Raw genomic sequence first — 56,917 nt, 5'->3', positions numbered from 1 at the left:
GTCGGCGGATTCGGTTTTGGCAGGTTCGGTCTTGGCAGGTTCGGTCATGGCGCTTCTCCGGTGGACCCGGTCGAAGATATTCTTGCGCCGCCGCGGCGAAATCCGTCACGCACGAACGACAGAATTTCAGGTGGCGGAAGGATCGCATGGACCGCATCGATGAGCTCGCGATCTTCGTCGCGATCGTCGAGCAGGGGAGCCTCGCCGCCGCGGCGCGCCGCCTGCGCCGCTCGGGCCCGGCCGTGACGCGGGCGCTCGCCGCGCTGGAGGACCGGGTCGGCGTGCGGCTCCTGGAGCGCACGACGCGCCGCCTCGCCCCGACGGAGGCGGGGCGGGCGCTCGCCGACGAGGCCCGCGCCGTGCTGGCGGCCTACGAGGCCGCGCTCGCGGGCGCCTCGGACGCGCCGGTGCGCGGCCTCCTGCGCGTCACGGCGCCCGTGCAGTTCGGGCGCCTGCACGTGGCGCCGGTGGTGGCGAGCTTCCTCGACGCCTATCCCGAGACGCAGGTCGAGCTGGTGCTGGCCGACCGCAACCTCGACCTGATCGAGGATGGGCTCGACCTCGCGGTCCGGATCGACCGGCTGGCCGATTCGAGCCTGCTGGCGCGGCGGGTCGGCGCGGTCCGCCGGGTGCTCGTGGCGAGCCCGGCCTATCTCGCGGCGCGCGGGCTGCCGCGGCGCCCGGCCGACCTCGCGGCGCACGACACGGTCTTCGGCGCGCCGCGCACGGAGGCGCGGGAGTGGCGCTTCGGCACGGGCCGGCGGGCCACGGCGGTGCGGCTCGCGCCGCGGCTCCTCGTCAACGAGGTCGAGGCGCAGCTCATCGCCGTGCGGGCGGGCCGGGGCATCGCGCGGCTCCTGTCCTATCAGGTGGTGGAGGACATCGCGGCGGGCCGCCTCGTGCGGCTCCTGCGCGAGCACGAGCCGCCGCCGATCCCGGTCCATCTCGTCGCCCGCGGCGGGCCGCACCGCCCGCCGAAGGTCGCGGCCTTCCTCGACCACGCGGCCGAGAGCCTGCGCCGCCTGGCCGTGATCCGCGAGGAGCCCTGAGCGGCCCGCCTCAGGGCGCGCAGAGCGTCCGCGCGAAATGCGCCACGAGGCGGCGCGCGACCTCGTCCTTGTCGAGCGTCGGCCAGGTCTCCACCGAACCGTCGCGGGCGACGAGGTGCACGGTGTTGCTGGCCCCGCCCATGACCCCGCCCTCGGGCGAGACGTCGTTGGCCACGATCAGGTCGCAGCCCTTGCGGGCGATCTTGGCGCGCGCGTAGTCGATCACCGTGTCGGTCTCGGCCGCGAAGCCGACGACGAGGCGCGGACGGCCCGCCGTCAGCCCCGCCACGGTGGCGAGGATGTCCGGGTTCTCGGTCAGCGCCAGGGGCGGGGGCCCGCTCCCGTCCTTCTTGATCTTGGCCGCGCGCGCCTCGGCGGGCCGGAAGTCGGCGACGGCCGCGGCGAACACGGCGAGGTCGGCGGGCAGGGCCGCCTCGACGGCGGCGAGCATCTCGCGCGCGGTCTCGACGCGCACGACGCTCACCCCCACGGGGTCGGGGATCGAGACCGGCCCCGAGACGAGCGTCACCGCGGCGCCCGCGGCGGCGGCGGCGGCCGCGATCGCGTGGCCCTGCCGACCCGAGGAGCGGTTGGCGAGGTAGCGCACCGGGTCGATCGGCTCGTGGGTCGGCCCGGAGGTGACGAGGACGCGCCGTCCCGCGAGCGAGCCCGGAGCCTTGCGGCCGGCGAGGAAGCCGAGGCCGGCGGGCGCGGCGCCCTCCGCGAGCATCGCCTCGAGCGCGGCGCAGATCTCGGCGGGCTCGGCCATGCGGCCCGGCCCGTGCTCGGCCTCGGCCATGGCGCCCTCGTTCGGGCCGACCACCCGCACCCCGTCGCCGGTCAGCACCGCGAGGTTGCGCCGCGTCGCCGGGTGCTGCCACATCCGCACGTTCATGGCGGGCGCGATCAGGATCGGCAGCGTCGTGGCGAGCAGCACCGTCGAGGCGAGGTCCGGCGCGAGGCCGTGCGCCATGCGGCCCATCAGGTTGGCGGTGGCCGGCGCCACGACGACCGCGTCGGCGTCGCGCGCGAGCTTGATGTGGCCGATGTCGGCCTCGTCCGCCCGGTCGAACAGGTCGGTGTGGGCCCGCTCTCCGGCCAGCGCCGCCGCGGCGAGCGGCGTCACGAATTCCTGCGCGCCCTTGGTGAGGAGCGGGCGCACCGCCGCGCCGCGCTCGCGCAGGCGCCGGATCAGGTCGAGGGACTTGTAGGCCGCGATGCCCCCGCCGATCACGAGGAGGATGCGCCGGTTCCGCAGGGGCTGTTCCGTGGGCTTGTCCATGCGGCGAGCTTATCGGAAGGCCATCACCAGCGCACCGATGGCGATGCCCCAGAGCGCCAGCGTCGACCACAGGGCGCGCCGCTTCTCCTGCCGCGCGAAGGCTTCGAGGCGCTGCGCGTCGCCGGTGCCCGCCTCGTCGAGGCGGACCAGGATGCGCTTCAGGCGCTGCGAGAGGTCGGGCACGTCCGCCACCACGTCGGCGACCGTGAGCGCCGCGCGGCCCGCGCTCTCCAGGCGGCCGACGGGCCCGAGGTTGCGGGCGATCCAGGCCCGCACCACGGGCTCGGCGCCCGTCCACATGTCGAGCTGCGGGTCGAGCGAGCGGGCCACGCCCTCCACCACCACCATGGTCTTCTGCAGCATCACGAGCTCGGTGCGCGTGCTCATGTCGAACAGGGCGGTGACGTCGAACAGCAGCGTCAGCACCTTGGCCATCGAGATCTCGTCCGCGCGCCGCTGGTGGATCGGCTCGCCGATCGCCCGGATCGCCTGCGCGAAATCGTCGACGGAATGGTGGGCGGGCACGTAGCCCGCCTCGAAATGCACCTGCGCCACGCGCTTGTAGTCGCGCAGGATGAAGCCGAGCAGGATCTCGGCGAGGAAGCGGCGCTCCTTGTGGCCGAGCCGGCCCATGATGCCGAAATCCACCGCCGTCAGGCGCCCGTCCGCGTCCACGAACAGGTTCCCGGGATGCATGTCGGCGTGGAAGAAGCCGTCCCGGATCGCCTGCCGCAGGAACGACTGGATCACCGTGCGCCCGAGGGCCTTCGGGTCGTGGCCGGCCGCGATCAGGGTCGCGTGGTCGTGAAGGCGCGTGCCCTCGATCCACTCGCTCGTCAGCACGTCCCGCGCGGTGAGCTCCCAGGCGGGCTTCGGCACCCGGAAATCCGTGTCCCCGGCCGTGTTCTGGGCGAGCTCGGACATCGCGGCCGCCTCGAGCCGGAAATCCATCTCCATCATCACGGAGCGGGCGAGGATCTCGACCACCTCCCGCGGGCGCAGGCGCTCGGCCTGGGGGGAGAGCGTGTGGACGACGCGGGCCATGAACCGCATGGCCTGCAGATCGCGCTGGAAGCGCTCGCGCACGCCCGGCCGCATCACCTTCACGGCGAGCGCGCGCTGCGTGCCGTCCGGTTCGATCACGGTGGCCTTGTGGACCTGCGCGATCGAGGCCGCGGCGATCGACTCGCTGAACGTGGCGAAGACCTCGCGCAGGGGCCGCCCGAGGGCGGTCTCGACCACGCGGATCGCCTGGCCCTGCGGGAAGGGGGGCACCCGGTCCTGCAGCCGCTCCAGGTCGATCGCCGCCGCCATGCCGACGATGTCGGGGCGGGTCGCCAGGAACTGCCCGAACTTGACGTAGGAGGGCCCGAGCCGGGTCAGGGCCACGGAGAGACGCGCCGCCCCGTCGCCGAGGCCGGGCCGCTCCAGCATGCGCCCGACCTTGAGGGCGAGGCGCAGGTGCGGGGGCAGTTGCGAGGGGTCCACGAAGGCGAGCCCGCCCTCGCGCGCCAGCACGAAGCCCACATGCGCGCCGCGCACGAGATGGAAGATCGCGCCGATCACCGGAGGTTCGGCTCCCCGGCGCTCGCCCCGGGCGCCGTCGCGGCCAGCACCATCAGGAGACCTTCCAGCCCGAGTGGATCGCCACGATGCCGCCGGACAGCAGGCGGTGGCTGACGTGGCGCAAGCCCGCCGCCTCGATCATGCCCGCGAAGGCGCCGGGGGAGGGGAAGCGGCGGATCGACTCCACGAGGTAGCGGTAGGATTCCGCGTCGCCCGCCACCCGCGCGCCGATCCGCGGGATCACGTGGAAGGAGTAGGCGTCGTAGATCCGGTCGAGCACCGGCATGTCGACCTTCGAGAATTCGAGGCACAGGAAGCGCCCGCCCGGCTTCAGCACCCGGCGCGCCTCGGCGAGCGCCGCCTCGATGCGCGGCACGTTCCGGATGCCGAAGGCGATGGTGTAGGCGTCGAAGGCGGAATCCGGCAGCGGCAGGCTCTCGGCGTTGCCGGTGACGAAGTCGATGCGCCCCGAATAGCGGCCGCCCGCCCGCTCGGCGCCGACGCGCAGCATCGCCTCGTTGATGTCGAGCACGGTGACGTGCGTGCCGGGGCCGCCGGCCTCCAGCGAGCGGAAGGCGATGTCGCCGGTGCCGCCCGCCACGTCGAGGTGGTGGAACGGCCGGCCCTGCGGCGGGCGCAGCATCGCGATGAGCTGCGCCTTCCAGGCCCGGTGCAGGCCCGCCGACATCAGGTCGTTCATCAGGTCGTAGCGCCGGGCGACCGAGCGGAACACGTCGTCGACGCGCTCCTGCTTCTCGGCGAGCGCCACCCGCTCGAACCCGAAATCCGTCGTCGCCCCGTCCGAACGCCGCTCGTCGTCTCGCATGGCACCTGTCCTTCGCCCGCCTCCATAGCGAAGCGGCGGAGAAACCGCCATGCGTCGAAACCCGCGCTCCGGGCCGGGCGCACGGGGTTCGGCGCGCCGGGCGGTTCTCGACGCGGCGCCCGGACGGTGCCGCCAGGTGTCCTGACGCGCGGCGTCGCAGCGGCATTGCTGCGCGGGCGCCGCGGGCCGATATCACGGCCTCCTCCCGACACGTCCACGGTCCAGCACAGAGAATGCCCGAGCTTCCCGAGGTCGAGACCGTCCGCCGCGGGCTGGAGCCCGCCCTGGTCGGGGCGCGCTTCTCCCGCGTCACCCTGCGCCGCCCGAACCTGCGCTTCGCCTTCCCGGAGCGCTTCGCCGAGCGCCTGGAGGGGCGGCGCGTGAGGGAGCTCGCGCGCCGGGCCAAGTACCTGACGGCGCACCTCGATTCGGGCGAGACGCTGGTCATGCACCTCGGCATGAGCGGGCGCTTCGACGTGGCCCTGCCGGATGGGCGAAACCTCTCGCCCGGCGACTTCTACCTCGAAGGGGCGCTCGGCACGCCGAAGCACGACCACGTCGTGATGGCGATGGAGACGGGGGCTACGATCACCTACAACGACGTGCGCCGCTTCGGCTTCATGGACCTCGTGCCGACGGACGGGCTCGCCGCCAGCCGCCACTTCGCCGGCATGGGCATCGAGCCCCTGAGCGAGGCGCTGACGGGCGAGGCGGTGGCGCGCCTGTTCCGCCACCGGATCACGCCGCTCAAGAGCGCGCTCCTCGACCAGCGCCTGATCGCCGGCCTCGGCAACATCTACGTCTGCGAGGCCCTGCACCGGGCCGGCCTCCACCCCGAGGCGCCGGCCGGCAGCCTCGCCACCGGGAGCGGCCGCCCGACCCCGAAGGCGCGCCTCCTCGCCCGGGTGATCCGCGACGTGCTGACCGAGGCGGTGGCGGCGGGCGGCTCGACGCTGCGGGACTACGCCCATACCGACGGCAGCGCCGGCGCCTTCCAGCACGCGTTCCGGGTCTACGACCGGGTCGGCGAGCCCTGCTCGGCCCCGGGCTGCCGGGGCGTGATCGGGCGGATGGTCCAGGCCGGGCGCTCCACCTTCTACTGCGCGGCCTGCCAGCCGGCGCCCGCGCGCGGGGTTGGCACCCGGCGAGCGGCCCTCGGCGCGGCGACATGAGGGCCGCACCGGCAATTTTGCCATAAAGCGGGCTAGGGTCGCGCGGTCCGCGCTCTCCTGACATGCGCGCCCGACCGTGCCATCCTGCCCGGTGCCGCCCCGGCGGCGCCGCACCCGGCGGGAAGACCGGGCGAGGGGTCGGGACGCGCGAGCCCGAGCAGGATTCCGATGTTCTTCCGCAGACGCAAGACGCCCGCGCCGACGCCGACCCTCTCCGACGAGCCGGCCCTGCCGAACCGGCTCTCGCCGCGCTCGCCCGGCGAGGCCATCAAGCCGACCGCGGCCCCGCCGCCGCCCGAGGAGCCGGAGCGCGAGCGCGGCGGGCTGCTCGCCACGATCAGCGGCCTCCTCACCTTCGCGGTGGTGCTCGCCATCGGCGCCATGATCGGCCTGACGCTGGTGCAGCGGCAGATCCACGAGCCCGGCCCGCTCGCCGCCGACAAGGTCGTGGTCATCCCCTCCCGCAGCGGCACCGGCGAGATCGCCGAGATCCTCCAGCGCGAGGGCGTGATCGCCCACACCGGCCTGTTCGAGATCGCCGCCCGCTTCGGCGGCCGGCCGCCGCTCAAGGCCGGCGAGTACAGCTTCAAGGCGCATGCCACGATCAGCGACGCCCTCGACGTCGTGACCTCCGGCCGGCAGGTGCAGCACGCCGTCACCTTCCCCGAGGGGCTGACCAGCGAGCAGATCGTCGCGAGACTCAACGAGAACGAGATACTCGCCGGCGAGATCGGCGAGATCCCCGCCGAGGGCTCGCTCCTGCCCGACACCTACAAGTTCGAGCGCGGCGCCACCCGGCAGCAGATCGTCAACCTCATGAAGGCGAAGCAGAAGGAGGTGCTGAACCAGATCTGGCAGCGCCGGAACGTCGAGGTCCCGGTGCGCACGCCGGCCGAGATGGTCACCCTCGCCTCGATCGTCGAGAAGGAGACGGGCCGGGCCGACGAGCGCCCGCGCGTGGCCGGCGTCTTCGTGAACCGCCTCAACAAGCGCATGCGCCTGCAATCGGACCCGACCATCGTCTACGGGCTCGTGGGCGGGCGCGGCACGCTGGGGCGCGGCATCCAGCGCTCGGAGATCGAGCGGGCGACGCCCTACAACACCTACGTGATCGAGGGCCTGCCGCCGGGCCCGATCGCCAATCCGGGCCGCGCGGCGCTGGAGGCGGTGGCCAACCCCTCGCGCACCAAGGACCTCTACTTCGTGGCCGACGGAACCGGCGGCCACGCCTTCGCCGACAGCCTGGAGGGCCACCAGAAGAACGTCGCCCGCTGGCGGGCGGTGGAGCGCAGCCGCCAGAACGCCTCGCCGGACGCGGGCGGCGTCGACAAGGCGGACCCGCCGGCCGATGCCGGCGCCGTGCCCGGCCGCGCCTCCGCCTTCGCGCCGCCGACCGACGCGGCCTTCGCCGCCGACGGGACCAACGCGGCGGGCGGGCGCTCGCGCGCCTTCGACGCCTCGGAGGGCACCAAGCTCGATCCCTTGAAGAACAAGACGTTCGACCTGAATTCGGCGAAGTCCGTGCCGGTGCTCAAGCAGCCGCGTTGATCGTCGAGGCCCGTGCGGCGCGGGCGCCACAGCGGAGCGGGGGCTCAGTCAGGGACATGATCGCGAGCATGACCGGGTTCGCCCGGGCCACCGGAACGACGGGCCCGGTGCAGTGGGCCTGGGAGGTCCGGAGCGTCAACGGCCGCGGCCTCGACGTGCGGGTACGGGTGCCGAACGGCGCGGAAGCCGCGGGCGAGACCGCCCGCACCGCCCTGCAGAAGACCCTGACGCGCGGCCAGTGCCAGGTCTCGCTCGCCCTGACGAAGCCCGAGACGGCCGCGCGGGTGCGGGTCAACGAGGCACTCCTCGCCGCGCTCGCCGCGGCGGTCGCCCGGGTGCCGGTGCCGGAGGGCCTCGCCCCCGCCACCATGGACGGGCTGCTCGGGGTGCGCGGCGTCATCGAGAGCGAGGAGGCGGAGGGCGCCGAGACGGAATCGCTCGCCCGCGACCTCGCCGAAGGGGTGGTGCGGCTCGTCGCCGACCTCGTCGAGGCGCGCCGCGCGGAAGGGCGCCAGCTCCAGGAGATCGTCACCGCCCAGCTCGCCCGCATGGGCGAGCTGACCCGGGCCGCCGAGGAGTGCCCGGCGCGCCGGCCCGAGGCCGTGCGGGCGAAGCTCTCCGCCAGCCTCGCCAGCCTCACCGAGGGGAGCGGCGGCGGGCTCGACCCGGAGCGGCTGCACCAGGAGGCGGTGCTGCTCGCCGCCAAGGCCGACGTGCGCGAGGAGCTCGACCGCCTGCGCGCGCACCTCGCGGCGGCGGGCGAGCTGATCGCCAACGGCGGCGCCATCGGCCGGCGCCTCGATTTCCTGGCGCAGGAGCTCGGCCGCGAGTCGAACACGCTCTGCGCCAAGGCCAACGACATCGCCCTGTCGCGGATCGGACTCGACTTGAAGGCCGTGGTGGAGCAATTCCGCGAGCAGGTCCAGAACGTCGAGTAGGGTGCGTCGAGGCATGGTGCGGTCGCGAGCCAGCGGGCAGGTCGAGATGGGGAGTGCCCGCCGATGACCGGGGCAATGCCGGAGCCGGGCGAGGCGCGGATCGGCCGGCGCGGCCTGATCCTGATCCTGTCCTCCCCCTCGGGGGCGGGAAAGACGACGCTGACGCGGGCCATCGCGCAGGACGGCGGCTGGGGCCTCGAGCTCTCGATCTCCGTGACCACGCGCCCGCGCCGCCCCTCGGAGATCGAGGGCAAGCACTACCGCTTCATCGACCGGGAGGCGTTCGAGGGCCTGCGCGCCCGCGACGACCTGCTCGAATGGGCGGAGGTGCACGGCAACTTCTACGGCACGCCGCGCCGGCCCGTGGAGAAGGTCCTGGCCGAGGGCCGGGACATGATCTTCGACATCGACTACCAGGGCACGCGGCAGGTCCGCTCGAAGCTCTCGGACGACGTCGTCACGGTCTTCATCCTGCCCCCAAGCATGGCGGAGCTGCGCCAGCGCCTGGAGCGGAGGGCCGAGGATTCGCCGGCCACCATCGAGAAGCGCCTCGCCAACGCCCGCGTCGAGATCCAGCGCTGGAGCGAGTACGACTACGTCATCGTCAACGACGACCTCCAGAACGCGTTCACGTCGCTCCAGGGCATCCTCACGGCCGAGCGCCTGAGGCGGAACCGCCGCACCGGCCTCGGCGCCTTCGTGGACGGGCTGCTGAGCGAGGGCGAGCGGGGCTGAGGGCGCCTCAGGCCGCCGCGCTCGCCGCGCGGCCGCACAGCCACAGGCGCATCGCGTCGAACGTCGCGGTGGCGGCGCGCGAGGTCGCCTCGGCCTCCTGCCCGCCCGGCGCGGCCTCGAGGCGGGCGCGGAAGGCCGCCCACAGCGCGCCGGTGCGCTCGCCCCGGCCTCGGTAATAGGCGCAGGCCCCCTCGGCGTCGGCCCCGTGCAGCGCCTCGATGCGGCGGCCGATGACCTGCCCGCCGAGCGTCGATCCCTCCAGCACGTAGAGCGCGCCCAGCGCCGCGGCCGGCCCGTCGAGGCGCGGGGCCGGGGCGGCCGGCAGCAGCCCCAGGGCCGCCGCGTCGAGCCCGAGAACACCGAGGTCCGCGTCGAGGGCCGGCAGGCGCCGCCGCTGCGCGAGGAAGGGCTCGTCGCCGAGCGCGGCCGCGATGGCCGGCTCGTAGGCGGCGTGGAAGCCGCGCAGGCGCGCGAGGAGGTCGCGGTAGCCGGAGAGCGTGGCCACCCGCGCCTCCCAGTCGAGGTCCCGCTCCAGGGCCTCGTGCGCGGCGGCGGTCTCCGCGCGCAGGCGGGCGTGCAGTCCGGGTGCGCTCACGCGGTGATCGTGAAGCAGGCGCCGGGCGCGTTGGCGACTTCGAGGCGCGCGTTGATCTGGTCGAGCATCGCGCGGATCATCTTCATGCCGAGGCCGGTGCCCTGCGGCCTCGCCTCGCTCCAGCCCTCCGGCATGCCCTGGCCGTCGTCGCAGACCTTGAGCTGCACGATGCCGACCCCGGAGGAGGAGACGCTCACCTCGACGCGGCCGCCCCCGGTCGGGTTCGCCGCGTACTTGAAGGCGTTGGTGACGAGCTCGGTGGCGATCAGCGAGAGCGCCACCGCCTTGCGGTAGGGCACCATCACGCCGGGCTCGGCCACGAGGTCGACGGCGTGCCCGTCGCCCGCCATGCCGGCGAGGTCGCTGCACAGGTTCTCGATCGTCTGGCCGAGATCGACCTCCTCGACGCTCTCGGCCTGGTAGAGGCTGTCGTGGACGCGGGCCACGCTCATCACCCGCGCCGAGGTCTCGGCGAAGGCCTGGCGCGCGTCCGGGTCGGCGATCTGCCGGCGCTGCATCTGCAGGAAGGCGGAGACGATCTGCAGCGAGTTCTTCACCCGGTGGTCGATCTCGCGGGTCAGGAGATCCTTCTGCGAGAGGAGCTTCTCCTTGTCGGCGAGGAGACCCGTCAGCTCGTCGATCTTGCGGCGCTGGCGCAGCACCACGCCCTCGACGGCGCCGGCGAGCGACTGCGCCAGCGAGACCTGCCAGTCGGCGAAGGGGGTGGCGAAGCCGGTGCGCTCCTCGACCCAGCGCTCGAAGGAGCGGCGCGGCAGCACCGCCACGGGTCCGCTGCCGGCGAGCACCGGCTTGCGGGGGTCGCCGCCCCAGGTCACCGTGCTCGGCACCTCGGGCCGGAACCAGAGCAGCAGGTGCTCGCGGGCCGCGTCGACGAAGACGGCCAGCAGCCCGCTCGCGATCTCCCGGTAGGCGGCGGCGGGCGGGAAGGCGGCGGAGAGGGCGTCCGTGGCGTAGGCCGGGCTCTCCACGGGCTGCTCCCTGAGCCAGGCGGCGAGGGCGCCCACCTGCGCCGCGCCGGGGGTCTTGCCGATCAGCGTGACGGCGTCGCCCGAGACGATCCCCGCGCCGGTCGCGGCGAACAGATCGAGGAGGGTCACCGACCCCGCCGTGAGTGCGCCGACGAAATCCTCCGAGTGCGTCAACCCGCGCACGAGGCGCCCCTCCGTGTCGAGATGGGCCTGCTGCTCGGCCCAGGCGCGGCGGGCCTCGATCTCCTGCACCCGCATGGCGAAGGCGTCGGTGATGACGGTGGCGGCCGCCCGCGTCTCCGGCGCCACGTAGTGCGGCTGCCGGTGGTGGCCGATCATCAGGCCCCAGAGCCGGCCCTCGACCATGATCGAGATGGACATCGAGCCGTTCACGCCGAGATTGCGCTGGTACTCGAGGTGGATCGGCGAGAGCGTCCGGTGCTGGGCGAAGGTGAGGTCGATCGGCGCGTTGCCGGCGGCCGGCGCGGCGACGAGGGGCACCGGCACGCTGTCGCGGTCGATCACGAAGCGGCTCTTCGCCTTGGTGTAGAGGGCGCGGGCCTGGGCGGGGATGTCGGAGGCCGGGAAGCGCAGGCCCAGCAGCGAGCGCGCCCAGTCCGCCACCTTGTCCTCGGCGATGGCCTCGCCGTTCCAGTCCGCGTCGAAGCGGTAGACGAGGACGCACTCGAAGCCGGTGAGCGCCCGGACCTCGAGGGCCGCGATGCGGGCCACGCCGCCGAGCGTCCCGGCCGCGCGCAGGCGCGCCACGGAGAGTTCCGTGTCGGTCTGGCTCGCGACGGAGAAATCCTCCGGCAGCTCGGGCGCGACCTCCATCTCGACGACGACCCGGCCGAGATGGGCGTGCGCCACCGCGTAGAAGCTGCGCGCGGAGAGGTCCCGGCCGGGCAGGCGGATCGTGCGGCGGATCGTGCGGCCGTCGTCCAGGGTGCTGGCCGCGACGCGCGCGCGGATCATGTCGACGAAGGCGCGCGGCAGCACGGCGTCGAGGCGCCGGCCCGCCAGGGGGCGGCCGTCGTCGGGCAGCGCCTCGTGGACGTTCACGCTGTGGGCGATGATCTCCAGGCTCTCGGCGTCCGCCGCGATCATCACGGCGTTCGGCTGGATCGAGCCGGGGATGTGGATCGGCTCGCGCTCGCACAGGCTCGGGTCGACGGGCTCGGCGCGGCTCCGGCTCCCGACCGCGGCGAGCACCGCCTCGCGGGTGCCGCCGGAGCTCAGGCTGCCGATCGGCCGGATGGTGAGCCAGACGTGCTCGCGCCCCTGCCGCATCCGGATCTGGGCACGCAGTGGTTGAGGGATACGCCCGAACACGAACTCGAACGACTCGTCGAGGTGGTTCCGGCGCAGCCCGGCGAGGAAGCGGCCGTGGAAGCTCGGCAGGTTGGTGGCGGGCGCCACCATCCGGAAGTAATGGTGGCCGATGACGGCGGAGGCGGACAGCCCGCTGAGCGAGCTCGCGGCGTCATTGTAGACCACCACCACGCCCGCGCGATCGAGCCCGATCACCCCGAAATCGAGCCGGTCGAGCTCGTCGGTGCCGAGGGCATCGAGATCGGTGTCGCCGCTGTCCGGATCCGTCAGCAGCATCGGGCCTGAACTGTCGTCATGCGTCGACCGGTATGAACGGGCGGGAAGCCGAGTGCAATGCTCGGTTGGTCGCGAACCGCGCGGACAGGTGCGGACGCACGGGAATCCCGTCGCGGCCGGTCTCAGGCCCGGACCTGACGGACGATGTCGGCGAGCGCGGTCTCCAGCCCTTCCTCCAGGGTCGGGTGGTAGAAGGGCCGGTCGCGCAGGTGCGCCGCGCCCATTCCCTCCTGCACGGCGAGCGCGAGCAGCTGGGAGAGGTGCTCGACGCCCGGCCCCAGCATCTCGCCGCCGAGGAGGCGTCCGCCGCGGTCCGCCCAGACCCGCATGCCGCCGCGGGCCTCGCCCTCGACGCGGGCGCGGCCCTGGTCGCAGAAGCTCATGGCGCCCGTCACCCGGCTCTCGCCCGCCGCCGCGTCGTAGGGCGCGCCGACCGACGCGGCCTGGGGATGGGTGAACACCATCCTGAGATCGACCCAGGGCTCGGGTGCCGCGAGCGGGCGCCCGGCGGCGAGGGCGGCGGCGTTCGCGCCGGCAATGCGCCCCTGGCGCGCGGCCTCGTGCAGGATCGGGCGCTCGGCGCTGGCGTCGCCCGCGATCAGGATGGGAGCGCCCTCGCAGAGGAGGGTGCGCGGGTCGAAGGGCGGCAGGCCCGTCTCGCCGAGGCTCAGCCCGGCGGCGTCGAGGCCGAGGCCGGCGACGTTCGGCGGCCGCCCGGCGGCGGCGAGCACCCGCTCGAAGCGCCGCTCCTCCTGCCCGCCGCCCGGCGCGGTCCAGGCCAGCCGCACGCCGTCGCCGTCGATCGCGCCGGCCGTCACCTCGACGCCGAGATGCAGGCCGATCTCCGCGCCGAACACCTCCGCGGCCGCGGCGGCGAGGTCGGGGTGGCTCAGGCCGGCGAGGCTGCGGCCGGTGTCGAACAGGCAGACCTCGACGCCGAGGCGGGCCATCGCCTGCGCGATCTCGATGCCGACCGGCCCGCCCCCGAGCACGGCGAGCGAGCGCGGCAGGTCCGGGATCTCGAAGACCGTGTCGGTGGTCAGCACCCGCCCGCCGAGGTCCCGCAGCGGCTTCGGCACGCTCGGGCTCGAGCCCGTCGCGACCACGGCCGCGCGGTAGCCGACGCGGACGTCCTCGCCGACGCGCAGGCGCCCGGGCTCCTCGAACCAAGCGCGGCCCGACAGGCGCTCGTCCGCGGGCAGCGCGTCGAGCCCGTCGAGGACCGAGGCGACGAAGCGGTCCCGCTCCGCCCGAAGCCGCCCCAGCACGGCGCGGCCTTCGACCCGGACCTCGGGCACGTCGAGGCCGAACAGGCCGGCCCCGCGGGCGGCGTGGGCCGCCGCGCCGGCCGCGATCAGGAGCTTCGAGGGCATGCAGCCGACGCGGGCGCAGGTCGTGCCGCCGGGCCCCGCCTCGATCAGCAGCGCGCGGGCGCCCGCCGTCCGCGCCGCGGCGTGGGCGGCGATGCCCGCCGTCCCGGCCCCGATGACGGCGACGTCGCAGGCAATCTCTCGCATGTCCTCGTTCTCGTTCGTCTCGGGGGCGGTCGCGGCTCGGGGCGCGGGCCGGCGCGCCTCAGCTCGCCATGGTGAGGACGGCGCCCCCGTCGATGCGCAGGTTCCCGCCGGTGATGAAGCTCGCCTGCTCCGAGCACAGGAAGGCCACGGCCGCCGCGACCTCCTCGGCCCGGCCGCGCCGCTTGGCGACGATCCCGGGGCGCTTCTCGTCGAGGAAGGTCTCGATCGCCTCCTCGAAGGAGACGCCGAGTTCCTTCGCGCGCTTCTCCATCATGGCGTCGGTCATCGGCGTCGCCACGAAGGCGGGGGCGACGGAATTCACGAGGACGCCGTTGGGGCCGTAGGCTTTCGAGAGGCCCTTCGTCAGGTTCATCAGGCCGGCCTTGGCGGCGCAGTAGGGCAGCTCCTCGACGTAGGGCTGCACCGCGTCCTCGGAGGTGAACAGGACCACGCGGCCCCAGCCCGCCTCGCGCATGCCGGGGATGAAGGCGCGGGCGACCCGCACCGCCACCATCAGGTCGGCCTGGATCGTCTCCAGCCAATCGTCGTCGCTGAGTTCGAGGAAATCGCCCGTGGCGCCGGTGATGCCGGCGGCGTTGACGAGGATGGTCGGCTTCTGCCCGAAGGCCCCGTCCGCGAAGCTCTTGAGCGTCCCGACGCCGGCCATGCCGCTGAGGTCGGCGGCCACCGCCCGCACCTCGCCGAGCGCGGCGAGGTCCCTGGCCGCGGCCTGCACCTTCTCGTCCTCGACATCCGTCAGGACGATTCTGACGCCCTCGCGCAGGAGGTACTCCGCGCTCGTCTTGCCCATGCCCGAATCGCCGCCCGTCACGACGGCGACGCGCCCGCTGATACCGAGGTCCATCGCGATGCTCCTGAGTGCCGGAAAAGCCGTCGGCGCCTCTCCGGGCAGACATCGCGCAGGTGCCGCCGGCAGCCTATGCCCGTCCCCGAAAGTCCTCCCGATCGGATGATCGCGTCCCAACATCGGGCACCGGCGATCGTTCCTCCGGGCCGCCCCGCTGCGGCATCGTGGCCCGGATGATCCGGGGCCTCAGTTGCGGCTCGGAGCCGGGCCGGCGGGGACCTGCGTGCTCGCCTGCTTCTCCGGGCTCTTGAGCTGGCTGTAGGCGACGTTGCCGAAGCTGCCGATCACCGCGTGCCAGGGCGCGTCGGCGTAGAAGTTCGTGTCCTTGGCGACCCGGCAGAAGGTCGCGGTGAGCCCGTTGACGATGTCGTCGTCGCTGGCACCCGCGGCCTCGGCCTTGAGCTTGGGCAGGATCGCGTTCAGGCGCGGGACGAACTCCTCCTGCTTCAGGCTCTTCAGTTGCTCGGCGGTGCCGGTGGCCTCGATCGCCCTGGCGAGGTTCGCGTTGCCGACCGCCGAGCAGGCGGCGTTGCCCGCGAGCATCGTCTGGATGTTGGCCCGCGCGTCCGAGACGACGCCCTTGTCGCTGATGACCGGGGCCTTGTTACCCCAGGAATTGCGCACGTAGTCGGTGACGGCGGCGATCTGCTGATCGGTCATGCCCTGGCCGACGGCGGGCATCGAGGCGTAGCCGTTCTGCGCGGCGAGCCCGCCCAGCACCACGTTGATCACCGTCTGCGGCCCGGCGGACTGCACCGAGGTGTTGCCGGCGAGCGCCGGGATCGCGCCCTCGACGCCCCGGCCATCCGGCTTGTGGCAGGACGAGCAGTAGCTCAGGTAGACCGAGGCGCCCGGCGCGTTCGGCTGGTCGAACGCCTGCAGGTCCTTGACCTTGTAGGTCTCCTTCGCCTTCTGCGTGCGCAGGTAGGCGACCATCGCCTTGATGTCGGCGTCGGTGAGCTTGCTCAGGGATTCCTCGATGGTCTGGCGCATCGGCCCGGCCGCGACTCCCGGCTTGTTGCCCGGCGCCGCCCCGGTCTTGAGGTAGGTCGCGACCTGTTCGTCGGTCCAGGAGCCGATGCCCTGGTGGTCGTCGGGCGTGATGTTGGGCGCGTACCAGCCGTCGATGACACCGCCGCCGAGCTTGCCGGCGAGCCCGCTGTTGCCGACGATCTTATTCTCGTTGTGGCACATGCCGCAGTGGCCGAGCCCCTCCACGAGGTAGCCGCCGCGGTTCACCTCGGCGCTGGCGTTCGGGTCCGGCTTGAACTCGCCGGCGGTGAAGAAGGCGGTGCGCCAGGTGACGAGCGCCGTGCGGATGCTGAAGGGGAAGGGGATCTCGCTCGCCTTGCGCGGGTTCTTCACCGGCTCCAGCGACTGCAGGTAGGCGTAGATCGCCTTGACGTCGTCGCGCGTCACCTTGGTGTACCAAGCGAAGGGGAAGGCGGGGTAGAGGTAGGACCCGTCCTTGCCGATGCCGTCGTGGAAGGCGCGGTAGAACTCCTCCTCCGACCAGTTGCCGAGGCCCGTCTCCTTGTCGGGCGTCAGGTTGGGGGTCATGATCTTGCCGATCGGCGTATTCAACGCGTAGTTGCCGGCGAACTTCTTTCCCTCCGGGCCCGTGTGGCAGGCCACGCAGTCGCCCGCCGTGACGAGGTACTCGCCGCGCTTGACCAGATCCTGGTCGGCGCCCTGCGCCAGCACCGTGGCGGATGAGAACAAAGTCCCGGCAAGTAGACCGGAGGTTGCAGCGAGCGCGAGCATGCGACGCATAATGCTTGTTCTCCGGCCAGGAAGCTGGTTTTAGAATAAATCAGCTCGGGATTTGCGCCTTGAACGCGGCCTGATTGGTCGAAGTTCCTGGCTCACGAAATCGTGGCGTGCGACCAAACGGCATTCCGGAACGCTGTCCGAAGCGCGTCGCGAGGTCGCCCAGATGAGCGATGAGCGACACGGTCAGCCAGAGCGCGATCTCGCCCCACGGCGCGCCCGTCAGGCCGGCCCGCAGGGCGAGCATCAGCGCGGCGCCGGAACCCAGATTGCACAAGAGGTTAAGGGGGGCGGGGCCCCGCCCCGTCCGCGCCCGGTAGGCGAGCAGGACGAGTGCTTCGACCATCACCAGCGCGAGGATGATCTCCACGATCCGTCCGCTCATCACGAGCTCAGCCATGGCCCGGCCTCCCGAACGGCCCGTTCAGGCGCACGATCGCCCGGTTGAGGCAGGCCGCGACGCCGACCCAGGCGAGGTAGGGCAGGAGGAGCAGGGCGGAGACCATCGAGAGCGGCAGGCTCAGGAGGATCAGGACGAGGATTGAGACCCACAGGACGAGGATCTCGACGAAGGCCCAGTCCGGCCGCTCGGCCCGGAAGAACAGCCCGCTCCAGGCGATGTTGAGGGCGGCGTTCACCGCGTAGGCCGCGACGAGCGCGGCTCGGCTCGCTGCGTCGCCGGCGGCACTCCAGGCGAGCACGCCCGAGACGGTGATCAGCGCGAAGATCACGGCCCAGATCGGCCCGAAGGCCCAGTCCGGCGGCCGCCAGGCCGGGCGCCGGAGCGCCTGCGACCAGGGCCCCGTCCGGGTCAGCAGGCCGCCCGCCAGGGCGACCGCAAGGGCGGCGAGAGCGGCGACGAGGACGGCCCGCCAGTCCGGCGCACCCTGCGTCACGGGGAGACCCAGCGGAACAGGTGCGCGAGGTCCTTGAAGAAGATGCGGGCATGGGCGGCCGGCTTGGCGCGCACCAGCTCCTTGTTCATGTAGGCGTCCCAGGTGAGCTGCTGCACGTCCTTGTCGCGGCAGATCGCGACGAATCGCTCCCTGAGGCCGTCGTTGCGATACCAGACCCACTGCATGATCCGCAGGATCAGGAAGACGCGCCCGTGCAGCTTCATGAAGCGGCGGCGCGCGGTCCCGAGCATCCGCGCGTCGCCCGTGCGCAGGAAGGCGTCCGCCGCCTCCGCCGCGAGGCGCCCGCCGAGCATCGCGTAGTAGATGCCCTCGCCGGAGGCCGGGGCGACGATGCCGGCGGCATCCCCCGTCAGCAGCACGTCGCGGCCGTTGTCCCATCGCTTCAGCGGCTTCAGGGGGATCGGCGCACCCTCGCGGCGCAGGGTGGCGCCGGCGTCGAGCCCGGTCGAGGCGCGCAGCGACCGGATCGCCCCACGCAGGGAGAATCCCTTCTGCGCGGAGCCGGTGCCGACGCTGATCGTGTCCCCGTGCGGGAAGATCCAGGCATAGAAATCCGGCGAGAGCCGGCCCTGGTAGAACACGTCGCAGCGGCTGCCCTCGAAGTCGCCGCCGGCTTCCGGGCGCCGGACGATCTCGTGGTAGGCGAAGACCTGCCGCATCCCGGCATGCCCGGGGATCTCGGCGCGCCCCACCGGCGAGGTCGCCCCGTCCGCGCCGATCACGAGTCGGGCGCGCACCGCGCGCTCCGCCCCCTCGGCCCGGTAATGGACGGTGGTGACGTCGTCGGCGCGCGAGACGCGCTCGAAGGTGCCGGTGCGGTGCTCGGCTCCGGCGAGGGTCGCCCGGCGCCTCAGCCAGGGGTCGAAATGCTCGCGGTCGACCATGCCGACAAAGCCGTCGCCGACCGGCATGTCGACCCGCTTCTCGGCCGGCGAGATCATCCGGGCCGAGCGGATGCGGGCGACGATGAGGTCGTCGGGGATCGCGAAGTCGCGGATCAGGCGGGGAGGGATGGCGCCGCCGCAGGGCTTGATGCGCCCGCCCCGGTCGAGGAGGAGGACGCGGCGGCCGGCGCGCGCGAGGTCGGTCGCCGCCGTCGCGCCCGCCGGCCCGCCGCCGACCACCACCGCATCGAAGGTCTCTGGCTCGGCCGGCTCGGTCATGGCGGGCGTCCTCTAGAAGCGGGGCTCGAACTGCAGGATCGGCGCGGCGCGGCGCGCCTGCGGCACGCGCGTCTCGGCGGCGTGCTCGACGCGGGTCGCGATGACGGTCGCGGCGGCGAACAGGAGCGCCTCGGCCGTGAAGACCGCGGCGTAGGCGTGGACCGGCTGCGGCATGACGAGGCGGGCGAGATCGACCGCCACCGTGCCGAGGAACCCGCCGGTGCCGAAGGCGACGCCCTGCGCCGCGCCCCACACACCCATGCGGGTGCCCCGCTCGGCCTCCCCGCCGGCCCCGGCGAGGCCCATCATCGAGCCGATCGCCGCCACCGCGAAGATGCCGTTGAAGAGGCCAAGGGCGAAGACGAGGAGCCGCAGCGGGAAGTCCGGCCCGATCAGGCCGCCGCCCGCGATGCCGAGGAGCGCGGCCCCCGAACCGGCGCAGCCCACCGCCGTCCAGAGCTTGAGCGACCCGAGCACCGGCCCGCCGATCCCCATCGTCACGCCCGCCACGAACAGCATGCCGGCGAGCACGCCCCCGTGCTGGAGCCCGGCGAGCTTCGTGGTGACGCCGGGACTCATGGCGAAAACGAGCCCGGCGAAGGGCTCGAGGATCAGCTCCTGCGCGCTGTAGGCCAGCATCGCCACGAAGATGAACACCGTGAAGCGCCGCGCCTGCGGCTCCGCCCAGACCCGCGCCAGCACCTCGCGGAAGGGCGGCTTGCGCTCCGGCGCCGCCTGCGCCTCGACAGGGCGCCGCGGCTCGATGCCGGTCACGGCGAAGCAGGCCACCGCGAAGGCGACGAGCGAGACCGTGCCCGAGACGGCCACGAGACGCGCGCCCGAGAACGGGTCGAGGAAGTGCCCGGCGAGCGGCGCGGTGATCGCGAAGCCGGCGATCATCATGACCCAGACGATGGTGGCCGCCGCACCCCGGCGGCGGGCCGCGACGCTGCCGGCGAGGAGCACGAGGAGGGAGGTTCCGGCCGCGCCCGCTCCCATCCCGACCGTGAGGAAGGACAGGACGGCGAGCGCGAGGCCGGCGGTCCGGTCGATCTCGCAGAGGGCGGTGGCGACCGCGGCCCCGAAGCCGCCGAGCGTCAGCGCCCCCATGCCGCCGACGATCCAGGGCGTTCGCCGTCCACCGACGTCGGAACCGTAGCCCCAGCGTGGGCGCAGCACCTGCACGGCATAGTGCAGCGCCACGAGGCCGCCGGGAACGATGGCGGGCAGCGCCAGCTCCACCACCATCACGCGGTTGATGGTCGAGGTCATCAGCACGACGACGGCGCCGAGCGCCGTCTGCACGAGGCCGAGCCGGACGATCTGCCCCCAGGAGAATCCCGGAGGCGCGTCACCCGAACCCTGAATGGCGGGAGCGCCCATCACACCGCCCCTTGCACGAGAGGCCGCAGCGCGAAGGCGGCCACCAGCATGCCGAGCACGTAGAGGGTCGTGCCGGTGCTGTTGTACCACGCGGCCTTGGCGCGTGGGGCGGCGAGGAGGGTGCGCATCAGCGCGATCTGGCCCAGCAACAGGAGCCCGACCGCGCCGGCGTGCCACGGCCGATCCCAGGCGAAGAGGAAGAGAATCACTACGGCCTGGGGCAGCGCCATGACCCAGCAGGCGAAACGCGCCGCGCGATCCGTGCCGAGCTGCACCGGCAGCGAGCGGATGCCGGTGCGGGCATCGCCCTCGACGGACTTGAAGTCGTTGAGCGTCATGATGCCGTGGGCACCGATCGAGTACAGGAACGCCACCGCGAGCACCCGCCGGTCCGGCATCGCGGCGGCCATAACCGCGGCACCCGTGAACCAGGGCAGCCCCTCGTAGCAGAGCGCGACGGCGCTGTTGCCCCACCAGCCGTTGCGCTTCAGGCGGAGCGGCGGGGCGCTGTAGAGCCACGCCAGCACGAGGCCGAACAGGGCGGCTCCGAGGATCCAGGGACCGAGCGCTGTCGCCACCGCCAGGGACAGCAAGGTCCAGGCGGCGGCGACATAGAAGCCCCAGCGACCGGGCATGCGGCCGGACGGAATCGGCCTGTCGGGCTCGTTGATGGCGTCGACGTGCCGGTCGTACCAGTCGTTGACCGCTTGGCTCGTGGCACAGACGAGCGGCCCGGCGAGCAGGACGCCGGCCCCGATCATCGCCCACTGGCCGGTCGGAGACTGGCCCGAGGAGACCACGCCGCAGGCGAAGGCCCACATCGGCGCGAACCACGTGATCGGCTTCAGGAGCTCGATGAGTGCGCTTGGAGCCGGCGTAGCCATGAGGGAAGGCTATTTTTGCCGGAGCCGTGTGTCAAGTTCGACTTACACTTTCGCAGTCACACGATCTTGACACACGCGCTCGCGCCTCAAGCGTCCGGCTCCGAACCGTCGAGGGCGTCCAAGTCACCGATGCCGTAGCGACGCAACTTAGCGTAAAGTCCCTGGCGGCTGAGGCCGAGCATCTCGGCGGCCGATGCGCGGTTGTCGCGCGTGATTCGCAAGGCCGCCTCGATGCACAGGCGCTCGATCATGTCGGTCGTCTCGCGCACGAGGTTCTTCATCGAGATCCGGCCGACGAGCTCGGTCATCTGCTCGACAGAGCGCGGCAGCTCGTGCCCGCCAGCGATCGTGGAGAAGGTGCGCCGCGGCACGCCCCGAATGCTGAAGCCGAAGCAGGGCTGCTCGCCGCCGGGTACTGATACGGCCGCGACCTCGACATCCTCCACCGAGCCGAGCTGCCCGCGCACGCCGGTGATGAAGTGTCGGACCGAGCCATGCTCGGCGAGCGTCGCGAAGAGGGCGGCGGCCTCCGTCTCCTCGCGGCCCAACCAGCGGTCAAGCGGCTCGCCGCGAACCTGCTCCTCCGTGGCCAGCTGCGCGAGATCGAGGAAGGCGTTGTTCGCTGCCACGATTCGCCGGGACAGGTCGGTGACCACGAAGCCCTCGGGCAGGCCGGCGATCACTTCGAGGACGGAGTTCCCGGCCCGATGCGCGATCGTCGCGCCCTCGTCGGGCAGGCTGAGTCGGAGAAGCGCGCTCGCCGCGTTCTCCTGACGGAACAGGGAGGCGGCGACCCGGGTCGTCCCGCGCCCGTTGGCGAGGCGGACGTTGATCTCGTCGGCCTGACCGGTGATGCGCAGGCCCGCGAACAGCGATTCGAGGCTGCGCGTGGCGCTCGTGTCGAACAGATCGACCACGTCCTGGCCCAGGATGCGCCGCTCCGGCCGGCCGATGAGCCGTCCCGCGGCCGGGTTCGCCTCGCTGACACGGCGAGTGCTCGCGTCCACCACCAGCACGGGCTCGCTCGCGAGCTGGAACAGCATGCGGTAGCGCGTCTCGGCTCCGCGCAGGCGCAGGTAATCGCGCTCCAGGGCCTGCTGCGTCTCGGCCAGCCGCCGCTGCAGCGCGGCCGTCGCCTGCAAATTGCGACCGATGGCGAGGATCGGCCCGTCGGCCGACAGCCGCATCGAGGCGTAGCGCACGGGCAGGTCGATGCCGCGGCTGGAGGGATGATTCACCTGGCGCCAGCGCGTCACGGCGTCCGGCGCGGCGTCCCGCAGGAGGGCGTTGATCTTCGGCCGGCTCTCGACGGTGACCGTGTCGATCCAGGGACGGCCGACCCAGCTCTCGCAGCCCTCGGCCACGAGATCGGGTTCCCCGAAGGACGCCTCCCGGATGATGCCCTGCGCGTCGATGACGAGGGACAGATCCATCGCGGCCGCAACGAGGAGGCCCGCAGCGCCACCACCGAGGGCGCCGAGGGTTTCGGGAAGGGCCGCGACGGATGCGTGCGCGGCATTGCTCGCCAGACTGGTCAATGATCACCAGGTTGTGATGTCGTTGAACGGGCCTTTCAGCAGGCTCTGGCCTGCAGATCAAGCAAGCTTTCAGCGACGAGCACGGCGGAGCGGGCATCCGCCGCCGTGGCGTCGGCATCGACGAGGCTTACCAAGCCAGGATTGTCCACAAAGATCGCCCCACCCACCAGGATCCGCACATTCGCATTGTGGGATCGCCGGCGAACCTCACGCACGGCTTCCGTCAGATTGGGCAGGTGAACCTCGCAGTGCAGGGAGAGGCCGACCACGTCGAACCACTCGGCGCCGGCCCGCTCCAGAGGGCTGACCGCGGAGTCGAGCGCCGTCCCGACCACATCCCAACCGGCATCGCGGAAGAACCGTTCCAGGATCGAGAGCCCGAAGATATGCGTCTCGCCCGGACAGGGGCTGAGCAGAATGCTGCGCCCGCGAAGGGGGTCGAAGCTCTCGTCCCCGAAACGCAGCGACAGATCGTGCATGATTCGCTGCAGGCGGCCCATGGCGATGGTGAGGTCCGCGAAGTCGCAGACGTCCTCCTCCCAGAGAACCCCGAGATGCCGTGCCGTGGGCGCCAGCAGGTCGAGGAGCAGGCTCTCGAGGCTGAGCCCGTCGGCGATGAGAGACGCGATCTTCGCTTCGACCTCCTCACCGGGTGGCGCGAGGATGAGGTCGGAGAACGCGGCGATCTCGTCGGCGTTCGGCTTGCGGCCTGCGCTGGTGCAGGAGCGGCCGCTCGTCAGGCGGGGCGCGTGCGCGAGCATGAGGCGGGGAATGATCTCGGCCTCGACGACCCGGGCAAGATGACCGTTCGCGCGTTGCAACGGCTCGCGACGTTGTGCCTGGGCCAGCCCCTCGACTTCGCAAGCCGCGGCTATCTCCCGTGCGAGACGCCCTTGAGCGATCCGTCCGCCGAAACGCCTGACGTCATCCATTGGTCCCTCCCAATGTCGCTGACGGCTTCTCGCGTCTGTCGATGTTTTGGCGTGGAGACCGGCGGTTTTGATTCTGCCGTGCCCCTGCCGCCCTCGTGGCGTGGCGACTTGAGGTGTGACGATACGCTTATCCTCTGGCTTGGCAATCGACTTGATAGAGGGTTGTACGAAGATTGTCATCCGGTGTTGACGTAAAGCGGAGTTGACACTGGTCCGGCCTGTTCCTAGGCTCCCTTCGAGCTGGCCCATCGAGAGGCCGGCCTCGGGCAGGAATGGGGCGTTAGCATGGGTCCGATGGGCCAGCCGACACGACCGCCGCTCTACACGCCGGCCGAGCGCGCCCGCCGCGACGCCACGCCCTGGACGCTGGTGCAGGGTGTGCTCGCCCCCCTCCAGTTCCTCGTGTTCCTCGTCAGCCTCGTCCTCGTGCTGCGCACGCTGACGACGGGCGAGGGGGAGGCGGCGGCCAACCTCTCCGTGGTGGCCAAGACCCTCGTCCTCTACGCGATCATGGTGACCGGCTCGATCTGGGAGAAGGCCGTGTTCGGCCGCTACCTCTTCGCGCCGGCCTTCTACTGGGAGGACGTGGTCAGCATGCTGGTGCTGGCCCTCCACACCGCCTACCTCGCGGCCCTCACCGTCGGCCTGCTCGGGACGGAAGGGCTGATGTGGCTCGCGCTCGCGGCCTACGCGGCCTACGCCGTCAACGCGACGCAGTTCGTCCTGAAGCTCCGGGCGGCGCGGCGGCAATCGGCCCCGCGGCTCCGGCTCGCGGCGGGAGCGGCCCGGTGAACGCGCACGCGCCGCTCCCCCCCGCGCCGGCCGAGGGCTGCGGCGTCTCGGTGCGCCAGGAGCGCGGCCAGCGGGCCGTCTTCTGCGGGCTCACCGGCATCGTCTGGCTGCATCGCAAGATCCAGGACGCCTTCTTCCTCGTCGTCGGCTCGCGCACCTGCGCGCACCTGATCCAGTCGGCCGCGGGCGTGATGATCTTCGCCGAGCCGCGCTTCGCCACGGCCATCATCGACGAGCGGGATCTCGCCGGGCTCGCCGACATGAACGAGGAACTCGACCGGGTGGTGTCCCGGCTGATCGAGCGACGGCCGGACATCCGGCTGCTCTTCCTCGTCGGCTCCTGCCCGTCCGAGGTGATCAAGCTCGACCTCAGCCGGGCGGCCTCGCGCCTCACGCGCAGGCTCGGCCCCGGTGTCCGGGTGCTGAACTACTCCGGCAGCGGCATCGAGACGACTTTCACGCAGGGCGAGGATGCCTGCCTCGCCGCCCTCGTGCCCGAGATGCCGCGGGAGGCGCCGAACGCGCCGCCCGCGCTCCTCCTCGTCGGCGCCCTCGCCGACGTGGTCGAGGACCAGTTCCTGCGCCTGTTCGCCGATCTCGGCGTCGGCCCGGTCCACGTCCTGCCGGCGCGGCGCGCCGACGCGCTGCCGCCGGTCGGCCCGAACACGACCTATCTGCTGGCGCAGCCCTTCCTGGCTGACACGGCGCGCGCCCTCGAATCACGGGGCGCGACGCGGCTTGCCGCGCCCTTCCCCCTCGGCGTGGAGGGCACCACCGGCTGGCTCAAGGCCGCCGCCGACGCGTTCCTCGTGCCGCAGGCCCGATTCTCCGCCGTCACCGCCCCCGGCATCGCCCGCGCCGAGCAGGCGCTCGCCCCGCACCGGGCGCGTCTCGCGGGCAAGCGGGTGTTCTTCTTCCCCGATTCACAGCTCGAGGTGCCGCTCGCCCGCTTCCTCGCCCGCGAGATGGGCATGGCGATCGCGGAGGTCGGAACGCCCTATCTGCACCGGGCCCATCTCGCAGACGAGCTCGCCCTGTTGCCGGCCGCAACCCGCGTCGTCGAGGGCCAGAGCCTCGACGCGCAGATGGACCGGGCCCGCGCGGCGCGGCCGGACCTCACGGTCTGCGGCCTCGGTCTCGCGAACCCCTTCGAGGCGGAGGGGCTCGCGACGAAATGGTCGATCGAGCTGCTGTTCACGCCGATCCAGGGCTACGACCAGGCCGGCGACCTCGCCGAGCTGTTCGCCCGCCCCCTCCTGCGCCGCGCCCGGCTGGAGGTGTAGCGATGCAGCTCACGCTCTGGACCTACGAGGGACCGCCTCACATCGGCGCCATGCGGGTCGCCACCGCGATGCGGGGCCTGCACTACGTGCTGCACGCGCCGCAGGGCGACACCTACGCCGACCTGCTCTTCACGATGATCGAGCGGCGGGACGCGCGCCCGCCCGTCACCTACACCACCTTCCAGGCCCGCGACCTCGGCGCCGATACGGCCGAGATCTTCAAGACCGCCTGCGCCGAAGCCTACGACCGCTTCCGGCCGGAGGCGATGATCGTCGGCGCTTCCTGCACGGCGGAGTTGATCCAGGACGATCCGGGCGGCCTCGCCCGGGCGCTCGGCCTGCCGATCCCGGTGATCCCGCTCGAATTGCCGGCCTACCAGAAGAAGGAGAACTGGGGCGCCTCGGAGACCTTCTACCGTCTGGTGCGGGCGCTGTCTGGACCGGCGCCCGCAGCAGGTGCCCCGCGCCGCGGCGCCGAGGGCCGGCGCCCCCTTTGTAACATCCTCGGCCCCACCGCCCTCGGCTTCCGCCACCGGGACGATGTGACCGAGATCACCGGGCTCCTGGGACGGCTCGGCATCGGCGTGAACGTGGTGGCGCCGCTCGGCGCATCGCCCGCCGATCTGGCGCGCCTCGGTGCGGCCGACTTCAACGTCGTGCTGTACCCCGAGATCGCCCGCGCGGCCGCACAGCACCTCCAAAGGACCTTCGGCCAGCCCATGGTCGAGACGGTACCGATCGGCTTCTCCGCGACCACGCGCTTCGTCGAGGAAGTGGCGGCGTTGGCTTGCGTCGATCCGGCGCCGGTTCTCGACGAGCACGGCTCGCGACTGCCCTGGTACACTCGCTCGGTCGACTCGACCTACCTGACGGGCAAGCGCGTCTTCATCTTCGGCGATGCGACCCACGCTCTCGCGGCCGCGCGCGTGGCGCGCTCTGAGCTCGGCTTCGCGGTGGTGGGGCTCGGCACCTATACGCGGGAATTCGCCCGGGAGGTGCGCACCGAGGCGGCGCTCCACGGCGTTGAGGCGCTGATCACCGACGATTATCTCGACGTCGAGGCGGCGATCCAGGCAGCCAATCCCGAGCTCGTCCTCGGCACGCAGATGGAGCGGCACGTTGCCAAGCGCCTCGGCCTGCCCTGCGCGGTGATCTCGGCGCCCGTCCACGTCCAGGATTTCCCGGCCCGCACCTCCCCGCAGATGGGCTTCGAGGGCGCGAACGTCCTGTTCGACACGCTCGTCCACCCCCTCATGATGGGCCTTGAGGAGCACCTGCTCGGGATGTTCCACGAGGATCGCGAGTTCCACGACGGCGCCGCGCCCTCGCATCTCGGTCCCCGCGCGCGGGTGCCGGAGCCCGTCAACACCGTCACCGTCGCCGCCCCTGCCGCCGGGATCTCCTGGGCGGCGGAGGCCGAGAAGGAGCTGAGAAAGATCCCGTTCTTCGTGCGCGGCAAGGCGCGCGCGAACACCGAGCGCTTCGCCCGCGAGCGCGACCTCGCGCTCATCACCATCGAGACCCTGTACGATGCCAAAGCGCATTTCGGCCGTTGAGCGGCCCGACATCCGCGTCGTCATCGTGACGCTCGACAATCACCTGGCGAGCGCCGTGGAGCGCGCGCGCCTGACCCTCGCGGCGGAGATGCCGGGCCTCGCCCTCGGCTTCCACGCCGCCGCGGACTGGGAGGCCGATCCGGCCGCGGTCGAGGCCTGCCGCGCCGACATCGCGCGGGCCGATATCGTCCTGAGCGCGATGCTGTTCATGGACGAGCACGTCCGCGCCATCCTGCCGGCCCTGCTCGCGCGTCGCCCCCATTGCGACGCCATGGTCGGCTGCCTCTCGACCACTGAGATCGTGCGCACGACCCGGCTCAACCGCTTCAACATGGACGGGTCGCAGCGCAGCGCCCTCGATTTTCTGAAGCGGCTGCGCGCGAAGGGACCGGCCCAGGGCAATGCCGGTCGCCAGATGGCACTGATCCGCAACCTCCCGAAGATACTCCGCTTCATCCCGGGCTCGGCGCAGGACGTGCGGGCCTACTTCCTCACGCTCCAGTACTGGTTGTCGGGCTCGGACGAGAACGTGGCGAGCCTCGTGCGCTTCCTCGTCGGCCGCTACGCAGCGGGCGAGCGGACGGCCTGGCGGGAGATCGCGGCGGCGCCCGCGCCGCTCAGCTATCCCGAGACCGGCCTGTATCACCCCCGTATGCCGGGCCGCGTCGGCGAGGATCCAGCTGCGCTGCCGCGTCCGCGCGGGCCGGTGGTCGGCCGGGTCGGCCTCCTGCTGATGCGATCCTACGTGCTTGCGGGCAACACCGCGCATTACGACAGCGTGATCGCGAGCCTCGAGGCGCGGGGACTCGCGGTGGTTCCGGCCTTCGCGAGCGGCCTCGACAACCGCCCGGCGGTGGAGACCTTCTTCCGCCGGAGCGGTCGCCCGAGCATCGACGCCCTCGTCTCGCTGACGGGCTTCTCCCTCGTCGGCGGCCCGGCCTACAACGACGCGGCCGCGGCGGAAGCGATGCTGCGGGCGCTCGACGTGCCCTACCTCGCGGCCCACGCCCTCGAATTCCAGACCGTGGAGCAGTGGGCCGAATCCGACCGGGGCCTCTCGCCCGTCGAGGCCACGATGATGGTGGCGATCCCGGAACTCGACGGGGCGACAGCGCCGACCGTATTCGGCGGACGCTCCCTGCGCTCGATGGCGCAGAACAGCCGCGACATGAGCGCGGATCCGGCGCAGGTCGAGCGCCTGACCGACCGGGTCGCGCGGCTCGTGGCCCTGCGCAAGCGGCCCGTGGGCGAGCGCCGCATCGCCGTCGTGCTGTTCAACTTCCCGCCGAATGCGGGCTCCACCGGGACCGCCGCCTTCCTGTCGGTCTACGCCTCGCTCCACAATGTGCTGCGGGGAATGGCCGCCGAGGGCTACGCCGTCGAGGTCCCCGCGACCGTCGAGGAGTTGCGCGAGCGCATCCTCGGGGGCAACGCCCGGCACCTCGGCACCGTAGCGAACGTCCACGCGCGCCTGCCCGTCGACGACCATGTCCGGCGCGAGCCCCACCTCGCCGAGATCGAGGCGCAGTGGGGCCCGGCGCCGGGACGCCAGAACAGCGACGGCGCGAGCCTCCTCGTCCTCGGCGCGGCATTCGGCAACGTGTTCGTCGGGGTTCAGCCCGCCTTCGGCTACGAGGGCGACCCGATGCGGCTGCTCTTCGAGAAGGGCTTCGCGCCGACGCACGCCTTCTCGGCCTTCTACCGCTACCTGCGCGAGGATTTCGCGGCCGACGCCGTCCTGCATTTCGGCACGCACGGGGCGCTCGAATTCATGCCGGGCAAGCAGACCGGCCTCTCGTCGGCCTGCTGGCCGGAACGGCTGATCGGGGCGATGCCGAACGTCTATCTCTACGCGGCCAACAATCCCTCGGAGGGCACGCTCGCCAAGCGGCGCTCGGCCGCAACCCTCGTGAGCTATCTCACGCCGAGCCTCGCCCAGGCCGGTCTCTACCGTGGGCTGATCGACCTGAAGGGCTCGATCGAGCGCTGGCGCGGCCTCGAGCCCGAGGCGGAGGCCGAGCGCCGCGATCTCGCCGGCCTGATCCGGACCCAGGCCGCCGCCCTCGACCTCCTCGGCGACGACCCGGCCTGGGCCGGCGACGCGGCGGAGCAGGTCGCCGCGCTCGGCCGGGCGGTGAGCGAACTGGAGCACACTCTGATTCCCCACGGGCTGCACGTCGTCGGCGCGGGCACGCCGCCGGAGGAGCGGGCGGACCTGCTCGCCGCCCTTGCCGAGGCGTCCCATCGGCTCGCCCCCCCGCGCGCCGCGATCGAGGCGCTGGTGGCGGGCGCCGGCATCGAGGCCGCCCTCGAGGCCGGGAACCTGCCCGCCGACGAGGCCCACCGGGCCGCCTTCGGAGAGCTCGAGAAGGCGGACCGCCTGCTCGCGCAGGACCACGAGGTCCCGGCCCTGTTGCGGGCGCTCGACGGCCGCTTCATCCCGCCCGTGCCCGGCGGCGACCTTCTGCGCAATCCCGCCATCCTGCCCACCGGGCGCAACCTGCACGGCTTCGATCCCTACCGCCTGCCCTCCGCCTTCGCGGTTGCGGACGGGGCGCGCCAGGTCGGGCGCATCCTCGCCCGCTACGCGCAGGAGGGCCGGACGCTCCCCGAGAGCGTGGCCATCGTCCTGTGGGGCACCGACAACCTCAAGAGCGAGGGCGGCCCGATCGCGCAGGCGCTCGCGCTGCTCGGGGCGGAGCCGCGCTTCGACGGCTACGGCCGGCTCTGCGGCGCCAGCCTCATCCCCCTCGACGTCCTCGGGCGCCCGCGCATCGACGTGGTGGCGACGCTCTCGGGCATCTTCAGGGACCTCCTGCCGCTGCAGACGAAGCTCCTGGCCGAAGCCGCCTATCTGGCAGCCACCGCCGACGAGCCGGCCGAGCGGAACTTCGTGCGCAAGCACGCTCTCGCCATCCAGGCCGAGCACGGGATCGATTTGGAGACGGCGGCGTTGCGGGTCTTCTCGAACGCGGAAGGGGCCTACGGCGCCAACGTCAACCACCTCGTCGAGACCGGCCGCTGGGACGACGAGGCGGAGCTGTGCGAGACCTTCGCCCGCCGCAAGTCCTTCGCCTACGGCCGCACGGGCAGGCCGGCGCCGCAGCGCGCGCTGATGCAGAGCGTGCTCGCCTCCGTCGACCTCGCCTACCAGAACCTCGATTCGGTCGAGGTCGGCGTCACCTCTGTCGATCACTACTTCGACGGCCTCGGCGGCGTGGGCCGGGCGGTGGCGCGCGCCAAGGGCGCGAGCGTGCCGATCTACATCAGCGACCAGACCCGGGGGGAGGGGCGCGTGCGCTCGCTCTCCGAGCAGGTGGCGCTCGAGACCCGCACCCGCATGCTCAACCCGAAATGGGTCGAGGGCATGCTCGGCCACGGCTACGAGGGCGTGCGCCAGATCGAGGCGCACCTCACCAACACGGTCGGATGGTCGGCGACGACCAACGAGGTCGCGCCCTGGATCTACGAGCGCATCACTGAGACCTACGTGCTCGATCCCGCCATGCGCGAGCGCATGGCGGCGCTCAATCCCACCGCCTCCGCCAAGGTCGCGCATCGCCTCATCGAGGCGCACGAGCGTGGCTTCTGGTCCCCCGACGCGGCGACGCGCGAAGCGCTCGTCCGTGCCGAGGAGGAATTGGAGGACCGCCTCGAAGGCATCACCGCGGGAGTCGCCGCATGACCGGAGCCACCGCATGAACATCGCCATCCGCAACCCCGTCGCGGCGCGGCAGCAGCCCGAGGGCAGCGTCCAGGTCGAACTCGACCCGACCGTGAAGATCGGCACCGCCAGGGTCTTCGCGATCTACGGCAAGGGCGGGATCGGCAAGTCGACGACGTCCTCGAACCTGTCGGTCGCCTTCTCGAAGCTGGGTAAGCGCGTCCTGCAGATCGGCTGCGACCCGAAGCACGACTCGACCTTCACCCTGACGAAGCGCCTCGCGCCGACCGTGATCGATGCGCTCGAAGCGGTGCAGTTCCACTCGGAGGAGCTGCGCGTCGAGGACTTCGTGGCCGAGGGCTACAACGGCGTGATGTGCGTCGAGGCCGGCGGCCCGCCCGCCGGCACCGGCTGCGGCGGCTACGTGGTCGGCCAGACGGTGAAGCTCCTCAAGGAGCACCATCTCCTGGAGGATACCGACGTCGTCATCTTCGACGTGCTGGGCGACGTGGTCTGCGGCGGCTTCGCCTCGCCGCTCCAGCACGCCGATCAGGCGCTCATCGTCACGGCGAACGACTTCGACTCGATCTTCGCCATGAACCGGATCGTCGCGGCGATCCATGCCAAGGCCAAGAACTACAACGTGCGCCTCGGTGGCGTGATCGCCAACCGCTCGGCCAAGACCGACGAGATCGACCGCTTCAACGCCGCGGTCGGGCTGGAACGTGTGGCCCACTTCCCCGATCTCGACGTCGTGCGCCGCTCGCGCCTCAAGAAGTCGACGCTCTTCGAGATGGAGCCCACGCCCGAGCTGGAGGCTGTCCAGAACGAGTACCTGCGCCTCGCTGCCTATCTCTGGGCGGGAGGCAGGCCCCTCGACGCGATTCCGATGAAGGACCGCGACCTGTTCGAATTCCTCGGGTTCGATTGAGGGCCGGCGCAATGACGAGCCCCACCTACGCCGCCCGTCGCGGCCAGCTCGAGACCTACTTCGACCGCACCGCCGCGGATGCCTGGGCGCGGCTGACCTCGGACGCGCCGGTGAGCCGCATCCGCGCGACCGTCCGGGCCGGCCGGGACGCCATGCGGGGCACGCTGCTCTCATGGCTGCCGGAGGATCTGTCCGGCGCCCGCATCCTCGATGCGGGCTGCGGCACGGGCGCTCTCGCGGTGGAGGCGGCCCGCCGCGGGGCCGAGGTCGTCGCCATCGACGTCTCGCCGACGCTCATCGGGCTCGCGCGGGAGCGCATCGGCCCGGTGGCCGGGCGGGGCAGCGTGGCGTTCCGGGTCGGCGACATGCTCGACCCCGATCTCGGCCGCTTCGACCACATCGTCGCCATGGATTCGCTGATCCACTACGCCGGCCCCGACATCGCCCGGGCCTTGGCCGCGCTCGGCTCCCGGACGTCGGGCTCCATCGTCTTCACGGTGGCGCCGCGCACTGCCCTCCTCACTCTGATGCACGCGGCCGGCAAGCTCTTCCCGAAGGCCGACCGGGCACCCGCCATCGTGCCGATCACGACGCGCGGCCTCGCGCGGCGGATCGCCCGCGAGCCGGACCTCGCTCCGTTCCGGCTCGCGCGCACCCACCGCATCAACAGCGGCTTCTACCTGTCGAATGCGATCGAGCTGAAGCGGGGGCGCCCATGACCGGCGCCCGCATCACCCGGGCGCTCATGCGCCTGACGCCCGCGATCCTGCCCTTCGCGGACGCGGCGACCGCCGAGCTTCCCCTCGGCCGGCTGATGCGGCTCGCCCTGTTCCAGGTCACGGTCGGCATGGCGGCCGTGCTCCTCATCGGCACGCTCAACCGCGTGATGATCGTGGAGCTCGCGGTGCCCGCCTGGATCGTGGCGCTGATGCTCTCGCTGCCGCTGATCTTCGCGCCGTTGCGGGCGCTCGTCGGCTTCCGCTCGGACAGGCACCGCTCGGTGCTCGGCTGGCGGCGCGTCCCCTTCATCTGGTTCGGCACGCTGCTGCAGTTCGGCGGCCTCGCGATCATGCCCTTCGCGCTGCTGCTGCTGTCCGGCGACACGACGGGGCCGGTCTGGGCCGGGCAGCTCGCCGCCGCGCTCGCCTTCGTCCTCGTCGGCGCGGGCCTCCACACGGTCCAGACGGTCGGCCTCGCGCTCGCCACCGATCTCGCCCCGGCGCGGGCCCGGCCGAAGGTGGTCGCGCTGCTCTGCGTGATGCTCCTCGTCGGCATGATGGTGAGCGCGCTCGCCTTCGGCCTGCTGCTCGCCGATTTCTCGGCCGTGCGCCTCATCCAGGTGATCCAGGGCGCGGCCCTCGTCACCATCATCCTGAACGGCGTCGCACTCTGGAAGCAGGAACCGCGCGATCCGGAGCGCACCCGCCGCGATGCGGCCCGGCCGAACTTCTCCCAGAGCTGGGCGCTCTACGCCGGCAACGGGCTCGCTCGGCGCCGGCTGGTGGCGACGGGGCTCGGCACCGCCGCCTTCTCGATGCAGGACATCCTGCTCGAACCCTACGGCGGGCAGATCCTGCACCTCTCGGTGGCGGCGACGACGGCGCTCACCGCCATGCTGGCGGCAGGCGGCGGTCTCGGCCTACTCATCGCCGCGCGCTGGCTCAACCGCGGCGGCGACCCGTTCCGTGTGGCCGCGGCCGGGGCGGTCGTGGGCATCATGGCCTTCTCGGCCGTGGTGTTCGCGGCGCCGCTCGCCTCGCCGCAGCTCTTCGCCACCGGCGTGACGCTGATCGGCCTCGGCGGCGGCCTCTTCGCGCACGGAACGCTCACCGCCTCTATGGCCAAGGCCGGCCCCGAGGATACGGGCCTCGCACTCGGCGCCTGGGGCGCCGTGCAGGCGAGCGCGGCGGGGCTCGCCATCGCGGCGAGCGGGATCGTGCGCGACGTCGGCTCCGAACTCGCCACCTCGGGCGCGCTGGGCGAGGCCCTGAGCGACGCCTCGATCGGATACCTCATCGTCTACCACATCGAGATCGCGCTGCTCTTCGCGACCCTCGTCGCCATCGGCCCCCTCGTGCGCGAGGGCCGCCGCACGTCACCGAAGTCCGAGCGCGGTCTCGCTCCGTCCGCCCTCGTCCAACCGTCCAGCTGAGCGTCGGGAGGTTCGCCATGCCAAGAGGTGAGATCACGGGCTACGTCGACGTGGCTCAGGTGGTGCTCTACGCGTTCTGGATCTTCTTCGCCGGCCTCGTCTTCTGGCTGCGCCGAGAGGACCGTCGGGAGGGCTACCCGCTGGAGGCCGAGGTCACCGGCAGGCTCAAGAGCCCCGACCCGATCCTGATCCCGACGCCGAAGCTGTTCCAGCTCTCCGACGGCAAGGTGAAGACCGCGCCGCAGACGGACACGAAGCCAGACCGCAACTTCGTCGGGCACAAGCGCGAGCCCTGGCCCGGCGCCCCGCTGGAGCCCGGCGGCAACCCGATGGAGGACCATATCGGCCCCGGCTCCTGGGTGCACCGCGACGACGCGCACGACCATACCTTCGACGGCCAGTACCGCATCGTGCCGCTCCGGGTGGCGACCCACTTCACGGTCCACGAGGACGGCCCGAACCCGATCGGCATGACCGTGTTCGGCGCCGACCGGCAGGTGGCCGGCACCGTCACCGACCTCTGGATCGACCGCGGCGAGAGCATGGTCCGCTACTACGAGGTCGAGCTCGGCGCGGGCGGGCGGCGGGTGCTAATGCCCCACACCTTCTGCCGGACCGGCCGCTTCTCGCGCACCGTGAAGACCGAGGCGCTGCTGGCGAGCCAGTTCGCCGGCATCCCGGGCACCAAGGATCCGGATTCCGTGACCCTCCTCGAGGAAGAGAAGATCATGGCCTATTTCGGCGCCGGCACGCTCTACGCGACGCCCGACCGCGCGGAGGCACTGCTGTGAGCGCCCGCGATCCGGCCATCCCCGACGGACTGCCCGGGCCGCTGCCGCAGGGCGAGCGCGTCCTCTGGCAGGGAAGGCCCACGGCCGTCGGCATGATGCTGCGGGTGCTGCACCTGCGCCTCGTCGCGCTGTGGTTCGCGGGCCTCACCCTCTGGCAGGCGCTGCCGAATGCCGGTCCCGGCGAGGCCCTTCGCGCCGCCGGCCCGACTCTCATCGCCTGCGGGCTCGCGCTCGCGCTGGTCGCTCTGCTCGGCTGGCTCGCGGCCCGAACCACGGTCTACACCATCACCAGCCGCCGCATCGTGATGCGGGTCGGCATGGCCCTGCCGGTGACGCTGAACCTGCCCTTCGCGATGATTGCGGATGCAGGCCTGCACACCTTCGCCGACGGGAGCGGCGATCTGCCGGTGCGCCTGCGGCCCGGCACCCGCATCGCCTATCTCAACCTCTGGCCCCACGCCCGCCCGTGGCGGCTCAGCGAGCCGCAGCCGATGTTGCGCTCGGTGCCCGAGGCGCGGGTGGTGGCCCGGCTCCTCGCCCAGGCCATCGAGGCGGCGCGGGCGAACGAGGAGAGCGCGACGCCGATCCTCGCCGAGCGGCCGCAGGCAGGTCTGCAGGGCCGCCCGCCGCGGCTCGCCGTGGCCGGCTGAGGAGGTGCCCATGTCCGATGCCGAGCACATCCCCGTCGCGGCCCCGGCCCTCATCGGTGCCGGCGCCCTGGTCGGCTTCACGATGCTGGCGGTCTTCGTCGGCCGCACCGGCGGCGTCGGCATCACCCAGAAGCCCGAGGCGAACCCGGTCGCGAGCCTCGCGCTCACGGTCGAGGACCGCAGCGACGGGGCGATCACCCTGCACGAGGCGGGCAGCGACCGGCTCGTCGCCACCGTCCAGCCGGGCGAGGACGGGTTCCTGCGCGCGACGCTGCGCGGCTTCGGGCAGGCGCGGCTGCGGGCGGGCCACGGGCGCGAAGAGCCCTTCCGCCTCACCCGCTACGACGACGGCAGCCTGACCCTCTCCGACGCGGCGACGGGCCGGCGCGTCAACCTCGAAGCTTTCGGGCCGACCAACGCCGCGGCCTTCGCGAGGCTTCTGACAGACGGGAGCACGATCCGATGATCATCGACTGGCTCAACGGGAGGCGCACGGTCGAGGTGCCGTGCACCATCGAGATCGAGCAGACGCCCGAGACCCTGCACGCCCATGTCAGCCTGCACGCGCCCTTCGACATCGAGCCCGGCGACGAGGTGCAGGTGCACGATGCGCCGACTTCGGTGCCCTACGGCGAGCGCCTCGTGGTCGAGCGCACCGCCACGGTGACCCGCGCGGGCCGCGTCGAGCGCCTCTGGACCAAGCTCGCCGGTCACCTCGAACTGACCGAGCTCTACGAAGTCAGCTTCACCGAGAGGAGGAGACTGTGAACGCGCCCATCAAGCATCCGCTCTCGCAGAACCCCGTTCCCAAGGTCCCGGTCAACGAATCGACCAAGGCGGCCCAGGAGACGACCTTTCTCAGCCCGCGCTTCTACACGACGGATTTCGACGAGCTCGACCGCACGAACGTCGAGCCCGTGCGCGCCGAGTGGACCGTCCTGATCGACGAGCTGCGCGCCGACCCGAACAAGCGGCACTTCGTGCGCAACGAGGAGTTCGACATCGACCTCTCGGGCCTCGATCCGGAGCTGCGCAAGGAGTTCCTCGACTTCCTCGTCTCGTCGATCACCGCCGAGTTCTCGGGCTGCGTGCTCTACGCGGAGATGCGCAAGCGCGCCAAGAACCCCGACATCAAGGAGCTGTTCGGCTTCATGAGCCGTGACGAGGCACGCCACGCCGGCTTCATCAACGACGTGCTCAAGGATTTCGGGATCGGGGTCGATCTCGGCTTCCTGACGAAGACCAAGAAGTACACCTTCTTCCGTCCGAAGTTCATCTTCTACGCGACCTACCTCTCCGAGAAGATCGGCTACGCGCGCTACATCACGATCTTCCGGGAACTCGAGAAGAACCCGGATCGCCGCTTCCACCCGATCTTCAAGTGGTTCGAGAAGTGGTGCAACGACGAGTTCCGCCACGGGGAGGCCTTCGCCCTCCTGATGCGGGCCAACCCGAAGCTGACGACCGGCGTCAACCGCTACTGGATCAAGTTCTTCCTGCTCGCGGTTTTCGCGACGATGTACGTGCGCGACCATTGCCGGCCGGCCTTCCACAAGGCCCTCGGGGTCGACCCGACGGACTACGACTTCAAGGTCTTCCGCATCACCTCGGAAATCTCGCGCCAGACCTTCCCGCTGACCCTCGATCTCGACAACCCGCGCTTCAAGGCGCTCCTCGACGAGTTGCTCGACTGCTCCGAGCGGATCGCCGAGGCGAAGGCGCGGGGCGGGCTCGCGGGGCGTGCGAGCCACGCGCTGCAGGCGGCGCGCGCGGCGCTGGCCTTCGGCCGGCTGATGCTGCTGCCGGCCCGCGACAACCCGATGCCGGCGGAGATCCGCCTGCAGCCGGTCTGGTAGCGGGGCGCCGATGTCGCCCTACGCCGTGCCGGCCCTCTACGCGGTGGCGGTCTGGTGGTTCTCCACCGGGCTGATCATCCTGCTCGACCATCTGCCGCGTCATACTTTCCGCTGGAGCATGGCGGGGGCGAGCCTCGTGCTCGCCGCCGCGCTCCTCGCGATCGGGGCGAGCGCGGGGGACGCGAGCGAGGCGGGGGCCTTCACGGCGTTCACGGCGGCGCTCCTGGTCTGGGGCTGGCAGGAGATCAGCTACTACATGGGCTTCGTCTCGGGGCCGGCCCCGCGCGCCTGCCCGCCGGGCACGCGAGGGTTCGACCGGTTCCGGGCGGCCGCCGCCGCGAGCCTCTGGCACGAGGCCGCGATCGTGGCGGGCGGTCTCGCGATCCTCGCTCTGACCTGGGACGCGCCGAACCGCTTCGCCCTCTGGACCTACCTGATCCTGTGGGGGATGAACCTCTCGGCGCGCCTCAACATGTTCCTCGGCGTGCGCAACCTGAACGCCGAGTTCCTGCCCGACCATCTCAGCTATCTCGGCTGCTACCTCCGCAAGCGGCCGATGAACCCGCTGTTCCCGATCTCGGTGAGCCTCGCCACCGTGATCGCAGCTCTCCTCGGGCGGGCCGCGCTCGCCGAGGAGGCCGCGGCCTTCGAGGTGGTGGGCTTCACCATCCTCACCACCCTGACGGCGCTCGCCACCCTGGAGCACTGGTTCCTGATGCTGCCGCTGCCCGCGGCCGCACTCTGGAGCTGGAGCCTGCCGGCGCGGGGCAAGGGCGCCGCCATCGCCGTCACGACATCCGAGCCGGCCGAGATCGGCCACCGAGACGCCGCCTGAGCCCGCGGGCCAGAGAACCTGCAGAAGAACCCGCGACAGTCACCAGGGAAGGGGAGCCCGCGATGGACTACGAAGCCTTCTTCGCCACCGAGCTGAACGGCCTGCACCGCGAGGGGCGCTACCGCGTCTTCACAGACCTGGAGCGGCAGGCAGGGCGCTTCCCGCACGCCATGCACCATCACCCCGGGGGCATGCGGCCGGTCACGGTGTGGTGCTCGAACGACTATCTCGGCATGGGCCAGCACCCGGCGGTGCTCGCGGCGATGCACGAGGCGCTCGACCGCTGCGGCGCGGGGGCGGGCGGCACCCGCAACATCTCGGGCACCAACCACTACCACGTGCTCCTCGAGCGCGAGCTCGCCGACCTCCACGGCAAGGAGGCAGCGCTCCTCTTCACCTCGGGCTACGTCTCGAACTGGGCGGCGCTCGGCACGCTCGCCGGCAAGCTCCCGGGCTGCGTGGTGCTCTCGGACGAGGGCAATCACGCCTCGATGATCGAGGGCATCCGCGCGAGCCGGGCCGAGCGCCAGATCTTCCGCCACAACGATCCGGACGACCTCGACCGCAAGCTGCGCCTCGTGGAGCCCGGCCGGCCGAAGCTCGTGGCCTTCGAGTCCGTCTACTCGATGGACGGGGACATCGCGCCGATCGCCGAGATCTGCGACGTCGCCGAGGCTCACGGGGCGCTCACCTACCTCGACGAGGTCCACGCGGTCGGCCTCTACGGCGCGCGGGGCGGCGGCATCTCGGAGCGGCAAGGACTCGCCCACCGCCTCGACGTGATCGAGGGGACGCTCGGCAAGGCGTTCGCGGTGCACGGCGGCTACATCACGGGCTCGGCCAAGCTCTGCGACTTCGTGCGCAGCTTCGCCTCGGGCTTCATCTTCACGACGTCGCTGCCGCCGGCCGTGGCGGCGGGGGCGGCGGCGAGCATCCGCCACCTGAAGCAGAGCAGCGCCGAGCGGGCCCGCCACCAGGACCGGGTCCGGCGGGTGCGCGCCTGCCTCGATGCGGCCGGCATCCCCACGCTGGCCAACCGCAGCCACATCGTGCCGGTGATGGTCTGCGACCCCGTGCTCTGCAAGGCGATCAGCGACGCGCTCCTCGACGAGTTCGGCATCTACGTGCAGCCGATCAATTACCCGACCGTGCCGCGCGGAACGGAACGGCTGCGCATCACGCCATCGCCGCTGCACACCGACGAGGACATCGACCATCTGGTCACCGCGCTCGCCACGATCTGGCGGCGCATCGGGCTGGAGAAGGTGGCAGCGGAGTAGGGCCATGACCCTCGACGAACGTTCCCCTCCCGCGACGGCGCCCGAGCCCGATATCGGGGAGGCGGGGGCGATGCCCGTCCCGTCGAAGCCGGGCGTCCGCAAGTCCGCGCCGCGTCCGCGGCCAGCCTCGATCGCCGCGGAGGAGGCGACGCCGGCCTTCCCCTTCTCGGCGATCGTCGGGCAGGACGAGATGAAGCGGGCTCTGCTCATCGCGGCCGTCGACCCGAGCATCGGCGGCGTGCTCGCGCTCGGCGACAGGGGCACCGGCAAGTCGACCGCGATCCGGGCGCTCGCGGCCCTGCTGCCGCCGATGCGCGCGGTGGCAGGCTGCCCCTATTCCTGCGATCCGGCCGCCCCGGCTGCCGCCTGCCCGCACTGCGCCGCCGGCCTCGTGCGCCAGGGACGCTTGGTCCCGGTGCCCGTCGTCGACCTGCCGCTCGGCGCCACCGAGGACAGGGTGGTCGGTGCCCTCGACCTCGAGCGGGCGCTCGCCGCCGGCATCAAGGCGTTCGAGCCCGGGCTCCTCGCCCGCGCCAACCGCGGCTTCCTCTACATCGACGAGGTGAACCTCCTGGAGGATCACCTCGTGGACCTCTTGCTCGACGTCGCCGCCTCCGGCGTCAACACCGTCGAGCGCGAGGGTCTGAGCCTGCGCCACCCGGCCCGCTTCGTGCTCGTCGGCAGCGGCAATCCGGAGGAGGGCGAGCTGCGGCCCCAGCTCCTCGACCGTTTCGGCCTCGCCGTCGAGGTGACGACGCCGACCGACATCCCGACGCGGATCGAGGTGGTGCGCCGCCGCGACGCCTTCGAGCGCGACCCCACCGGCTTTGCCGCCGCGCATGCCGGCGCCGAGAAGGCGCTCCGGCGGCGGATCACGGCGGCACGGGCCCGCGTCGCGGACGTCGTCGTGCCGGACGCGAGCCTAGAGGCCGCGGCCCGCCTCTGCCTCGCCCTCGGCACGGACGGCCTGCGCGGCGAGCTGACCCTGATGCGCGCCGCCAGGGCGCTCGCCGCCCTCGACGGCCGAGAGCGCGTCGGAATCGACGAGATCCGTGCCGTGGCGCCCGCCTCCCTGCGGCACCGGCTGCGCCGCAATCCCCTCGACGAGGCGGGTTCGACCGCCCGGGTCGCCCGCGCCGTGGCAGAGGTGCTGCCGTGAGCGCGCCGCCCGAGCCGGAGGCCGGCCGGGCGGCCTGGACGATCGCCCTGCGGGTCGCCGCGCTGCTGGCCGCCGACCCGCACGGCTGCGGCGGCGTCCGGCTGCGGGCCCGGCCCGGTCCGGTGCGCGAGGCGTGGCTGGCCGCGTTCCGCGCCGCACTCGGCACGGGCAGCCCCGTCCGGCGGATGCCGGTGGCCATCGCCGACGATCGCCTCCTCGGCGGTCTCGACCTGCCCGCGACGCTCGGTGCCGGCCGCCCCGTCCTGCAGCGCGGATTGCTCGCGGAGGCCCATGGCGGCGTCCTGATCGTGCCGATGGCCGAGCGCCTCGACGCGGGCACCGCGGCCCGCCTCGCCGCCTGCCTCGACACGGGCATCGCCGCTCTCGCACGAGAGGGGCTCGACGTCTGTCTGCCGGCCCGGTTCGGCCTGATCCTTCTCGACGAGGGAGAGGCGGACGAGGCGCCGCCCGACGCGCTCCTCGACCGCCTCGCCTTCCGTATCGATCTCGAGACGGTCGGCATCCGCGACATCGCGCCGGAAGGCGAGGGGGCCACCGCCACCGAGATCATCGCGCCGGATCCTGATACCGTGCGCGCCGTCGAAGCCCTCTGCTCCGCTGCTGCCGCCCTCGGCGTCGACTCGCTGCGCGCGCCGATCCTCGCGCTCAGGGTCGCCCGCCTCGCGGCCCTGCGCGACGGCGCGGCCGAGCCGGGCGAGGCCCACATCGTCGAGGCCGCCCGGCTCGTCCTCGCCCCCCGCGCGACGCGCATCCCGGAGGCCGCGCCTCCGCCGCCGGAGCGATCGGAGCGGCCGGACGATGCGCCGGAGGACGGGCAGGACGGTGCCGACCGCGCCCTCGACGACGTGGTACTGGAGGCTGTCCGCGCCGCGCTCCCGCCCGGGCTCCTCGCCCTCCTGGCGGCGGGCCGCGTCCGCAACGCCTCGGCCGGCCGCGCGGGATCCCGGGCCGCCTCGGACCGGGCAGGGCGCCGCGAGGGCAGCCGGGCGGGCGACCCGCGCCGCGGCCGCCTCGATCTCGTGGCAACCCTGCGGGCCGCCGCTCCCTGGCAGAAGCTACGCGCTTCTGCACGGCGCCCGCAGCAGCCGATCGTCATCCGCGGCGACGATATCCGCGTTGCGCGCTTCCGCAGACGCAGCGAGACCACCACGATCTTCGCCGTCGACGCGTCCGGCTCTGCGGCCATCGAGCGGCTGGCGGAGGCCAAGGGCGCCGTCGAGGGCCTGCTCGCCGAATCCTATGCCCGGCGCGACCGGGTTGCCCTCCTGGCGTTCCGCGGCGCCGGGGCGGACATCGTCCTGCCGCCGACGCGCTCGCTGGTGCGGGCCAAGCGCGGGCTGGCCGGCCTGCCCGGAGGCGGCGGCACGCCGCTCGCGGCCGGCCTCGACGCGGCGCTCCTGCTCGCGCTCTCCGTGCGGCGTGGCGGCGGCTCGCCTCTCGTCGTGCTCCTGACGGACGGGCGGGCGAACGTCGCCCGCTCCGGTGAGCCCGGCCGGGGGCGGGCGGGCGAGGACGCGCTAGCGGCCGCGCGCGCCTTCCGCAGCGAGGGGCTGCCCGCTCTCCTCGTCGACACCGCCGCCCGGCCCTCGGAGACGGCGCGGCGCCTCGCGGAGGCGATGGCCGCGCGCTACCTGCCTCTGCCGCAGGCCGACGCCGCGAGACTCGGCGCCGCGGTGCGCGCGGTGGCCTCGTGAGTGCCGGAGCCGCCATGGTCCATTACCGGGAGGATCGACCGCTCTGGGATGCGGAGGGCCGCGACTGGCCGAACCGCGGCGCGAGCCGCTTCGTCAGGGCCGCCGGGCTGGCCTGGCACGTGCAGGAACTCGGCCCGGAGGGCGCGCCCGCGCTCCTGCTCGTTCACGGCACCGGCGCCGCGACCCATTCCTGGCGCGGGCTGATGCCGCGCCTCGCCGAGCGCTTCCGCGTGGTGGCCCCGGACCTGCCGGGTCACGGCTTCACGGATCCGCTGCCGGACAGGCGCCTGTCACTGCCCGGCATGGCGGCGGCGATCATCGGGCTCGCCGAGGCGGTCGGCTGCGCGCCGGCCGTCGTCGTCGGCCACTCGGCCGGCGCCGCGATCCTCGCCCGCGCCTGCCTCGACGGCGGCCTCGCCCCCCGTCTCCTCGTGGCGCTGAACGGCGCCCTCAAGCCCTTCCCCGGCATGGCCGGCCTCGTCTTCCCCGGGATGGCCCGGATGCTGTTCCTGAACCCGGTGACGCCGCGCATCTTCGCGTGGTCGGCCGACCGTGCCGCCGTCGAGCGCCTGATCCGGGGCACCGGCTCCCGCCTCGACGGGGACGGGCTCGATCTCTACCGGCGCCTGTTCCGCAAGCCCGGCCACATCGCGGGCGCCCTCGGCATGATGGCGAACTGGAACCTCGACGCTCTCGACCGCGACTTGCCCGCGCTGAAGCCCCGCGCCCTCCTCGTCGTCGGGAGCGAGGACCGGGCGATCCTGCCCGAGACGGCCTTCGCCGTGCGCGACCGGCTGGCGGACGCGCGCGTGGAACTGATACGCGGCCTCGGCCACCTTGCCCATGAGGAGGCGCCGGAGCGCGTCGCCGAGACGATTTTTCAAGAGGCCGAGGCGGCCGGCATCATCCACGAGGAGGATCCGGCGGCCTGAGCACGGCCGTTCAGCCAACCGCCTTGCCACCGACCTCTCTGCAACCTTACTGTCCAACAATGCTGACGATCGATCGGTCCATTAATTATGACAGAGGCGGCCTCGAACGTCGCCCCCGCGCGCTCGTCATCGGCAGCGGCTTCGGCGGGCTCGCGGCGGCTGTGCGGCTCGGAGCGCGGGGCTATCGGGTCACGGTGCTCGAACGGCTCGGCCAGCTCGGCGGTCGGGCGCGGGTACACCGCCAGGATGGTTTCACCTTCGACGCGGGCCCGACCATCGTCACCGCACCCTTCCTGTTCGAGGAGCTGTGGGCTCTGTGCGGGCGGAGCCTTTCCGACGACGTGCACCTCGTGCCGATGACGCCGTTCTACCGCATCCGCTTCGAGGACGGCGCCACCTTCGACTACAGCGGCGACGAGGCGGCCATGCGCGCCGAGGTGGCGCGGTTCTCGCGTGCCGACGTACCCGGATACGAGCGGTTCATGGCACGCAGCCGCGAGATCTGCCGCGTCGGCTTCGAGGAACTCGGCCACGTGCCGTTCGGCAGCGTTCGGGACATGCTGCGGATCGCGCCGGACCTCATCCGCCTCGGCGGCCACCGCAGCGTCTACCGCGAGGTCGCTCGCCACATCCGCGACGAGCGGCTGCGCACCATCTTCAGCTTCCACCCGCTGCTGATCGGCGGCAGCCCCTTTCGGGCGAGCGCCATCTACTGCCTGATCGCGCATCTGGAGCGGCGCTGGGGCGTCCATTTCGCGATGGGCGGCACCGGTCGCCTCGTCGATGGGCTGGCAGGGCTGATCCGAGGGCAGGGGGGGCAGCTGCGCTGCGGCGCGGAGGTGGCGGAGATCCGCCTGGAGGGTTCCCGAGCGGTCGGCGTCCGGCTGGCATCGGGCGAGGTGATCGACGCCGACATCGTGGTCTCGAACGCCGACTCGGCCTTCACCTATCGCCGGCTGCTGCCGCCGCAGGCGCGCCGCCGCTGGAGCGACGCGCGGATCGAGAGCGCGAGCTCCTCGATGGGCCTGTTCGTCTGGTACTTCGGCACCCGGCGCAAATACCCGGACGTGGCCCACCACACGATCCTGATGGGGCCGCGCTACCGCGAGCTCATCGCCGACATCTTCGGGCGCAAGCTGCTGGCCGAGGATTTCAGCCTGTATCTGCATCGGCCGACCGCGACTGACCCGCTGCTGGCCCCGCCCGGCCACGACGCCTTCTACGTGCTCTCACCGGTGCCGAACCTCGCCGGCGGGCAGGACTGGAGCACCTGCGCCGAGCCGTATCGCCGGCGCATCGCCGAGCACCTGGAAGCGAGCCTGCTGCCCGGCCTGTCGGAAGCGCTGGTGACCTCAAGACTGACGACGCCGCGCGATTTCGCCGACGATTTCCTGAGCTTCCGCGGCTCCGGGTTCGGCCTGGAGCCCCTCCTCACGCAGTCGGCCTGGTTCCGGCCGCACAACGCGTCCGAGGACGTGCGAAATCTCTTCCTCGTCGGGGCCGGCACCCATCCGGGCGCCGGGCTTCCCGGCGTGCTTTCCTCGGCCAAGGTCCTCGATCGGGTGGTGCCGGATGCGCGCGTCTTCGCCTGACATCGCCGAGCCCTCGGCGGAGCCTTTCGCGAGCGAGGGCGACCACGCCGCCTGCCGGGCATCGATCCGCGCGGGCTCGCGCAGCTTCTACGCCGCCTCGCTGCTGCTGCCGCCGCGCACGCGGCGCGCAGCCTACGGGCTCTACGCGTTCTGCCGCCACTCGGACGATGCGGTGGACGAGGCCCGGCCCGGCACATCCGCCGCTGCGGTCGCCCGGCTCCAGGCAAGGCTCGCGCGGGCTTACGCCGGCGAGCCCGCCGACAACCCGGCCGACCGGGCGCTCGCCGACATCGTCGTCGCACACGCGATCCCGCGGGCCCTGCCGGAGGCGCTCCTCGACGGGCTCGCCTGGGACGCGGGCGGGCGCCGCTACGAGACCCTCTCCGACCTCTGCGCCTATGGCGCGCGGGTCGCCTCCTCGGTCGGGGCCATGATGACCCTGATCATGGGCGTGCGTGAAGCCGACGCCCTGGCGCGGGCCTGCGACCTCGGCGTGGCGATGCAGCTCACCAACATCGCCCGCGACGTTGGCGAGGACGCCCGCGCCGGCCGCCTCTACCTGCCGCTGCGGTGGCTCGCGGAAGAGGGCATCGATCCGGACGCCTTCCTGGCCGCGCCCGCAGCGAGCCCGGCGCTCAGCAGACTGGTCACGCGCCTGCTGGAGGCTGCCGAAGTCCTCTACGCACGCTCGGAGGCGGGGATCGGGGCGCTCCCGGCGGGCTGCCGCCCCGCGATCCGCGCGGCGCGCCTGATCTACGCGGAGATCGGCCGGGAGATCGAGCGCGCCGGACTCGATTCGGTGAGCGGGCGCGCCCGCGTCCCCGGCCGGCGCAAGGCAACGCTCCTGCTGCGGGCGGCCGTTCCGCGGTCCGCTGCAGGCATCTCGGCGCCCTGCCTTCCGGAGACGGCCTTCCTGGTCGCCGCCGTCGCGGCGGTGCCGGCGCCGGCGGCCACGCCCGGCTGGTGGGACATCGCCGGTCAGGTCGTGCGCGTGCTCGACATGATCGAGACCCTGCGCGAGCGGGAGGCGCTGGCGCGCGAGAGTGCCCCGTGAGTGATTCGCTCTTCGCCGCGCTCGATATCGGTCTCGTCTTCGCACTCGCGCTCGGCGCCGCTCTCTGGCAGCTCGTGCGGCTCAGGCGCAGCATTCGGCGCGACCGGGAGGCGGAGGCGCGGCGACAGGCCGGGGACAGCGGCTGAAGCGCACGGACGCATGCCGGAGCTGAACCTCTCCGGTTCTCGAAGCGCGTTCCGGGAGGATGAGGCCATCGACGAGCCTGCGTTACCGGCCGCCCGTTCCGCCGAGGTGGAACACCCGGTGCGGCACCAGCTCGCCCTGCTCGACATCGCCGACCGCGACCAGGATGCCGCCGCAGGTCGCGAACACCTTGCCCTCGGTCGGCGCATCGCGTCCGCGCAGGATCACCGGCTGACCGCGCATCAGACGCAGCGCCATGTCCCGCGAAATCGTCACCGAGGGAATCGCGTCGAGGGCCGTCTCAACCGGCCGCAGATGCGCCGCGTTGCCCTCCGGCCCCGCCGCTTCGAGCGCCGAGACCTGACAGGACTCGGCCTCCGAGAAGGGCCCGACCCGCGTGCGCCGAAGTGCGGCGACGTGCCCGTAGCAGCCGAGCATGCGGCCGAGGTCGCGGGCGAGCGCCCGAACATAGGTACCCTTGCCGCACTCGGCCGAGATCACCGTGCGCCCCTCCGCGTGCTCCACCACCGAGAGGTGATCGATCTGCACCGGCCGCGCCGTCAGCTCAACCACCTCGCCGTCTCGGGCGAGGTCGTAGGCGCGCTCGCCCGCGATCTTGATGGCGGAGAAGCGCGGCGGCACCTGCTCGATCGCGCCGATGAAGTTCGGGAGCGCGGCCTCGACGGCCTCGCGGCTCGGGCGCGCCTCGCTCGTCGCGACGGGGCGGCCCTCCGCGTCGTCCGTGTCGGTCTCGACGCCCCAGGCCACGGTGAAGCGGTACGCCTTGCGGCCGTCCATGACGAAGGGCACCGTCTTCGTCGCCTCGCCGAGCGCGATCGGCAGGATGCCGGAGGCGAGCGGGTCGAGCGTGCCCGCATGGCCCGCCTTCTTGGCGTTGAAGGCGCGCTTGACCACCGCGACCGCGTGGGTCGAGGTCATGCCGACACCCTTGTCGAGGATGACCCAGCCGCTGACGTCGCGCTTCTTCGGCCGATCCGGCCGAGGCCCGGTGCGGGGCGGGCGACGCCCGTCCACGGGGCGGCGGTCGCTGGGGCGCATCGTCTCGGGCGCGGGGTTCTGGCGCTCGATGGGCGGAACGTCGGTCATGGAATCCTCGGTCGATGACGGTTCGGCCGCTCCGGCCCCGGATTCGAACCGGGCCTCGCCGCGCCGTCCAGCGTTTCAGATCGATGAAAGTTCGTCCGGGCGCGTCCGGATCAATGCCCGGACTCGGCCTCGGGTTCGCCCTCGGACCCCGGTTGCGGGCTCGTATCGAGGTCGCGCTGCACCTTCTCGCTGCGCAGGAGCGCATCGATCCGGGCCGCCTCGTCGAAGGTCTCGTCGCGGCGGAAGCGGAGTTCCGGCGCGTATTTCAGGTTCACGCGCCGGGCGACCTCCTGGCGGAGGACCTTGCGGTGGCGCTCCAGCGCCGCGATCACCGGCGCCTCGTCCTGGCCGCCGAGCGGCATGACGTAGGCCGTGGCGAGCTTGAGGTCCGGCGACATGCGGACCTCCGGCACCGTGACGACATGCGTGCCGAGCACCGGATCCTGGATGTCGCCGCGCTGGAGCACCTCGGCGAGGGCGTGCCGCACCAGTTCCGCCACGCGCTGCTGGCGCTGAGAGGGACCGGCGCTCTGCTGTTTCTGGGCCATCGGGTCGTTCAACGCGGTTCGAGAGGCGAAGGCTGCAACGGGTGCAGGGACCGCCCTCCCGCCGCCAACCCCATCGGGGCCTGCGACCGGGACCGGTCCCTCCACCTGCCGAACATCGCCGGAGCATGGGTCGCCAGCGGCCCCTCGTCGGCAGCCCTGGCGTAGGGCTCCATCCGGACAGCGGGCGCCGTGCGAAGGCGCCTCCTTTAGCGCAAATACTCGTTCGGGATATAGGCCTGCTGCGCACGTTTTGCCGTCGCGGGCGTGCGAGCCGGGTGATCGTGGATATGCGCCGCGAACATGCGGTCGATCCAGCCGGCGTTCTTGAAGACCCGCTTCGAGCGCAGGACGTTGAACGGCGCGATCTTGCGCAGGGGATGATCCGCGTTGAACTCCGAGACGGCGAGAAGCTCGCCGTTCCAAGGGTTGGCACCGTCCATGCTCACGTCGTCGAGATAGACCGGCACGAGCGGCAGGTACTGCTCGGGTCGCCCGTCGAGCACCGTCAGCACCTTCACGGCGGAGGAGTAATAGTCGACGTCGACCGACACGAACCCGATCGGCGCCTCGTCCGTGACGGAGGCCAGGAACGCAGGGATCGTCGTCTCGGCATCGCCGATCACGAGGCGGCAGCGGCCAGGCAGGGCCCGGCGCAGAGCCTCGAAATCCATCGGGAAATCGCCCTCCTGGAAATACTCCGGCATGTCGCGATAATCGATCGCGGGCGGCATACCGGCACCCGTGTCGAAACCGACCACGTCGATGGCGATGCCGGTCGCCGCCTCGGTGCGCCGCGCCAGGTCGCACATGTTGAGGAGGCCGGCACCGGCCGCGACCCCGAACTCGAGGACCGTGATGCGGGAAAGTCCGCGCTTCTTCGCCTCCTCGGCGGCGAACAGGATCGGGAAGGCGTATTGCTGGCGCACCATCAGGTCGAAGGCGACCTTCGCCCGGTAGCTGCCGAACAGGGCGACGCCGAGGGCGATCAGGTTGAGGTGCAGCGGTTCGGAGAGGCGCTCCACGAAAATCTTGCGGTACTTGCCATCCGAGAGCGCCCGGCGAATGACGTAGGAATTCAGCATCGCTCCGTGCCCCCGCGGCACAACGGGCCGCCTCGACTTGGCTGTATCAATGAAGACCGAAGCTAAGCTGTGCAGATGCACCTGAACAGGGCGGTGCCCGATCCTGCCCCGACGAATCGAACATCAACGTTAAGGGCGCGTCCGGTCTCGTACGCTCGCCCGCACACGAGAAGGGCGCGGCCCGCGAAGGCCGCGCCCTGGATAGGAACCGGGAGCCGTCGCCTCAGAGGCTGCGGCGGATCTCCTCGACGCGGTAGCACTCGATCGTGTCGCCCGCGCGCATGTTCTCGTAGTTCTCGAACGCCATGCCGCATTCCTGGCCCGACGTGACTTCCTTCGCGTCGTCCTTGAAGCGCTTGAGCGTCTTGAGCTTGCCCTCGTGGATCACGACGTTGTCGCGGATCAGGCGGACATGCGCACCGCGCTCCACCACGCCCTCCGTGACGCGGCAGCCCGCGACCTTGCCGACCTTGGAGACCTCGAAGATCTCCTGGATCAGCGCCTCGCCCAGTCGCTCCTCGCGCAGCGTCGGCGGCAGCAGGCCGGACATCGTGGCTTTGATGTCGTCCACGAGGTCGTAGATGATGTTGTAGTAGCGGATCTCGATGCCCGCCCGCTCGGCCGCCTCGCGCGCTTCCTTGTGGGCGCGCACGTTGAAGCCGATGACGACGGCCTTCGAGGCCTGCGCCAGGGTGATGTCGGACTCGGTGATGCCGCCGACACCCGCGAGGAGGATGCGCGCCGAGACCTCGTCGTTGCCGAGCTTCTCCAGCGCACCGGAGATCGCCTCGACCGAGCCCTGGACGTCGCCCTTGATGAGGATCGGCAGTTCCTTGCGGCCGGCACCTTCCTTGAGATCGCGCATCATGTCGACGAGCGAGCGGTTGGCGCCGCCGGTGCGGGCCGCGAGCCGCTCGCGCTTGATGCGGGCGCGGTACTCCGTGACCTCGCGGGCGCGGGCCTCGTTCGCCACGACGATGACGCGGTCGCCCGCGTCCGGCGTGCCGTTGAAGCCGAGAACCTCCACCGGCACCGAGGGGCCGGCGTACTGGATGTTCTCGCCCTTGTCGTCGATCAGGGCGCGCACGCGGCCCCACTCCGCACCCGCGACCACGATGTCGCCGGTGAACAGGGTGCCGCGCTGCACGAGCACGGTCGCCACCGGGCCGCGGCCGCGGTCGAGCTGCGCCTCGATGACGGTGCCCTCGCCGTCGCGCTTCTCGTTGGCGCGCAGGTTCATGATCTCGGCCTGGAGCTGCAGGCCCTCGAGCAGGTCCGGCAAGCCGTCGCCGGTCTTGGCGGAGACCTCGAACTCCAGGGTCTCGCCGCCCATCGACTCGACTTGGATGTCGTGCTGCAGCAGCTCGGTGCGGACCCGCTGCGGGTTCGCGTCCGCCTTGTCGATCTTGTTGATCGCGATGATCATCGGGACGCCGGCCGCCTTGGCGTGCTGAATCGCCTCGACGGTCTGGGGCATCACGCCGTCATCGGCCGCCACCACGATCACGACGATGTCCGTCACCTTGGCGCCGCGGGCGCGCATGGAGGTGAAGGCCGCGTGGCCGGGCGTGTCGATGAAGGTGATGAGATCGCCGGACGGCGCCGCCACCTGGTAGGCGCCGATGTGCTGGGTGATGCCGCCGGCCTCGCCCGAGACGACGTTCGCCTTGCGGATCGCGTCGAGCAGCGAGGTCTTGCCGTGATCGACGTGGCCCATGATGGTCACGACCGGCGGACGCGGATCGAGATCCTCCTCGAAGTCCGGCTCGTCCGAGACGAGGCCTTCCTCGACGTCCGACTCGGCGACGCGGCGCACCGTGTGGCCGAGCTCCTCGGCGATGAGCTGGGCGGTATCCGAGTCGATCACGTCGGTGATCTTGTGGATCTGGCCCTGCTTCATCAGCAGGCGGATCACGTCGACCGCCCGCTCCGACATGCGGTTGGCGAGTTCCTGGATCGTGATCGTCTCGGGAATCGTCACCTCGCGGGCGATCTTCTCCTTCTGCTCCACCTGCCGGTGGCCGCTCATCCGCTGCTGGCGGCGGCGGAAGGAGGCGACGGAGCGCGTACGCTCCTCCTCGCCAGCGGTCGCGTTGGCGATCGTCAGGCGGCCGCGGTTGCGATCGCCGCCCGGCGAGCGGGGGGTCTTCGGCGGCGTGATGATTTTGAGCGGCATGCCGGGCCGCCGGATCACCCGCTTGGTGTCACCCTCCTCCTCGGCCGCGACGGCAGGTCGGCCGGCGGGCCGCGCGGCGGCGGTCGCACCCGCGGGACGGGCGGCGGTGGCGGCCGTCGGCGCCTTTTCGGGCTCCGGTGCCGGCGCGGGCCGCGCCATGAAGCTGAGGTCGCGCGGCTTGCGCACGTCGGCCGTGATGGTCCGGCGGGGCTCGCCGGCCGGGGGCCGCGGGGTGATCGGCGTGCGGGCGACGGGCGCCGAGGCCGGGCGCGGCGCGGTCACGGCCGGACGCGGCGCAGCAGAGCGCGGCGCCGGAGCGGCCGCCGGACGCGCGGGGGCGGCAGCTGCGGGCTGCGGAGCGGCCGGAGCCGGCGGCGCGACCGCTGCGGGGGTCGGCTGAGCGGGCGCGGCGGGAGCTGCAGGAGCAGCGGCGGGCGGAGGAGCCGGGGCACGGGGCGCCTCGGCGTCCGTGCGGCGGAGGGCCTCCTCCGTGGCGCGGCGGCGCAGCTCGTCCTCCTGGCGACGGCGGCTCTCCTCGTCGCGCTTGCGCTGCTCCGCGGCTTCACGCTCCCGCTGCTCGGCAGCCTCGCGCTCGCGGCGAAGGCGGGCCTCGTCCTCGGCATGACGGCGGGCGTCCTGCTCGCGGCGCTGCGCGTCGGCGAGGGCAGCGGCGCGGGCGTCGCGCTCCTGCTCGCTCAGTGTGCGCAGCACTACGCCAGACGACGACCGCTGCGGCGCCGCGGCGGGACGCGCGGACGCGGCCGGTGCCGCGGGCGCGGGACGGCCGGCAGGCGCGGCTTCGCGCGGGGCGGCGGTGCCGGGGGCCGCACCGATCACCCGGCGCTTCACCGTCTCGACCACGACCTGCTTGGAGCGGCCGTGGGAGAAGCTCTGACGGACGGTGCCCTGCTCGATCGGACGCTTCAAGGACAGCGGCTTCGAGGGTGCTTTCGTCAGAGTCTTGTCTCCCGGATTGTTCGTATCGCTCATTCAGCCCAAACCCTGAGGGTTTCCATCGTCCCGTCCACCGGCAACCGTCCCGGTGCCGGCCAGATCCGTCACATCGTCGTCAGGCAGATCGGAGTCGATCTCGCCGTCGCGGGCGGGGTCGGGCTCCTCAGTCGTCGTGGCACCGCCCTCGAAGAAACGGTACCGACGCCAACGCGCCAGGCAGCCGGACGCACCGACTCCTGCGACGAGCGCAGCGTGTATCACATGATCCCGACCCAAAGCCATGTCCAATTCATCGCCGGACAGGTCATCGACGATCGGTACACGCGATATGGCATCGCCATGCCGCCGGTGCAATGCCGCGGCGATCTTGCGGCGTCCATCCGCGCTGGCATCGGAGGCGTGGATGACCGCCGCGACGCCCGGCCGATCGGCGATGGCGGCCTCGACCTTGGCGAAACCCGCCACCACGCTGCCCGCCTTGTTGGCGAGCGCCAGACCCTGGCGCAGATCCTCCCGGAGCGCCGCCGCGATCCGGTCGGCGAGGTCATCCGGCGCCTCGGCCGTCTTCGTGCGGAACGCGCGCTGGAACAGACGGCGGCGCGTGGCCTCGGACACCGCGTCCCGCCGGGCCGTCACCCAGGCCCCGCGGCCCGGAAGGCGTGCGCGGAGGTCCGGCACCACCGCGCCGTCGGGACCGAGCACGAAGCGGATCATCCCGTCCGGGCTCCCGGCCGCGCGCGAGACGATGCAGGTCCGCTCCGAGCCGCGCCGGCCCCGGAGAGGGCCGGCGTCGAGGTCGGCAGCAGAGGATTCGCCCGTCTCGTGCGCTCGCGTCATCGCCGGTCGCTCCCGCGTTCCGGACCGCCTCAGGCCTCCGCCTCGGCGGGCGCCTCATCCGTCTGCCCGTCTTCACCTTCCTCGACCGGCTCCTCGGGCAGCGCCTCGATCCAGCCGGCCTTGAGGCGGGCGGCCATGATCATGGCCTCGGCCTCGGCGCGGGAGACGTCGTAGCCGTCGAGATAGCCCGCATGGCGTACGGCATCCTGGCCGCGACCTTCGGTGTAGCCGACGAGATCGTCGGTGGCGCAGCCGGCCAGATCCTCGACATTCTTCACGTCGTTCTCGCCGAGGGCGACGAGCATCGGCGTGGTGATGCCCTCGATCTCGCGCAGCTCGTCGGCGACGCCGAGTTCCTGGCGGCGGGCATCGTACTCGGACTCGACGCGGGCGAGGTAGTCCTGGGCGCGGGCCTGGATCTCGGTGCCGGTCTCCTCGTCGAGGCCCTGGATGTTGGCGAGTTCCTGGGGCTCGACGTAGGCCACCTCCTCGACGTTGCGGAAGCCTTCCGCCGCCAGGAGCTGGCCCACCGTCTCGTCGACGTCGAGCGCCTCCATGAAGACCTGGGTCCGCTCCGCGAACTCCTTCTGGCGGCGCTCCGACTCCTCGGCCTCCGTCAGGATGTCGATGTCCCAGCCGGTGAGCTGCGAGGCGAGCCGCACGTTCTGGCCGCGCCGACCGATCGCCAGCGAGAGCTGGTCGTCCGGCACCACCACCTCGATGCGGTCGGCCTCCTCGTCGAGCACCACCTTCACCACCTCGGCGGGCTGGAGCGCGTTGACGATGAAGGTCGCCTGATCCTCCGACCAGGGGATGATGTCGATCTTCTCGCCCTGCAGCTCGCCGACGACCGCCTGGACGCGCGAGCCCCGCATGCCGACGCAGGCGCCGACCGGGTCGATCGAGCCGTCGCGCGAGATCACCGCGATCTTGGCGCGCGAGCCCGGATCGCGGGCGACCGCCTTCACCTCGACGATGCCGTCGTAGATCTCCGGCACCTCCTGGCCGAAGAGCTTGGCCATGAACTGCGGGTGCGAGCGCGACAGGAAGATCTGCGGCCCGCGCACCTCGCGGCGCACGTCGAACAGGTAGGAGCGGATGCGGTCGCCCGGCCGGAAGGTCTCGCGCGGGATCATCTCGTCGCGGCGCACGATGCCCTCGCCGCGGCCGAGATCGACGATCACGTTGCCGTACTCGACGCGCTTCACGAGGCCGTTCACGACCTCGCCGATGCGGTCCTTGTACTCCTCGTACTGGCGGTCGCGCTCGGCGTCGCGCACCTTCTGGACGATGACCTGCTTGGCCGATTGCGCGGCCACCCGCCCGAAATCGAAGGGCGGCAGGGTGTCGGAGATGACGTCGCCGACCTGGGCAGCCGGGTTGTAGCGGCGGGCCTGGTCCAGGGTGATCTCGCGGGCGTCGTTCTCGACCTGCTCGACCACGAGCAGGTGGCGCGAGAGGCGAAGCGCGCCCGTCTTCGGGTCGATCTCGGCGTGAACGTCGGTCTCGGCGCCGTAGCGGGAGCGCGCGGCCTTGGCGATCGCCTCCTCCATCGCCTCGATGACGATCTGGCGGTCGATCACCTTCTCGCGGGCGACCGCGTCGGCGATCTGCAGAAGCTCGAGCCTGTTGGCGCTGACGACGGCCATCGGTGTCGTTCCTTCTCTCAAAGCGTTGGTCGAACGGTCCCGCGCCGCCGGCGCCGGACCTGGTATCTCTCGTCTCAGTGGAGCTTGCCGGAATCCTTGAGCCGCACCGCCTTGGTGACGGCCTCCTTGGCCTTCCGTTTCTGCTCCGGCGACTTCGGGGCCTTCGGCGCCTTCGGGGGCCGCGACTCCTTCAGCTTCGGCCGCTGCGGAGCCGGCACGAGCCGGACCGCGTGGGGGGCGTCCGCCTCGATCTGATCATCCTCCAGATCCTCGTCGGAATCCTCCTGGGGCGGGGCGGAGCCGCGCCGCAGCGATTCGCGGATCAGCTCGTCGGTGAGCACCAGATGTGCCTCGGCGAGGTTGCGGAGCGGGATCTCGTAGCGGCTCGGCAGACCCTCCTTCACGTCGGGCAGGTCGACCGGAACGGTAGCGCCGTCAGGGCTCGGGGCACCGATGATGCCGCGGAAGCGCTTGCGCCCGTCGAGCGGCACGGCGAGCTCGAGCTTTGCCTCGTAGCCGGCCCAGCGCGCGAAGTCGGAGGCCCGCACCAGCGGCCGGTCGATGCCTGGCGACGAGATCTCCAGGTGATAGGGCCGCCCGACGGGATCGTCGAGATCGAGGATCGGTGACAGGGCGCGGCTCACCGCCTCGCAATCCTCCACGCTCATGGTCCCGTCCGGACGCTCGGCCATGATCTGGACCGTACAGCCGTTGGCGCTCGAGACCTTCACGCGCACGATCCGGAACCCGAGCCCCTCCACGGGCCCCTCGACCACCTGCACGACACGCGCGGCGATACCGCTCTCGCTGACCAGACGCTTCTCGGGGCTTTCCGCCATGCGCGCTCTCGGGCTCCGACGTGGCTGCCGGGTCGGGCGCTGCGGCAATAAAAAAGAGCGGGCCCGGTGGGGCCCACTCCCGAACCGCAGCCTCACGACTGCAACCAGAACTGTTGGCTACCGATATACGCCGAACCCCGGACAATTCAAGCGGAGATCTGCTCGGGCTCGGCGTCTTCTTCGAGCGGGAAGGGGGTCGGCGTCCAGTACGGCTCGATCGCCGTGCCGCGCACGTTCTCGGCCTCCCAGCGATGGAGGATCCGCGCGAGCGCGGCGCGATCGTCCGCGAGGAGCGGCGGACCGATCTCGCCGTAGCGTGCCCAACGACCCTCTTCCGTCTCCCACGAGGGCAGCGGAGCGTCAGGGTCGGGCGCGGGATGCGAACCTCCGTACTCCGGCCATATGGCGCGAGCGTCGTCGAGTTCGCCGAGAGCGATGGTCGCGATGATCCACCAGTGCCAGCCTCGATGCCCGCTGGATCGAATGTGGCTCTTGATAAAACCGAGGGCTGCCTCGGTCGTATCGAGGGACCGCAGGAAGGGGAGCACATCCTGCTCCATCTGCTCGACGAAGTCCCCAGCCATCGTCGGATCGTCCCAGACCCAAGTTCCGCCTCCGCCGCCGTCCGGCCTGAAGCGTTCGGCCCTGCCGAGAAGGTCATAGCAATTGCCGAGAGACCTGCCGGTGTTCATAGGCCCAAACATCTCCATCAGTCGCCAAGATAGAGTGAAGTAGCGCTTCTGAGACGATCTTGCGATGTAGATCTGACGAACAACATGACCGACGGGCATGATCCTGATAAGATCGCTGTCGGTTAAAATCAGATCGGAGTGCCGCATCAGCAAAGGATTGACGATTTCTCTAATCTGCTTTGCAGTCGCCATTTTCTGGGTCTCACTTGAATAATGATAACTCTCTGTGTATCTGGAAACAACCTCTTTGCCGCAGTCGCGAGGAGCAGAGCTCGCGATGGCGACAGACCTTTCTGCCCGGTCTTGTAATCGTAGACACACGTCGTTCCGGGCACTGTTCGCTCGTAGAGATCAAGTCGGACGCTGCCCTTCTCACCGTATGTCACTTCGCCAACTCTGCCCCCCGAGACCTCCGCGCGAAGATTCGGATCTTTCTTGGCGTTGAAGAAATCAGCCAAATCGTAATGCAGAAGATTCCCGAATTCCTGCGGTGTCAGGCGCAAGCCCGACCGTCGCAACCGCTGAGCGGCCCGGTCTGTCTCTGTCTGAATCTCCTCAGCGCGTGGGCAAGCGCGATTGAGTTCATCTATCCCTATCGATCCCACCCAAACAGCCGGCGCGTTCCCCTCATTCACCGCCGGTCTGAATTCCTGAGCCGACAGGCCCAGCACAGGTCCAAACCCTTCTCTTCGAGCGGACAGGACAGCGAAGAGAAGGCCCGCCAGTTCGACCGTGGTCGTGAACGCGGCCGGCAGGGCGGGCAGAAAGGCCGGCTGGACCGTGGCGACCGGCTCCGCGCCGGTCGCGGTGAAGATACTGCGGGACAGGATCTCGCCGGTGATGCCGTCCCGGATCGTCTGCGTGTCGCCCGAGGTCTCGAAAACGCGGCTGCCACCATCCGGCCCTGTGACGGTATGCTCCTCGTCGCCCGCGCGAGGCCCGGCGTGGATCCGGATGGTGAGGACCTCGGATCCGTCTTCGAGCAGGGTGCGCTCGCGACTGAGCCCGGTGCCGGTCGCCTCATCCTCCGGGGCGAGGGAGGTCCAGCGCCCCGGCCCGGGGATGGCAAGGATGTCTGTCTGCTCGCCCGCGCCGCCGCCTTCCGCGACCCAACGTCCACCGTCGGGCTGGCCGGCAGGCGCGCGCGGCTGGTCAGGGCTGTACTTGTGGGCGAGGCTTCGCGAGAGGCGGATCAACCTCGTCTCGACGAGAAGACCGGCGAGCAGTTGCCGGATGCGACCGAGTTCCCTTTCCCGTGGCGACCTTCCAAGCATGCACGGCACCAATGTTCACTTTTTGTTCGATATTCGGTACAGATTCCTAGGCTCTTTGTCATATCACGTCTGTGCGAGCGGGGGGGGGGGGGG

50 protein-coding genes (1 of these 50 cut by a window edge) are annotated in these 56,917 nt (G+C 71.9%); 25 read left to right on the top strand and 25 right to left on the bottom strand.

The genetic code is table 11. The features are described 5' to 3' along the window. Window positions 1-48: the 5' end (the start) of a glutathione S-transferase family protein gene (locus tag MOX02_RS00465; protein ID WP_147023735.1), read on the bottom strand. The gene continues 621 nt to the left of window position 1, outside the view; the window shows 48 of its 669 coding nt (coding positions 1-48); its start codon is at window positions 46-48; the stop codon falls past the left edge of the window. 98 nt (window positions 49-146) lie between these two features. Between MOX02_RS00465 and MOX02_RS00460 the strand changes: the two genes are divergently transcribed. Continuing rightward, window positions 147-1,049, top strand: coding sequence for a LysR family transcriptional regulator (locus tag MOX02_RS00460; protein ID WP_147023734.1), 903 nt, complete (start codon window positions 147-149; stop codon window positions 1,047-1,049). 10 nt (window positions 1,050-1,059) lie between these two features. Here the strand turns inward: MOX02_RS00460 and coaBC are convergent, their stop codons facing one another. The 3 genes from coaBC to ubiE are packed head-to-tail and all read right to left on the bottom strand — an operon-like array spanning window position 1,060 to window position 4,723. Beyond that, window positions 1,060-2,331: a bifunctional phosphopantothenoylcysteine decarboxylase/phosphopantothenate--cysteine ligase CoaBC gene (gene coaBC / locus MOX02_RS00455; protein ID WP_147023733.1), complete on the bottom strand. Its 1,272-nt coding sequence runs from the start codon at window positions 2,329-2,331 to the stop codon at window positions 1,060-1,062. Between the two features lie 9 nt (window positions 2,332-2,340). Then, the gene (gene ubiB / locus MOX02_RS00450) at window positions 2,341-3,897 is read right to left on the bottom strand and encodes a 2-polyprenylphenol 6-hydroxylase (RefSeq protein ID WP_147023732.1); all 1,557 of its coding nucleotides are present in this window, start codon (window positions 3,895-3,897) and stop codon (window positions 2,341-2,343) included. Between the two features lie 52 nt (window positions 3,898-3,949). Then, entirely contained in the window at window positions 3,950-4,723 is a 774-nt protein-coding gene (gene ubiE / locus MOX02_RS00445) for a bifunctional demethylmenaquinone methyltransferase/2-methoxy-6-polyprenyl-1,4-benzoquinol methylase UbiE (protein WP_147023731.1), read from the bottom strand. A 233-nt stretch (window positions 4,724-4,956) separates the two neighbouring features. On the opposite strand from ubiE, the gene mutM reads away from it, so the two are divergent. The 4 genes from mutM (at window position 4,957) to gmk (ending at window position 9,116) form a co-directional block, all read left to right on the top strand. Continuing rightward, on the top strand, window positions 4,957-5,895 hold the full coding sequence (mutM, locus tag MOX02_RS00440) for a bifunctional DNA-formamidopyrimidine glycosylase/DNA-(apurinic or apyrimidinic site) lyase (protein ID WP_147023730.1): 939 nt from the start codon (window positions 4,957-4,959) through the stop codon (window positions 5,893-5,895). A 168-nt stretch (window positions 5,896-6,063) separates the two neighbouring features. Next, entirely contained in the window at window positions 6,064-7,443 is a 1,380-nt protein-coding gene (mltG, locus tag MOX02_RS00435) for an endolytic transglycosylase MltG (protein ID WP_147023729.1), read from the top strand. Between the two features lie 68 nt (window positions 7,444-7,511). Further along, window positions 7,512-8,381: a YicC/YloC family endoribonuclease gene (locus MOX02_RS00430; protein WP_238179162.1), complete on the top strand. Its 870-nt coding sequence runs from the start codon at window positions 7,512-7,514 to the stop codon at window positions 8,379-8,381. Window positions 8,382-8,444: 63 nt separating this feature from the next. Continuing rightward, a complete protein-coding gene (gene gmk / locus MOX02_RS00425) occupies window positions 8,445-9,116 on the top strand; it encodes a guanylate kinase (protein WP_238179164.1) in 672 nt (223 codons plus the stop codon). A 7-nt stretch (window positions 9,117-9,123) separates the two neighbouring features. On the opposite strand, the gene MOX02_RS00420 is transcribed toward gmk, so the two are convergent. The 12 genes from MOX02_RS00420 to MOX02_RS00365 all read right to left on the bottom strand — a co-directional run bounded on the left by MOX02_RS00420 (window position 9,124) and on the right by MOX02_RS00365 (window position 23,280). Further along, entirely contained in the window at window positions 9,124-9,711 is a 588-nt protein-coding gene (locus tag MOX02_RS00420) for a biliverdin-producing heme oxygenase (protein WP_147023727.1), read from the bottom strand. Further along, entirely contained in the window at window positions 9,708-12,308 is a 2,601-nt protein-coding gene (locus MOX02_RS00415) for a histidine kinase dimerization/phosphoacceptor domain -containing protein (RefSeq protein ID WP_147023726.1), read from the bottom strand. The genes MOX02_RS00420 and MOX02_RS00415 overlap by 4 nt, the downstream gene beginning before the upstream one ends. Before the next feature lie 122 nt (window positions 12,309-12,430). Then, window positions 12,431-13,825, bottom strand: coding sequence for a dihydrolipoyl dehydrogenase (locus MOX02_RS00410; protein WP_147023725.1), 1,395 nt, complete (start codon window positions 13,823-13,825; stop codon window positions 12,431-12,433). A gap of 58 nt (window positions 13,826-13,883) precedes the next feature. After that, entirely contained in the window at window positions 13,884-14,690 is an 807-nt protein-coding gene (locus tag MOX02_RS00405) for an SDR family NAD(P)-dependent oxidoreductase (RefSeq protein WP_147023724.1), read from the bottom strand. Between the two features lie 189 nt (window positions 14,691-14,879). Next, complete coding sequence (locus tag MOX02_RS00400) at window positions 14,880-16,466, bottom strand: c-type cytochrome (protein ID WP_147023723.1); 1,587 nt, start codon at window positions 16,464-16,466, stop codon at window positions 14,880-14,882. 40 nt (window positions 16,467-16,506) lie between these two features. Next, entirely contained in the window at window positions 16,507-16,863 is a 357-nt protein-coding gene (locus MOX02_RS00395; RefSeq protein WP_147023722.1) for a hypothetical protein, read from the bottom strand. After that, complete coding sequence (locus MOX02_RS00390; protein ID WP_147023721.1) at window positions 16,856-17,359, bottom strand: TspO/MBR family protein; 504 nt, start codon at window positions 17,357-17,359, stop codon at window positions 16,856-16,858. The genes MOX02_RS00395 and MOX02_RS00390 overlap by 8 nt, the downstream gene beginning before the upstream one ends. After that, window positions 17,356-18,543, bottom strand: a complete 1,188-nt coding sequence (locus MOX02_RS00385; RefSeq protein ID WP_147023720.1) for a geranylgeranyl diphosphate reductase — start codon at window positions 18,541-18,543, stop codon at window positions 17,356-17,358. The genes MOX02_RS00390 and MOX02_RS00385 overlap by 4 nt, the downstream gene beginning before the upstream one ends. A gap of 12 nt (window positions 18,544-18,555) precedes the next feature. After that, window positions 18,556-19,926 carry a BCD family MFS transporter gene (locus MOX02_RS00380; RefSeq protein ID WP_147023719.1) on the bottom strand — a complete coding sequence of 457 codons (1,371 nt, stop codon included), beginning with the start codon at window positions 19,924-19,926 and terminating at the stop codon, window positions 18,556-18,558. Next, window positions 19,926-20,810: a chlorophyll synthase ChlG gene (gene chlG / locus MOX02_RS00375; protein ID WP_147023718.1), complete on the bottom strand. Its 885-nt coding sequence runs from the start codon at window positions 20,808-20,810 to the stop codon at window positions 19,926-19,928. Before chlG ends, MOX02_RS00380 begins: the two co-directional genes overlap by 1 nt. A gap of 86 nt (window positions 20,811-20,896) precedes the next feature. Then, window positions 20,897-22,348, bottom strand: a complete 1,452-nt coding sequence (ppsR, locus tag MOX02_RS00370; protein WP_174804861.1) for a transcriptional regulator PpsR — start codon at window positions 22,346-22,348, stop codon at window positions 20,897-20,899. 35 nt (window positions 22,349-22,383) lie between these two features. Further along, window positions 22,384-23,280, bottom strand: a complete 897-nt coding sequence (locus tag MOX02_RS00365; protein ID WP_147023716.1) for a cobalamin B12-binding domain-containing protein — start codon at window positions 23,278-23,280, stop codon at window positions 22,384-22,386. A gap of 285 nt (window positions 23,281-23,565) precedes the next feature. Here MOX02_RS00365 and bchF point away from each other — a divergent pair, with 285 nt between their 5' ends. The 20 genes from bchF to MOX02_RS30915 all read left to right on the top strand — a co-directional run bounded on the left by bchF (window position 23,566) and on the right by MOX02_RS30915 (window position 45,668). After that, the gene (bchF, locus tag MOX02_RS00360) at window positions 23,566-24,072 is read left to right on the top strand and encodes a 2-vinyl bacteriochlorophyllide hydratase (protein ID WP_174804860.1); all 507 of its coding nucleotides are present in this window, start codon (window positions 23,566-23,568) and stop codon (window positions 24,070-24,072) included. Next, entirely contained in the window at window positions 24,069-25,355 is a 1,287-nt protein-coding gene (locus tag MOX02_RS00355; protein ID WP_147023714.1) for a ferredoxin:protochlorophyllide reductase (ATP-dependent) subunit N, read from the top strand. The genes bchF and MOX02_RS00355 overlap by 4 nt, the downstream gene beginning before the upstream one ends. A 2-nt stretch (window positions 25,356-25,357) precedes the next feature. Continuing rightward, window positions 25,358-26,911, top strand: a complete 1,554-nt coding sequence (gene bchB / locus MOX02_RS00350) for a ferredoxin:protochlorophyllide reductase (ATP-dependent) subunit B (RefSeq protein ID WP_147023713.1) — start codon at window positions 25,358-25,360, stop codon at window positions 26,909-26,911. Continuing rightward, window positions 26,886-30,596 (top strand): magnesium chelatase subunit H, encoded by a 3,711-nt coding sequence (locus MOX02_RS00345; protein WP_147023712.1) that lies wholly within the window; start codon window positions 26,886-26,888, stop codon window positions 30,594-30,596. Before bchB ends, MOX02_RS00345 begins: the two co-directional genes overlap by 26 nt. Window positions 30,597-30,609: 13 nt before the next feature. Then, window positions 30,610-31,506, top strand: coding sequence for a ferredoxin:protochlorophyllide reductase (ATP-dependent) iron-sulfur ATP-binding protein (bchL, locus tag MOX02_RS00340; RefSeq protein WP_147023711.1), 897 nt, complete (start codon window positions 30,610-30,612; stop codon window positions 31,504-31,506). A gap of 11 nt (window positions 31,507-31,517) precedes the next feature. Then, window positions 31,518-32,225 (top strand): magnesium protoporphyrin IX methyltransferase, encoded by a 708-nt coding sequence (gene bchM, locus MOX02_RS00335; protein WP_147023710.1) that lies wholly within the window; start codon window positions 31,518-31,520, stop codon window positions 32,223-32,225. Next, the gene (locus MOX02_RS00330) at window positions 32,222-33,658 is read left to right on the top strand and encodes a BCD family MFS transporter (protein ID WP_147023709.1); all 1,437 of its coding nucleotides are present in this window, start codon (window positions 32,222-32,224) and stop codon (window positions 33,656-33,658) included. Before bchM ends, MOX02_RS00330 begins: the two co-directional genes overlap by 4 nt. A 17-nt stretch (window positions 33,659-33,675) precedes the next feature. Then, window positions 33,676-34,449 carry a photosynthetic reaction center subunit H gene (gene puhA / locus MOX02_RS00325; RefSeq protein ID WP_147023708.1) on the top strand — a complete coding sequence of 258 codons (774 nt, stop codon included), beginning with the start codon at window positions 33,676-33,678 and terminating at the stop codon, window positions 34,447-34,449. Further along, window positions 34,446-35,099 (top strand): photosynthetic complex putative assembly protein PuhB, encoded by a 654-nt coding sequence (gene puhB / locus MOX02_RS00320; RefSeq protein WP_238179026.1) that lies wholly within the window; start codon window positions 34,446-34,448, stop codon window positions 35,097-35,099. The genes puhA and puhB overlap by 4 nt, the downstream gene beginning before the upstream one ends. Before the next feature lie 10 nt (window positions 35,100-35,109). Continuing rightward, window positions 35,110-35,565 (top strand): photosynthetic complex assembly protein PuhC, encoded by a 456-nt coding sequence (puhC, locus tag MOX02_RS00315; protein WP_147023707.1) that lies wholly within the window; start codon window positions 35,110-35,112, stop codon window positions 35,563-35,565. Continuing rightward, the gene (locus MOX02_RS00310) at window positions 35,562-35,867 is read left to right on the top strand and encodes an O2-dependent cyclase accessory protein (RefSeq protein ID WP_147023706.1); all 306 of its coding nucleotides are present in this window, start codon (window positions 35,562-35,564) and stop codon (window positions 35,865-35,867) included. The genes puhC and MOX02_RS00310 overlap by 4 nt, the downstream gene beginning before the upstream one ends. After that, the gene (gene acsF, locus MOX02_RS00305) at window positions 35,864-36,955 is read left to right on the top strand and encodes a magnesium-protoporphyrin IX monomethyl ester (oxidative) cyclase (protein ID WP_147023705.1); all 1,092 of its coding nucleotides are present in this window, start codon (window positions 35,864-35,866) and stop codon (window positions 36,953-36,955) included. The genes MOX02_RS00310 and acsF overlap by 4 nt, the downstream gene beginning before the upstream one ends. 10 nt (window positions 36,956-36,965) lie before the next feature. Further along, complete coding sequence (gene puhE / locus MOX02_RS00300) at window positions 36,966-37,790, top strand: putative photosynthetic complex assembly protein PuhE (protein ID WP_147023704.1); 825 nt, start codon at window positions 36,966-36,968, stop codon at window positions 37,788-37,790. Window positions 37,791-37,852: 62 nt separating this feature from the next. Next, window positions 37,853-39,070 carry a 5-aminolevulinate synthase gene (gene hemA / locus MOX02_RS00295; RefSeq protein WP_147023703.1) on the top strand — a complete coding sequence of 406 codons (1,218 nt, stop codon included), beginning with the start codon at window positions 37,853-37,855 and terminating at the stop codon, window positions 39,068-39,070. A 190-nt stretch (window positions 39,071-39,260) separates the two neighbouring features. Next, complete coding sequence (bchI, locus tag MOX02_RS00290) at window positions 39,261-40,229, top strand: magnesium chelatase ATPase subunit I (protein ID WP_238179032.1); 969 nt, start codon at window positions 39,261-39,263, stop codon at window positions 40,227-40,229. Further along, a complete protein-coding gene (locus tag MOX02_RS00285) occupies window positions 40,226-41,944 on the top strand; it encodes a magnesium chelatase subunit D (RefSeq protein ID WP_174804859.1) in 1,719 nt (572 codons plus the stop codon). Before bchI ends, MOX02_RS00285 begins: the two co-directional genes overlap by 4 nt. 14 nt (window positions 41,945-41,958) lie before the next feature. Then, a complete protein-coding gene (bchO, locus tag MOX02_RS00280; protein WP_147023702.1) occupies window positions 41,959-42,876 on the top strand; it encodes an alpha/beta fold hydrolase BchO in 918 nt (305 codons plus the stop codon). 59 nt (window positions 42,877-42,935) lie between these two features. Then, window positions 42,936-44,468, top strand: coding sequence for a phytoene desaturase (locus tag MOX02_RS00275; RefSeq protein ID WP_147023701.1), 1,533 nt, complete (start codon window positions 42,936-42,938; stop codon window positions 44,466-44,468). Then, window positions 44,449-45,522, top strand: coding sequence for a phytoene/squalene synthase family protein (locus MOX02_RS00270; protein ID WP_147023700.1), 1,074 nt, complete (start codon window positions 44,449-44,451; stop codon window positions 45,520-45,522). Before MOX02_RS00275 ends, MOX02_RS00270 begins: the two co-directional genes overlap by 20 nt. Next, window positions 45,519-45,668 (top strand): hypothetical protein, encoded by a 150-nt coding sequence (locus MOX02_RS30915; protein WP_170267585.1) that lies wholly within the window; start codon window positions 45,519-45,521, stop codon window positions 45,666-45,668. The genes MOX02_RS00270 and MOX02_RS30915 overlap by 4 nt, the downstream gene beginning before the upstream one ends. An 82-nt stretch (window positions 45,669-45,750) precedes the next feature. Here the strand turns inward: MOX02_RS30915 and truB are convergent, their stop codons facing one another. From truB to MOX02_RS00225, 9 genes are all read right to left on the bottom strand, one after another. Further along, the gene (truB, locus tag MOX02_RS00265) at window positions 45,751-46,773 is read right to left on the bottom strand and encodes a tRNA pseudouridine(55) synthase TruB (RefSeq protein WP_147023699.1); all 1,023 of its coding nucleotides are present in this window, start codon (window positions 46,771-46,773) and stop codon (window positions 45,751-45,753) included. A 110-nt stretch (window positions 46,774-46,883) separates the two neighbouring features. After that, the gene (gene rbfA, locus MOX02_RS00260; RefSeq protein WP_147023698.1) at window positions 46,884-47,321 is read right to left on the bottom strand and encodes a 30S ribosome-binding factor RbfA; all 438 of its coding nucleotides are present in this window, start codon (window positions 47,319-47,321) and stop codon (window positions 46,884-46,886) included. Window positions 47,322-47,527: 206 nt separating this feature from the next. Further along, window positions 47,528-48,403, bottom strand: a complete 876-nt coding sequence (locus MOX02_RS00255; protein ID WP_147023697.1) for a class I SAM-dependent methyltransferase — start codon at window positions 48,401-48,403, stop codon at window positions 47,528-47,530. Between the two features lie 223 nt (window positions 48,404-48,626). Further along, on the bottom strand, window positions 48,627-51,569 hold the full coding sequence (infB, locus tag MOX02_RS00250) for a translation initiation factor IF-2 (protein ID WP_147023696.1): 2,943 nt from the start codon (window positions 51,567-51,569) through the stop codon (window positions 48,627-48,629). After that, window positions 51,570-52,370 (bottom strand): RNA-binding protein, encoded by an 801-nt coding sequence (locus MOX02_RS00245; protein WP_147023695.1) that lies wholly within the window; start codon window positions 52,368-52,370, stop codon window positions 51,570-51,572. 29 nt (window positions 52,371-52,399) lie between these two features. Continuing rightward, window positions 52,400-54,019, bottom strand: a complete 1,620-nt coding sequence (gene nusA, locus MOX02_RS00240; protein WP_147023694.1) for a transcription termination factor NusA — start codon at window positions 54,017-54,019, stop codon at window positions 52,400-52,402. Between the two features lie 74 nt (window positions 54,020-54,093). Continuing rightward, window positions 54,094-54,858, bottom strand: coding sequence for a ribosome maturation factor RimP (gene rimP, locus MOX02_RS00235; RefSeq protein ID WP_147023693.1), 765 nt, complete (start codon window positions 54,856-54,858; stop codon window positions 54,094-54,096). A gap of 146 nt (window positions 54,859-55,004) precedes the next feature. Next, window positions 55,005-55,742, bottom strand: coding sequence for a hypothetical protein (locus tag MOX02_RS00230; RefSeq protein ID WP_147023692.1), 738 nt, complete (start codon window positions 55,740-55,742; stop codon window positions 55,005-55,007). Beyond that, a complete protein-coding gene (locus MOX02_RS00225; RefSeq protein WP_147023691.1) occupies window positions 55,697-56,746 on the bottom strand; it encodes a hypothetical protein in 1,050 nt (349 codons plus the stop codon). Before MOX02_RS00225 ends, MOX02_RS00230 begins: the two co-directional genes overlap by 46 nt. Between the last annotated feature and the right edge of the window lie 171 nt (window positions 56,747-56,917).

The organism is Methylobacterium oxalidis, assembly GCF_007992195.1.
GTDB classification, from domain to species: domain Bacteria; phylum Pseudomonadota; class Alphaproteobacteria; order Rhizobiales; family Beijerinckiaceae; genus Methylobacterium; species Methylobacterium oxalidis.
The sequence above is the reverse complement of the archived record's forward strand: the minus strand, read 5'-3'. Positions and strand labels throughout refer to the sequence as shown.

Excerpts from the sequence above, each read along its gene's own strand:
- bchO (WP_147023702.1), top strand. The coding sequence starts at position 41,959 with ATGGTCCATTACCGGGAGGATCGACCGCTCTGGGATGCGGAGGGCCGC.
- rimP (WP_147023693.1), bottom strand. The coding sequence starts at position 54,858 with ATGGCGGAAAGCCCCGAGAAGCGTCTGGTCAGCGAGAGCGGTATCGCC.
- bchB (WP_147023713.1), top strand. The coding sequence starts at position 25,358 with ATGCAGCTCACGCTCTGGACCTACGAGGGACCGCCTCACATCGGCGCC.
- MOX02_RS00400 (WP_147023723.1), bottom strand. The coding sequence starts at position 16,466 with ATGCGTCGCATGCTCGCGCTCGCTGCAACCTCCGGTCTACTTGCCGGG.
- MOX02_RS00380 (WP_147023719.1), bottom strand. The coding sequence starts at position 19,926 with ATGGGCGCTCCCGCCATTCAGGGTTCGGGTGACGCGCCTCCGGGATTC.
- ubiE (WP_147023731.1), bottom strand. The coding sequence starts at position 4,723 with ATGCGAGACGACGAGCGGCGTTCGGACGGGGCGACGACGGATTTCGGG.
- MOX02_RS00270 (WP_147023700.1), top strand. The coding sequence starts at position 44,449 with ATGCGCGCGTCTTCGCCTGACATCGCCGAGCCCTCGGCGGAGCCTTTC.
- bchI (WP_238179032.1), top strand. The coding sequence starts at position 39,261 with ATGAAGCGGGCTCTGCTCATCGCGGCCGTCGACCCGAGCATCGGCGGC.
- hemA (WP_147023703.1), top strand. The coding sequence starts at position 37,853 with ATGGACTACGAAGCCTTCTTCGCCACCGAGCTGAACGGCCTGCACCGC.
- mltG (WP_147023729.1), top strand. The coding sequence starts at position 6,064 with ATGTTCTTCCGCAGACGCAAGACGCCCGCGCCGACGCCGACCCTCTCC.
- mutM (WP_147023730.1), top strand. The coding sequence starts at position 4,957 with ATGCCCGAGCTTCCCGAGGTCGAGACCGTCCGCCGCGGGCTGGAGCCC.
- puhC (WP_147023707.1), top strand. The coding sequence starts at position 35,110 with ATGTCCGATGCCGAGCACATCCCCGTCGCGGCCCCGGCCCTCATCGGT.
- puhA (WP_147023708.1), top strand. The coding sequence starts at position 33,676 with ATGCCAAGAGGTGAGATCACGGGCTACGTCGACGTGGCTCAGGTGGTG.
- MOX02_RS00255 (WP_147023697.1), bottom strand. The coding sequence starts at position 48,403 with ATGCTGAATTCCTACGTCATTCGCCGGGCGCTCTCGGATGGCAAGTAC.
- MOX02_RS00385 (WP_147023720.1), bottom strand. The coding sequence starts at position 18,543 with ATGACCGAGCCGGCCGAGCCAGAGACCTTCGATGCGGTGGTGGTCGGC.
- MOX02_RS00460 (WP_147023734.1), top strand. The coding sequence starts at position 147 with ATGGACCGCATCGATGAGCTCGCGATCTTCGTCGCGATCGTCGAGCAG.
- MOX02_RS00365 (WP_147023716.1), bottom strand. The coding sequence starts at position 23,280 with ATGGATGACGTCAGGCGTTTCGGCGGACGGATCGCTCAAGGGCGTCTC.
- bchL (WP_147023711.1), top strand. The coding sequence starts at position 30,610 with ATGAACATCGCCATCCGCAACCCCGTCGCGGCGCGGCAGCAGCCCGAG.
- MOX02_RS00245 (WP_147023695.1), bottom strand. The coding sequence starts at position 52,370 with ATGACGCGAGCGCACGAGACGGGCGAATCCTCTGCTGCCGACCTCGAC.
- nusA (WP_147023694.1), bottom strand. The coding sequence starts at position 54,019 with ATGGCCGTCGTCAGCGCCAACAGGCTCGAGCTTCTGCAGATCGCCGAC.
- bchF (WP_174804860.1), top strand. The coding sequence starts at position 23,566 with ATGGGTCCGATGGGCCAGCCGACACGACCGCCGCTCTACACGCCGGCC.
- coaBC (WP_147023733.1), bottom strand. The coding sequence starts at position 2,331 with ATGGACAAGCCCACGGAACAGCCCCTGCGGAACCGGCGCATCCTCCTC.
- MOX02_RS00310 (WP_147023706.1), top strand. The coding sequence starts at position 35,562 with ATGATCATCGACTGGCTCAACGGGAGGCGCACGGTCGAGGTGCCGTGC.
- MOX02_RS00330 (WP_147023709.1), top strand. The coding sequence starts at position 32,222 with ATGACCGGCGCCCGCATCACCCGGGCGCTCATGCGCCTGACGCCCGCG.
- MOX02_RS00415 (WP_147023726.1), bottom strand. The coding sequence starts at position 12,308 with ATGCTGCTGACGGATCCGGACAGCGGCGACACCGATCTCGATGCCCTC.
- truB (WP_147023699.1), bottom strand. The coding sequence starts at position 46,773 with ATGACCGACGTTCCGCCCATCGAGCGCCAGAACCCCGCGCCCGAGACG.
- MOX02_RS00230 (WP_147023692.1), bottom strand. The coding sequence starts at position 55,742 with ATGGCGACTGCAAAGCAGATTAGAGAAATCGTCAATCCTTTGCTGATG.
- MOX02_RS00410 (WP_147023725.1), bottom strand. The coding sequence starts at position 13,825 with ATGCGAGAGATTGCCTGCGACGTCGCCGTCATCGGGGCCGGGACGGCG.
- MOX02_RS00395 (WP_147023722.1), bottom strand. The coding sequence starts at position 16,863 with ATGGCTGAGCTCGTGATGAGCGGACGGATCGTGGAGATCATCCTCGCG.
- puhE (WP_147023704.1), top strand. The coding sequence starts at position 36,966 with ATGTCGCCCTACGCCGTGCCGGCCCTCTACGCGGTGGCGGTCTGGTGG.
- bchM (WP_147023710.1), top strand. The coding sequence starts at position 31,518 with ATGACGAGCCCCACCTACGCCGCCCGTCGCGGCCAGCTCGAGACCTAC.
- rbfA (WP_147023698.1), bottom strand. The coding sequence starts at position 47,321 with ATGGCCCAGAAACAGCAGAGCGCCGGTCCCTCTCAGCGCCAGCAGCGC.
- MOX02_RS00430 (WP_238179162.1), top strand. The coding sequence starts at position 7,512 with ATGACCGGGTTCGCCCGGGCCACCGGAACGACGGGCCCGGTGCAGTGG.
- infB (WP_147023696.1), bottom strand. The coding sequence starts at position 51,569 with ATGAGCGATACGAACAATCCGGGAGACAAGACTCTGACGAAAGCACCC.
- MOX02_RS00275 (WP_147023701.1), top strand. The coding sequence starts at position 42,936 with ATGCTGACGATCGATCGGTCCATTAATTATGACAGAGGCGGCCTCGAA.
- chlG (WP_147023718.1), bottom strand. The coding sequence starts at position 20,810 with ATGGCTACGCCGGCTCCAAGCGCACTCATCGAGCTCCTGAAGCCGATC.
- gmk (WP_238179164.1), top strand. The coding sequence starts at position 8,445 with ATGACCGGGGCAATGCCGGAGCCGGGCGAGGCGCGGATCGGCCGGCGC.
- MOX02_RS00405 (WP_147023724.1), bottom strand. The coding sequence starts at position 14,690 with ATGGACCTCGGTATCAGCGGGCGCGTCGCCGTCGTGACGGGCGGCGAT.
- MOX02_RS00345 (WP_147023712.1), top strand. The coding sequence starts at position 26,886 with ATGCCAAAGCGCATTTCGGCCGTTGAGCGGCCCGACATCCGCGTCGTC.